Source organism: Bacteroides sp. D22, assembly GCF_000163675.1.
Lineage (GTDB): Bacteria > Bacteroidota > Bacteroidia > Bacteroidales > Bacteroidaceae > Bacteroides > Bacteroides xylanisolvens.
In genome coordinates, this window is the sequence record NZ_GG774801.1 from 174,209 (window position 1) to 216,402 (window position 42,194).

38 protein-coding genes and 3 pseudogenes are annotated in these 42,194 nt (G+C 37.1%); 32 read left to right on the top strand and 9 right to left on the bottom strand.

Features of this window, described 5'->3' with window-relative positions:
• Nucleotides 1-534: 534 nt before the first annotated feature.
• The 8 genes from glyA to HMPREF0106_RS16370 form a co-directional block, all read right to left on the bottom strand.
• A complete protein-coding gene (gene glyA / locus HMPREF0106_RS16405; protein ID WP_004303451.1) occupies nucleotides 535-1,815 on the bottom strand; it encodes a serine hydroxymethyltransferase in 1,281 nt (426 codons plus the stop codon).
• Between the two features lie 134 nt (nucleotides 1,816-1,949).
• Entirely contained in the window at nucleotides 1,950-2,690 is a 741-nt protein-coding gene (locus HMPREF0106_RS16400; RefSeq protein WP_008019436.1) for a porin family protein, read from the bottom strand.
• Nucleotides 2,691-2,706: 16 nt separating this feature from the next.
• The gene (locus HMPREF0106_RS16395; RefSeq protein ID WP_004303449.1) at nucleotides 2,707-3,276 is read right to left on the bottom strand and encodes a flavin reductase family protein; all 570 of its coding nucleotides are present in this window, start codon (nucleotides 3,274-3,276) and stop codon (nucleotides 2,707-2,709) included.
• 109 nt (nucleotides 3,277-3,385) lie between these two features.
• On the bottom strand, nucleotides 3,386-3,847 hold the full coding sequence (pyrI, locus tag HMPREF0106_RS16390) for an aspartate carbamoyltransferase regulatory subunit (RefSeq protein ID WP_009039537.1): 462 nt from the start codon (nucleotides 3,845-3,847) through the stop codon (nucleotides 3,386-3,388).
• A complete protein-coding gene (gene pyrB, locus HMPREF0106_RS16385) occupies nucleotides 3,844-4,785 on the bottom strand; it encodes an aspartate carbamoyltransferase (RefSeq protein WP_009039538.1) in 942 nt (313 codons plus the stop codon). Before pyrB ends, pyrI begins: the two co-directional genes overlap by 4 nt.
• Before the next feature lie 112 nt (nucleotides 4,786-4,897).
• Nucleotides 4,898-5,677 carry a DUF4373 domain-containing protein gene (locus HMPREF0106_RS16380; protein WP_008022568.1) on the bottom strand — a complete coding sequence of 260 codons (780 nt, stop codon included), beginning with the start codon at nucleotides 5,675-5,677 and terminating at the stop codon, nucleotides 4,898-4,900.
• 23 nt (nucleotides 5,678-5,700) lie between these two features.
• Nucleotides 5,701-6,045, bottom strand: coding sequence for an SH3 beta-barrel fold-containing protein (locus HMPREF0106_RS16375; RefSeq protein ID WP_009039539.1), 345 nt, complete (start codon nucleotides 6,043-6,045; stop codon nucleotides 5,701-5,703).
• 228 nt (nucleotides 6,046-6,273) lie between these two features.
• On the bottom strand, nucleotides 6,274-6,684 hold the full coding sequence (locus HMPREF0106_RS16370; RefSeq protein ID WP_008022561.1) for a DUF4119 family protein: 411 nt from the start codon (nucleotides 6,682-6,684) through the stop codon (nucleotides 6,274-6,276).
• Nucleotides 6,685-6,812: 128 nt separating this feature from the next.
• Between HMPREF0106_RS16370 and HMPREF0106_RS16365 the strand changes: the two genes are divergently transcribed.
• The 26 genes and pseudogenes from HMPREF0106_RS16365 (at nucleotide 6,813) to HMPREF0106_RS27035 (ending at nucleotide 33,694) form a co-directional block, all read left to right on the top strand.
• Nucleotides 6,813-7,763: a tyrosine-type DNA invertase cluster 3b gene (locus HMPREF0106_RS16365; RefSeq protein WP_008022559.1), complete on the top strand. Its 951-nt coding sequence runs from the start codon at nucleotides 6,813-6,815 to the stop codon at nucleotides 7,761-7,763.
• Nucleotides 7,764-8,119: 356 nt separating this feature from the next.
• Nucleotides 8,120-8,686 carry a UpxY family transcription antiterminator gene (locus HMPREF0106_RS16360; RefSeq protein ID WP_009039541.1) on the top strand — a complete coding sequence of 189 codons (567 nt, stop codon included), beginning with the start codon at nucleotides 8,120-8,122 and terminating at the stop codon, nucleotides 8,684-8,686.
• 72 nt (nucleotides 8,687-8,758) lie between these two features.
• Entirely contained in the window at nucleotides 8,759-9,646 is an 888-nt protein-coding gene (gene rfbA, locus HMPREF0106_RS16355; protein ID WP_009039542.1) for a glucose-1-phosphate thymidylyltransferase RfbA, read from the top strand.
• A gap of 49 nt (nucleotides 9,647-9,695) precedes the next feature.
• Entirely contained in the window at nucleotides 9,696-10,265 is a 570-nt protein-coding gene (rfbC, locus tag HMPREF0106_RS16350) for a dTDP-4-dehydrorhamnose 3,5-epimerase (protein WP_009039543.1), read from the top strand.
• Nucleotides 10,266-10,270: 5 nt separating this feature from the next.
• Nucleotides 10,271-10,453, top strand: a pseudogene (locus HMPREF0106_RS16345) (sugar nucleotide-binding protein); the annotation flags it as partial.
• 141 nt (nucleotides 10,454-10,594) lie between these two features.
• Nucleotides 10,595-12,130 (top strand): polysaccharide biosynthesis protein, encoded by a 1,536-nt coding sequence (locus HMPREF0106_RS16340; protein ID WP_009039545.1) that lies wholly within the window; start codon nucleotides 10,595-10,597, stop codon nucleotides 12,128-12,130.
• Complete coding sequence (locus HMPREF0106_RS16335) at nucleotides 12,123-13,244, top strand: NAD-dependent epimerase/dehydratase family protein (protein ID WP_032851191.1); 1,122 nt, start codon at nucleotides 12,123-12,125, stop codon at nucleotides 13,242-13,244. The genes HMPREF0106_RS16340 and HMPREF0106_RS16335 overlap by 8 nt, the downstream gene beginning before the upstream one ends.
• The gene (locus tag HMPREF0106_RS16330) at nucleotides 13,217-14,500 is read left to right on the top strand and encodes a Coenzyme F420 hydrogenase/dehydrogenase, beta subunit C-terminal domain (RefSeq protein ID WP_009039547.1); all 1,284 of its coding nucleotides are present in this window, start codon (nucleotides 13,217-13,219) and stop codon (nucleotides 14,498-14,500) included. The genes HMPREF0106_RS16335 and HMPREF0106_RS16330 overlap by 28 nt, the downstream gene beginning before the upstream one ends.
• Before the next feature lie 64 nt (nucleotides 14,501-14,564).
• Entirely contained in the window at nucleotides 14,565-15,125 is a 561-nt protein-coding gene (locus HMPREF0106_RS0124515; RefSeq protein WP_009039548.1) for an acyltransferase, read from the top strand.
• 196 nt (nucleotides 15,126-15,321) lie between these two features.
• Nucleotides 15,322-16,347, top strand: a complete 1,026-nt coding sequence (locus HMPREF0106_RS16325) for a hypothetical protein (RefSeq protein WP_232286764.1) — start codon at nucleotides 15,322-15,324, stop codon at nucleotides 16,345-16,347.
• Entirely contained in the window at nucleotides 16,344-17,561 is a 1,218-nt protein-coding gene (locus tag HMPREF0106_RS16320; protein WP_009039550.1) for a polysaccharide pyruvyl transferase family protein, read from the top strand. Before HMPREF0106_RS16325 ends, HMPREF0106_RS16320 begins: the two co-directional genes overlap by 4 nt.
• A gap of 5 nt (nucleotides 17,562-17,566) precedes the next feature.
• Nucleotides 17,567-18,715: a glycosyltransferase gene (locus HMPREF0106_RS16315; protein ID WP_009039551.1), complete on the top strand. Its 1,149-nt coding sequence runs from the start codon at nucleotides 17,567-17,569 to the stop codon at nucleotides 18,713-18,715.
• 345 nt (nucleotides 18,716-19,060) lie between these two features.
• The gene (locus HMPREF0106_RS27030) at nucleotides 19,061-19,234 is read left to right on the top strand and encodes a hypothetical protein (protein ID WP_157133804.1); all 174 of its coding nucleotides are present in this window, start codon (nucleotides 19,061-19,063) and stop codon (nucleotides 19,232-19,234) included.
• Nucleotides 19,235-19,271: 37 nt separating this feature from the next.
• Nucleotides 19,272-19,475: pseudogene (locus HMPREF0106_RS27775) on the top strand (dehydrogenase); the annotation flags it as partial.
• A gap of 32 nt (nucleotides 19,476-19,507) precedes the next feature.
• A complete protein-coding gene (locus HMPREF0106_RS16310; protein ID WP_009039552.1) occupies nucleotides 19,508-20,629 on the top strand; it encodes a glycosyltransferase family 4 protein in 1,122 nt (373 codons plus the stop codon).
• On the top strand, nucleotides 20,626-21,783 hold the full coding sequence (locus tag HMPREF0106_RS16305; protein WP_009039553.1) for a polysaccharide pyruvyl transferase family protein: 1,158 nt from the start codon (nucleotides 20,626-20,628) through the stop codon (nucleotides 21,781-21,783). The genes HMPREF0106_RS16310 and HMPREF0106_RS16305 overlap by 4 nt, the downstream gene beginning before the upstream one ends.
• Nucleotides 21,780-22,958: a Coenzyme F420 hydrogenase/dehydrogenase, beta subunit C-terminal domain gene (locus HMPREF0106_RS16300; protein ID WP_009039554.1), complete on the top strand. Its 1,179-nt coding sequence runs from the start codon at nucleotides 21,780-21,782 to the stop codon at nucleotides 22,956-22,958. The genes HMPREF0106_RS16305 and HMPREF0106_RS16300 overlap by 4 nt, the downstream gene beginning before the upstream one ends.
• A gap of 252 nt (nucleotides 22,959-23,210) precedes the next feature.
• A complete protein-coding gene (locus HMPREF0106_RS16295) occupies nucleotides 23,211-24,326 on the top strand; it encodes a glycosyltransferase (RefSeq protein ID WP_009039555.1) in 1,116 nt (371 codons plus the stop codon).
• An 18-nt stretch (nucleotides 24,327-24,344) separates the two neighbouring features.
• On the top strand, nucleotides 24,345-25,157 hold the full coding sequence (locus HMPREF0106_RS16290; RefSeq protein ID WP_009039556.1) for a glycosyltransferase: 813 nt from the start codon (nucleotides 24,345-24,347) through the stop codon (nucleotides 25,155-25,157).
• Nucleotides 25,158-25,176: 19 nt separating this feature from the next.
• Nucleotides 25,177-26,190: an NAD-dependent epimerase/dehydratase family protein gene (locus tag HMPREF0106_RS16285; protein ID WP_009039557.1), complete on the top strand. Its 1,014-nt coding sequence runs from the start codon at nucleotides 25,177-25,179 to the stop codon at nucleotides 26,188-26,190.
• 29 nt (nucleotides 26,191-26,219) lie between these two features.
• Nucleotides 26,220-27,626, top strand: coding sequence for an undecaprenyl-phosphate glucose phosphotransferase (locus HMPREF0106_RS16280; protein ID WP_009039558.1), 1,407 nt, complete (start codon nucleotides 26,220-26,222; stop codon nucleotides 27,624-27,626).
• A gap of 34 nt (nucleotides 27,627-27,660) precedes the next feature.
• Entirely contained in the window at nucleotides 27,661-28,485 is an 825-nt protein-coding gene (locus tag HMPREF0106_RS16275; protein ID WP_032851193.1) for a polysaccharide biosynthesis/export family protein, read from the top strand.
• Between the two features lie 9 nt (nucleotides 28,486-28,494).
• A complete protein-coding gene (locus HMPREF0106_RS16270) occupies nucleotides 28,495-30,933 on the top strand; it encodes a GumC family protein (protein WP_009039560.1) in 2,439 nt (812 codons plus the stop codon).
• A gap of 349 nt (nucleotides 30,934-31,282) precedes the next feature.
• The gene (locus HMPREF0106_RS16265) at nucleotides 31,283-32,842 is read left to right on the top strand and encodes an ATP-binding protein (RefSeq protein WP_032851195.1); all 1,560 of its coding nucleotides are present in this window, start codon (nucleotides 31,283-31,285) and stop codon (nucleotides 32,840-32,842) included.
• A 161-nt stretch (nucleotides 32,843-33,003) separates the two neighbouring features.
• Nucleotides 33,004-33,534, top strand: a complete 531-nt coding sequence (locus HMPREF0106_RS16260; RefSeq protein ID WP_008022512.1) for an HU family DNA-binding protein — start codon at nucleotides 33,004-33,006, stop codon at nucleotides 33,532-33,534.
• 67 nt (nucleotides 33,535-33,601) lie between these two features.
• Nucleotides 33,602-33,694 carry a smalltalk protein gene (locus tag HMPREF0106_RS27035; protein ID WP_151433315.1) on the top strand — a complete coding sequence of 31 codons (93 nt, stop codon included), beginning with the start codon at nucleotides 33,602-33,604 and terminating at the stop codon, nucleotides 33,692-33,694.
• Between the two features lie 87 nt (nucleotides 33,695-33,781).
• On the opposite strand, the gene HMPREF0106_RS16255 is transcribed toward HMPREF0106_RS27035, so the two are convergent.
• Entirely contained in the window at nucleotides 33,782-35,530 is a 1,749-nt protein-coding gene (locus HMPREF0106_RS16255) for an AAA family ATPase (RefSeq protein WP_009039562.1), read from the bottom strand.
• Between the two features lie 228 nt (nucleotides 35,531-35,758).
• Here HMPREF0106_RS16255 and HMPREF0106_RS16250 point away from each other — a divergent pair, with 228 nt between their 5' ends.
• The 6 genes and pseudogenes from HMPREF0106_RS16250 to HMPREF0106_RS28240 form a co-directional block, all read left to right on the top strand.
• Nucleotides 35,759-38,086 carry a transglycosylase domain-containing protein gene (locus HMPREF0106_RS16250; RefSeq protein ID WP_009039563.1) on the top strand — a complete coding sequence of 776 codons (2,328 nt, stop codon included), beginning with the start codon at nucleotides 35,759-35,761 and terminating at the stop codon, nucleotides 38,084-38,086.
• A gap of 131 nt (nucleotides 38,087-38,217) precedes the next feature.
• A complete protein-coding gene (locus HMPREF0106_RS16245) occupies nucleotides 38,218-38,604 on the top strand; it encodes a 2-amino-4-hydroxy-6-hydroxymethyldihydropteridine diphosphokinase (RefSeq protein ID WP_009039564.1) in 387 nt (128 codons plus the stop codon).
• Nucleotides 38,605-39,357: a 3-deoxy-manno-octulosonate cytidylyltransferase gene (gene kdsB, locus HMPREF0106_RS16240; RefSeq protein WP_008022505.1), complete on the top strand. Its 753-nt coding sequence runs from the start codon at nucleotides 38,605-38,607 to the stop codon at nucleotides 39,355-39,357.
• Between the two features lie 4 nt (nucleotides 39,358-39,361).
• Nucleotides 39,362-40,645 carry a M16 family metallopeptidase gene (locus tag HMPREF0106_RS16235; protein ID WP_008022503.1) on the top strand — a complete coding sequence of 428 codons (1,284 nt, stop codon included), beginning with the start codon at nucleotides 39,362-39,364 and terminating at the stop codon, nucleotides 40,643-40,645.
• Nucleotides 40,646-40,730: 85 nt separating this feature from the next.
• Entirely contained in the window at nucleotides 40,731-41,900 is a 1,170-nt protein-coding gene (locus tag HMPREF0106_RS16230; RefSeq protein ID WP_008640042.1) for a phosphatidylinositol-4-phosphate 5-kinase, read from the top strand.
• 144 nt (nucleotides 41,901-42,044) lie between these two features.
• Nucleotides 42,045-42,194: pseudogene (locus HMPREF0106_RS28240) on the top strand (DDE transposase); the annotation flags it as partial.

The window sequence follows — 42,194 nt, forward strand, 5'->3', positions numbered from 1 at the left end:
TGATAGAAAAGGTCGAAAAGAAAAAAAAGAAAGGCAGCATAATCTAACTAAAATAACAGGAAAAACAGGAGAGGTTTTAACTTCCCCTAAAAAAGACATGTACATAATGCATGGGTGGGAAGGAAAAAATAAGAATATGTAAACAATATTCTACAAAAAAGATAGAAGACTGGGAGAGTTGAACGAAAAAATCAAGAGAAAAGCTCACGTAAAGCAAAGCTTTTCTCTTGATTTTTTAGAAAGAGGAACATTTACTGAATATCCCTGAATGTGGAAAGACGGGGATGACTGTATATAGAGTCCAGTGTGCTTCTCTTTTCTCTTCTTGCACACTGTACGGTTGAATTCGTACTTGTTGTGGGTGATATATGACATCATATATTTCTTTTATAGTAACAAAAACGAAATTCCGGAAAGATGGTTCGAACGGGACCGTTAATAAATAAAAAAAGGCCTGCTCCTTTCGTAAAGAGCAGACCTTAAATGGGAATTAAGCTAATAACAGTTTACAATTACTAGCTTTAAAATTGTGTTTTAGTAAGCGAAAAGAGGATATTTTTTCATTGTCTCATTGACGCGTGCACGTACTTGTGCAATAACTTCCTCATTTTCTACGTTAGACAATACAGTCTCGATCATTTCTGCAATTTCGAGCATCAAGTCTTCTTTTGCACCACGAGTTGTGATAGCAGGAGTACCCAAACGGATACCGGAAGTCTGGAAAGCCGAACGGCTGTCGAACGGAACCATGTTCTTGTTAACGGTAATATCAGCAGAAACCAATGCTTTTTCTGCCACTTTACCTGTCAGATCAGGATATTTGCTACGCAGGTCGACCAACATAGAGTGATTGTCTGTACCACCGGAAACGATGGTAAAGCCACGGTCGATCAAAGCCTGTGCAAGTACGGCAGCATTTTTCTGTACTTGTTTAGCATATTCCTTAAATTCAGGTTGCAGGATTTCGCCGAAAGCAACTGCTTTAGCAGCAATTACATGTTCCAACGGTCCGCCTTGGATACCCGGGAAAACGGCAGAATCCAGTAATTGAGACATCATTTTGATCTCACCTTTCGGAGTTTTCTTACCCCATGGATTGGGGAAATCCTTACCCATCATGATGACACCACCACGAGGTCCGCGAAGTGTTTTATGTGTAGTAGAAGTGACGATATGTGCATATTTAACCGGATTTTCGAGCACTCCGGCAGCGATCAGACCGGCAGGATGAGCCATGTCGATCATCAGGATAGCGCCTACTTTGTCAGCGATTTCACGCATACGTTTGTAATCCCATTCACGAGAGTATGCAGAACCACCACCGATAATCATTTTTGGTTTTTCACGAAGAGCGACTTCTTCCATCTGGTCGTAATCAACGCGTCCTGTTTCCTGATTCAGGTTATATTCGCAAGGAGTATAGATGATACCGGAAGTGTTCACTAATGAACCGTGAGACAGGTGTCCGCCGTGTGCCAGATTTAATCCCATGAATTTGTCGCCCGGATTCAGAACAGCAAGGAAAACAGCAGCATTAGCTTGTGCTCCCGAGTGTGGCTGTACGTTTGCCCATTCAGCGCCGAAAATTTCTTTCAGGCGGTCGATAGCGATTTGTTCGCTTTGGTCTACTACTTCGCAACCTCCGTAGTAACGTTTGCCGGGATAACCTTCTGCGTACTTGTTAGTCAGGCAAGAACCCATTGCCTGCATTACTTGGTCACTCACAAAGTTTTCTGATGCAATCAGCTCGATTCCTTTCAACTGACGTTGATGCTCTTTTTCGATGATGTCGAAAATGATGTCGTCTCTTTTCATTCTTTTATAAGTAAGATTAAATTTCTAATTCGAGATACCTATTTTAAGCGCACAAAGTTAATGAAAATAAATAAAGAATGAAGGAACAGTAAGAAAAATGTTAGTAAAAAGCGGGATTTAATGATATTTTATTCTTAAAGAATGAATCCCAGTGAAAAACTTAACGCGCTGTCACGGCGACGGAAAATAATGTTGCTCACACCCGTACTGCCGTCGGAGTTGATATTGTCATAAATGATAGACTTGGAGATGTTTCCTATACCTTGTTCGTAGCGGAAATCGAAGAAGATACGTGAGATGTTGACACCTACGCCAATCACTGCGCTGACATTGAACGGATACAACTTTTCGTGAATACCCTTTTGGTCGAAATTCTTAAAAGTGATTTCATTGTGCTTTCCCCATAGGTAGCGAAGCTTGGGACCTGCGAAGATAGACATTCCGTAAGGTCCTTTTTTCACTACGTTATATCCATATAGAACGGGAAAATCGACACTGTGCAACACCGATTGCACCGAAGCGTAATCAGGCTCGATGGCAGGATGCTGGGAACCGAGTTTGTCGAAAGTAATCTCACATTTGCTTACATTATACGACACTTCAGGCTGAATGAAATGTTTTTTCATATTGATGCGCATGAAGAGAGCACCGAAATAACCAATCTTATAGTTATTCTGCACCTCATCGATAGTTACATCTTTAATTTTCAGTTCAGACACCATGAACATGGAAGAGTTGAAGCCCGCTTTGATACCGATATTTATTTTTTTTGTGTTGGGACGGTCTACTCTGTCTGCGTTATAATTCTGTCCGACAACCGGGCTGCCGGCTGCAACTAATAAACCTAAAAAAATGAATTTACGCAGCATATCCATGACAGTATCGTTCCTTTTATGATTTTTTCTTTTCTACACTCCAACCGAACTTACCGATTTTCTCTCCCAAATTGTAATATCCTCCGTGCACATATACCAGCGGATTAGCTTCCGCCAGTTCCAGCTTTCCGGTTTCGGGGTTCAGGTTCCGTTCATCGGCACGCACATTTACTACGTCGGCAATAAACATATCATGTGAGCCAAGAGAGATGATTTCTTTTACACGACATTCAATGCAAAGGGGTGATTCTTCAATCAGCGGTGCACTGACCACCGTACACTGTCCGGGTGTCAGTTTCATCTCTTCGAATTTATGATAATCACGTCCCGAACGAACTCCGCACCAGTCGGTGGCAAAAGCCATGTCTTTGGTTGTCAGGTTGATGACAAACTCCATGTTCTTTTTGATAATATCGTATGAGTGGCGTTCCGGACGTACGGATATATAACACATGGGCGGGTTCGTGCAAATCGTACCCGTCCATGCTACTGTGAACATATTATATTCGCTTTCCTCTTTTCCGCAACTGACTAGTACAGCCGGCAGCGGATAAATCATCGTTCCTGGTTTCCAGTCCTGTTTCATAGTTGTCATTTTTTTCACCACAGATTACACAGATTAACACAGATATAGATGTTATTGTCCCATAAAATAAAAATCTGTGTGAATCCGTGTAATCTGTGGTGAGCTGAAGTTAGAGGATTGTTATCTCTTCACGTCTCTGTTCTTTTTCGCAATAATGGCATTTCACGATGCAATTATCCTTATCTATCACATGAAAGATGGTGCTCATCGGTTCATTGTTGGTAATACATTTCGGATTGGCACATTTCACGATGCCACGAAGCTCATCCGGCATTTTTACCTCTTTCTTTTCCACTACCTCGTAATCGCGGATAATATTCAGTTTGACGTGCGGTGCTACTACCGAAATACGGTTGATCTCTTCGTCACAAAAGAATTTATCTGCAATTTTGATGATTCCTTTTTTACCCAGCTTCTTGCTGTCGAGGTTGAATCCGATCGTGATATTGCTTGTCATTTGTTCCACACCGAGCAGTTGCACTACGGTGAAGAGCTTTTCAGATGGGATATGGTCAATCACTGTTCCGTTTTTCAGGGCAGCTACTTGCAATGCTTGTTTATTTTCGCTCATAATAAAATATCGTTTTTAACGTCCTCTAATGTGATACCTAATACATCGCAAAGGATTGCTTCGCGGGCATACAGACCGTTTTGTGCCTGTTGGAAATAATATGCTTTCGGGTTGTCATCCACATCGTAAGCAATTTCGTTGACACGGGGAAGCGGGTGCAGGATACGCAGGTTCGGACGTGTGTTTTCCAACATTTTGTTACGGAGAATATATACATTCTTCACCCGTTCATATTCCATCAGGTCGGTGAAACGTTCGCGTTGTACACGGGTCATATACAGAATATCGGCGTCGGCGATAATCTCTTCGGAAAAGTCTGTATGTTCAACGTATTTTATTTGGTGCGTTTTGCAGTAAAGTTTGTATTCTTCCGGCATTTTCAATTCTTCGGGAGCGATAAAATGGAAAGTCGGATTAAAGTGTCGCATCGCCATCAGCAAAGAATGTACGGTGCGGCCGTATTTCAAGTCACCCACCAGGAAAATATTCAAATTTTCCAGCGTTCCTTGCGTCTTGTAGATAGAGTAAAGATCGAGCATCGTCTGCGACGGGTGCTGGTTAGCTCCATCACCTGCATTGACAATGGGCACCGGGGCTACTTCGCTGGCATATCGTGCAGCTCCTTCGAGATAGTGTCGCATGACGATAATATCTGCATAGTTACTCACCATCATGATCGTGTCTTTAAGTGTTTCCCCTTTGGAAGAGCTGGTGGCCTTGGGGTCAGAGAATCCGATTACTCGTGCACCGAGACGGTTGGCAGCTGTTTCAAAACTCAAGCGGGTACGGGTGGAAGGTTCGAAGAACAGGGTTGCTACTACCTTTCCTTGTAATAACCGGCGATTGGGGTTCATTTCAAACTGCTTCGCCATTTCGAGCATGTAGAGGATTTTTTCTTTAGAATGTTCGGCAATGGTTACTAAACTTCTGTTTTCCATTTTGTTATCTTTTATGTGGATAGAACTTGTTTTACCGGAGCGTAAAGGTACGAAGAATTTGTGAAAAGCACAGATTTTTCGTACCTTTTTTATCAGCTTTTAATCAGTCGGTTTATTTCCGTCCGCTGGCTAGTGCTGCAATGATATATTTCCCCGGTGCTCCGATTTTGCTCCAGGCCGTATTGGAGAGTAGTTTCCATACTTGGGTGCCTTTCCTGCCATAGTCTGATAACCGGAGAATTGTCTGCCTCTCCTTCAAATTAGTCACTTTGTGGCGTTCCAGGCTTTCTATCAGTCCGTTCATGTTGTGTGTGGCCTGATTGTATGCATACCCCGGAATTTCAAACGAAGCATCGCTTATTTCTTCTTCTTCAGTATTTAGTTTAGTTTCCTTTAGTTTAGTTTGTCGAGAAATGTCTGCATTTTCAGAACTCACCTCCTCTTGAGTTGGAAAAATGTTAGCATTTTCCTTGTTCAACTCATCCTTGTGTATCCTTTTTCTCTGTTTGGTCTCTAATAAATAAGGTAGTTGTGAGAAATCTATTTTTCTTCGTGTCGTAGCTTCGAACCACACTCTTTGAATCTGTTCCGAAGTGAGTATACCGTGTTTCTCGTAGGTTTCTTTATGGAAAAATCCTTTTTCCAATAACAGATCGACAATCTTTTCCATCATGTCCTCTTTGATCCCGCCACCTACTTTGCGGACGAAAATTAGATTTTGTTCTTTCCCCCAAGAGATGTAATATCCCTCTTTATAGATTTTGCAAAGCAATCTCATGACCATGTAAGAAGCTAACACTCCGAATTTTGCTTCTAATAATTCCATCACTTCTTCGTCAAAAAAGTTTGCCGGTGTCGGGAAGTAAGGTATCCCTTTATTAATCATATTCATTATTCAGTATTTTTTATTATAAACTATACAATGGCTTTCCATTCCATCAGGTTTCCGATCATGAATCTTCTCCATCCTTTTTGTTCTTCACTCCAATAGATAATAGACTCTTGTTGTGCTGTGATATTAAATTCTCTATGAAAGAATTTTTCATATCCTACCAGTGTTCCTCTTTCCAGGCAGAACGTACCATCCTGCTTATGAAAAGCTATCATTGCATTTCCATACAACATGTGTTCTATTAGTTTAATGCACTCCTGTACAATTCTCTCTGCACATTTATCCGAAATCCCCTTTTCGGCAGTAATACGTTTTTTCCATACTAATTTGCAAGCTTCCAACTTGCCTTTCTTGATCTTTTGTCTCATTTTCTTCTGTTTTTTGATTGAAAAATTAAGTTTTTATTTAAACATAAATATCCCCTGTCGGATAGTGACGGTATGCTGTTGTCATAGCGTTACTATCCTTTCATTATAGTGACGCTATGACAACAGCATACCGTCACTATTTTTTGAGAGAAATTCTTGTTGTTTTCCGACCGGTTGAAAACGGCGGCGAAGGTAGGTCTTATATTTCACTTGTCCCATTATTTTTTCTTAGTACTTGCTTTTAAGCTTTTCAGCCTGTTCTCTTTTTTCCTTTTTCTCTTTCATATATTCTTCTTCGACAGACTTTTTCAATGCCGCCAATTCTGCATGTATACTGCTAAGTTCCATTAACTTATAGCCGCCATGCTTGTGAATGTATAATACTTTTTGGTCATAGATATATTGGGCCAGATTTATCAGCTTTTTTTTCTTAGGATGGTGGAAATATCCATCGATAAAGATTCTCAAATGCATGGTGAGATAAAGGCGGATATCTCCACTGATTGCTATTCTGTTTTCCAGCTCTTCTTCACTGATGATTTCTTCCTTTGACTGTCTTCCAGGGGCTTTTCCCACTGTTTGAACATTTCTTTTTGCTTTGTTGTTTTTACTTCCTTTTTTAGATTTTTCGCTTCTCATAATTAGTTAATTTTTGCAATATTAATGAATGTTAATTCGAAAATAATATCTGGAAAGTGAAATTGAACCTGCAAAAAGATTTGTTCTTTTGTCGCTTGCCAAATAGTATATATATAAAATAACTAGTGATGCAAATGATGAATAAAAATGGATTTAGTCGATGTGGTGAGAACTACATCAATCGTTTACGAAAGGAAGGGCGTTATTCTACGGCGCACGTTTATAAGAACGCCCTTTATTCTTTCGGGAGGTATTGTGGTACATTGAATGTGTCGTTCAAGCAAGTTACCAAGGAACGTTTACGACGTTATGGTCAGTATCTTTATGAGTGTGGTTTGAAGCCCAATACGATTTCTACGTATATGCGTATGCTTCGTAGTATTTACAATCGGGGAGTGGAAGCGGGGAGTGCCCCTTATGTTCCTCGATTGTTTCATGATGTCTATACAGGTGTGGATGTCCGGCAAAAGAAAGCTTTGTCTGCCGGTGAATTACATAAGCTTTTGTATGAAGATCCCAAATCGGAACGTTTACGTCGTACACAAATTATTGCCGCCCTGATGTTTCAGTTTTGTGGAATGTCATTTGCTGATTTGGCACATTTGGAAAAATCAGCTTTAGATCAGAGCGTGTTGCGCTATAATCGAATCAAGACGAAAACTCCTATGAGCGTAGAAGTATTGGATACCGCCAGGGGAATGATAAATCAACTCCGGAGTAATCAGGAACCCATTCCCGATTGTCCGGACTATCTGTTTGATATACTTTGTAGTAACAAAAAACGGAAGGATGAAAGGGCATATCGTGAATATCAGTCTGCTCTTCGGAATTTTAATAATCGTTTGAAAGATTTGGCGAGAGTTTTACGGTTGAAATCTCCGGTTTCTTCTTATACACTGCGCCATTCTTGGGCAACGACAGCGAAGTATCGTGGAGTGCCAATTGAAATGATCAGTGAATCATTGGGGCATAAATCTATAAAAACGACACAAATCTATTTAAAAGGTTTTGAACTCAAAGAACGTACAGAGGTAAATAAAGGGAATTTATCTTACATTAGAAACTATCGTTTAGGTTGATAGTTAACGATAAAGTGTTAGAAATCAAGGGCGAAATGTTTCCGTTACTTCTTAGGTAACGGATAATTATTCGGTGCAAAGATATGCAAAAATACAAATAGTAAACAAGTAAAATCTTCTTTTTTTTCTGAATTGTTGAAATATGCAACAAAAATATATCAGGACATGATGATTCTGTTTGATCATGCCTGAAATTCCTGTACTCTGTTTCCAAAGATGTTTTCCCTTCACGTAGGTTAGAAAAACATCTTTGTAGGCAGTTCCTGTCCATGTTTTTCTGCTTTCATCTGTTTTTCTGTGAATGAGTACCTTATCCGTTACCTAAGAAGTAACGGAAAAATAAGGGGTAAAAAAGTATGATTCTAACGAAAGAAACTTTAAGTGCTGGGCCTAATATTGGGACAGGGGAAGGCGTAGCACACTCTAAACGCTGGTATGTTGCTCTGGTTCGTATGCATCATGAGAAGAAAGTAGCCGAACGTTTAGACAAAATGGGGATTGAAAATTTTGTACCAGTCCAGCAAGAGGTACATCAATGGAGCGACCGCCGTAAAGTGGTTGAATCCGTGTTGCTTCCGATGATGGTTTTTGTACATGCTGATCCTAAAGAGCGTAAAGAGGTTCTTTCCTTTTCTACCGTTAGTCGGTATATGGTAATGCGTGGTGAGAGCAGTCCGACTATCATTCCTGATGAACAAATGGCTCGTTTCCGTTTTATGCTTGACTATTCCGAAGAGGCAATCTGTATGAATAGTGCTCCTTTGGCACGTGGTGAAAAAGTGCGTGTCATTAAAGGTCCCTTGACAGGGCTTGTAGGAGAACTTGTTACGATAGATGGCAGAAGTAAGATTGCTGTCCGGTTGAATATGCTGGGGTGTGCTTGTGCGGATATGCCGGTGGGATATGTGGAACCATTTAAATAGACACAGAATAAAAGCTACTTTGTGTCCATCTCAAAACAGTTTACTTATTTTCTAAAATTGAAATAAGCTTTTATGAAAGGAATAGTTTTAGCTGGTGGTTCAGGCACTCGTCTGTATCCTATTACCAAAGGAGTGAGTAAGCAGTTGCTTCCTATCTTTGACAAGCCTATGATTTATTATCCGATTTCAGTCCTTATGTTGGCTGGAATCCGTGAGGTCCTGATCATTTCCACTCCTTATGATCTTCCGGGTTTCAAGCGTCTTCTGGGTGATGGCTCCGACTACGGAGTACGGTTTGAATATGCCGAACAACCATCCCCGGACGGTCTGGCTCAAGCTTTTATTATCGGTGAAGACTTCATCGGCAATGATTCCGTCTGTCTGGTATTAGGTGATAATATCTTCTATGGCCAAAGTTTTACCCACATGTTGCAGGAGGCTGTCCGTACAGTCGAGGAAGAGCAGAAAGCAACTGTATTCGGTTATTGGGTTGCTGATCCCGAACGTTATGGAGTTGCTGACTTTGACAAGGATGGAAATGTTTTGAGCATTGAAGAGAAACCTGCAAACCCAAAATCCAACTATGCTGTAGTGGGACTCTATTTCTACCCCAATAAAGTGGTGGATGTAGCCAAACATATACAACCTTCTCCCCGTGGAGAGTTAGAAATCACTACTGTTAATCAGGAATTTCTCAATGACCACCAATTAAAGGTTCAACTGTTAGGCCGTGGTTTTGCCTGGCTTGATACCGGCACGCACGATTCTCTTTCCGAAGCCAGTACTTTTATTGAAGTGATTGAAAAGCGTCAGGGATTGAAAGTAGCGTGTCTTGAAGGTATTGCCCTGCGTCATGGCTGGATAACAGCGGATAAAATGCGTGAGCTGGCCAAGCCCATGCTAAAGAACCAATATGGCCAGTACCTTTTAAAAGTGATAAATGAACTGGGACTGGAATAATGCCATATTCCTTTCCGGTAATTTAAATAACTAATAAACACTAATCACAGTGGAAATAATCAAAACTGCTATAGAGAGTGTTGTCATCATTGAACCCCGCCTTTTTAAAGATGACCGTGGTTACTTTTTCGAATCCTTCTCTCAACGTGAATTTACAGAAAAGGTCCGTAAGGTAGATTTTGTCCAGGATAATGAAAGTAAATCCAGCTATGGTGTTTTACGTGGTCTTCATTTTCAGAAACCACCTTATGCCCAGAGTAAACTGGTACGTGTCATTAAAGGCTCTGTCCTTGATGTGGCTGTCGATATCCGTAAAGGCTCACCAACATTTGGAGAGCATGTATCAGTGGAATTGACTGAAAGAAACCACTGTCAGTTCTTTATTCCGCGTGGATTTGCCCATGGCTTTGTTGTTTTGACGGAAGAGGTTATTTTTCAGTATAAATGTGACAACTTCTATGCTCCCCAATGTGAAGGTGCCTTGGCTTGGGATGATCCCGCGTTGAAAATTGACTGGAAGGTTCCTGCTGATAAAATAATCCTTTCCGAGAAGGACAAACATCACGAACGTCTGGAAGAAGCCAGCTGGTTATTTGATTATAACGAAAATCTGTATTAAGTTCAATGAATATTCTAGTGACAGGAGCTAACGGTCAGCTTGGTAATGAGATGCGCCGTGTTTCATCAGTCAGCTCCAACCAATATATTTTTACCGATGTGGCAGAGTTGGATATAACCAGTCGTGATTCTATTCGTAAAATGGTCAATGACATCCAAATTCATGTCATCGTTAATTGCGTAGCCTATGCTATGTAGATAGAGTAATTGCGCTGATAATCTTTATTATATGTTTTACAAGCATAAGGGTGCAACAAAAATATTACCAAAGACTTGCTTAATGCAACAGATTATCAAACTGTGAAAAAATAGTGGATTTATCAAATAAAGATGTCTCAAGTAACAGACAATAATAAACGTATAGCGAAGAATACACTCCTTCTCTACGTTCGTATGCTCTTTATGATGATCGTGAGTTTGTATACATCACGTGTCATATTGAATGCTTTGGGAGTTGAAGATTTTGGTATATATAATGTTGTTGGTGGCGTTGTGGCTATGTTTTCAGTAATATCGGGCTCATTGTCTACTGCTATTAGTCGATTTATTACCTTTGAATTAGGGAAAGGTGATCAATGTAAACTGAATAAAATATTTTCAGCATCGGTTACTATTCAAATGTTGTTATCTTTGATTATTGTCGTATTAATAGAATCTATTGGCGTATGGTTTCTTAATTCTAAGATGACTATTCCAGTAGATAGAATAGTGGCAGCTAACTGGGTACTTCAATTTTCTATTGTCACTTTTGTCATAAATCTTATAAGTGTTCCATATAATGCGGAAATCATAGCGCATGAGAAGATGTCAGTTTTCGCATATATCTCCATATTAGAGGTTATAGGCAAACTGACCATTGCATTTTTGATTGTCGTTTCGCCTATTGACAGACTAGTTTTCTATGCCATTCTTATGTGTTTGGTTGCGGCTGTTATTCGACTAACCTACACTTGTTACTGTCGTAAACATTTTGAAGAATGTACTTATCACTTTTGCTGGGATAGAAAATTATTGAAGAGTATGTTTGGCTTTGCCAGTTGGAATTTTATAGGAGCATCAGCTTTTGTGTTAAGAGAACAAGGTGTTAATGTAATTTTAAATGTTTTTTGTGGACCAGTTGTTAATGCTGCTAGAGGAGTATCTACACAAGTAAATAGTGCTATAATAGGATTTGTTAATAATTTTATGATGGCGTTGAATCCGCAAATTACTAAATCGTATGCGTCTGGGAATAAGGAGTATATGTTTGCTCTATTACATCAAGGTGCCCGATTATCCTTTTATATGCTTCTCTTTTTATCTTTACCTATTCTGATAAATACTGAATATATTTTACTTTTATGGTTGAAGACAGTTCCTCAATTTACTATTATTTTTGTTCAACTCACATTGATTTTAGCTATGGTAGAATCTATTTCAAGTCCTTTAGTTACGGCATTGTTGGCAACTGGAAAGATTAAGAATTACCAAATAATTGTAGGGGGATTAAACTTGTTGAATTTTCCTATTTCATATATTGCATTAAAAGTAGGTTTCTCTCCATATTCTACTATGTATATAGCGTTAACGATTTCTGTGTTATGCTTATTGTTAAGGTTGTTGTTTTTAAAAGGAATGATAGGATTATCAGCATTATCTTTTATAACAAAAGTGATATTAAATGTAATGTGTGTAACCATAATTTCAGCGCTAGTTCCTTTGCTGTTGAAAATCTCTATAAACAGTATAAATTTATTTGCTTTTATAGGTAATATTCTTACCTGTTTTATATCAGTATCAATTACAATATTTTATGTTGGTTGTAAAAGACAAGAAAGGCAAGTTGTAATTTCTTTTATTAGGAATAAAATAAAAAAACGTGGATAAAAAAAAAGTGTTACTTCTGGGAGGAACAGGAACTCTTAGTATGGGAGTTCTTAAAGAAGCTTTAAATAAAGGTTGGGATATAACTGTACTAAATCGTGGAATACATAAAAAACATATTCCGGATAGCGTACATAGAATCATAGGTGATTTTAAAAAAGTTGAAACTTGGAAAGAAGCATTGCATTCATGTAATTTCGATGTGGTTGTTGACTTTTTATCACGTAATCCTGCGGATATATCTCGGGTTTTTCCTATATTAAAGAATAATTGTAAACAATACATATTTATTTCTTCTGCTTGCGTTTATCGAAGAAATGAGGAAGATTTTCCGATAAAAGAAGATTCGCCTAAACCCAATATAAATTGGGATTACAATGTTGAAAAATATAATTCGGAAAAAGAGTTGGTCAAGTTATCTCAAAATGCACCATGCTATTATACTATAATCCGTCCTTATATTACATATGATGACGAAAGGATACCATTTGGAATAGCTCCCTCTTATAAATATCATAGAACAATTATTGAAAGATTAAAAAATGGAAAACCGATGTTTGTTTGGAATGAAGGTAATAACATAACGACATTAACTTATGTTTCAGATTTTGCTAAAGGTGTGGTTGGGTTATTTTCTAATAATGCAGCAATAAATGAAGATTTTCACATAACGAGTGATTATCAATATACATGGAATGATTTTTGGAGTATTTTTCTTGCTAAATTGAATTTAAAAAGTACTATATATCATGTAGATGCCAAAGATATAACAAAATATATGCCTTCTGAAAAGCAGCTATTAATGGGGGATCGGGGATTAGATGCCTCATTTGATAATAAAAAAATAAAAAAGGCTGTTCCATCTTTAACGTTTGAATTTAATCTGGAAAAAGGTATTGATAATTTGATAAAATATTACAATGAACTTGATTCTTGGAATTATGATTATAGATATGATGCGATAATAGATAAAATGTTGGCAAAACAATCTCTAAGATGTTTTTACATTAAATATGAAAAGGCCTATCGTTCTTCTTGGTTAATTTATCATATCTATAGATATCTCCCATATAAAATGGCGAATAAATTATGCAGAGTAATAAAAATAAATCAATAGATTTCAAAAGTTCAGTATTTACCTGTAATAAACTAAATTGCAGTGGTTGTGGTGCATGTGCTCAAATATGCTCAAAACATGCAATTGATATGGTAGAAGATAATGAAGGCTTCTTATTTCCAATATTAAATCAAGAGAAATGTGTGCAATGTGGATTATGTGATAAAATTTGTCCTGAAGTTAATTCACACCAATCAAACGTAGGAGAATATAAACAATGTTTTGCTGCAACTAATAAAGATAATGATTATTCACGTATGAGTGCGACTATTGGCGCTTGTACAATGATGGCCGAGTATGTTTTATCTATAGGCGGATATGTTTTTGGGGTTATTCTAGATGAAGATGAATGGAAAGCAAAACATAGATGTATAGATAATTATTCTCTTTTGCAAGAAGCTAGAAATTCAAAATATATTCAAAGCGATACAGGAAGTACATATTCTCTGGCTAAACAACTTCTAAATAAAGATAAAACTGTACTTTATATAGGGACACCTTGTCAAATTGCAGGATTAAAAGCCTTTTTGCAAAAAGAATATAAAAAATTGTATACAATAGATTTGATTTGTCATGGTGTATACAGTTATAGGTTACTTCAAAAAGAAGTAGATTATTGGAGTTGCAAGTTTAGTAGAGGTAAAGTAAGTAATTTTAGATTTAGAAGTAAGGAGAAATATCCATGGATATACGGTGGTGTTATTAATTTTGATATCAGTAACAATAAGAGTAATACTCATATAGAAATACATGGAAGTTGTTCGCCTCTTTATCGTTGCTATGCCTATAGTGGAGATGGTATTAATTATACGCTTAGAGAATCCTGCTATTCTTGTCAATTTAGAGATACCAATCGTTTTGGAGATATAACAATAGGTGATGCATGGGGAATGTCAAAAAAACGTTCTGAACTTTTTCAGAAAAAGAATCTAAGGAAAGGAATATCATTAATATTATGCAATACTCTTAAAGGGAAATTTCTTTTAGATCATATTGATAGCCAAGTTAATTTAGTTGAATTATCAAAAAATGAGGCTTTCTCTCAAGATGCATTGAAAAGTTCCAACAGAATGATTCCCAAGGAAAGATATCTTATTTATAATAATTTGGACAATGAAGATTGGGGGACTTTAATTGAAAAAAATCTTCATGTTAATTTTGACAAATTAAGAACGATGTATCATATTCACGAGGTGAAGAAAACAATTAAAGAAGTAATTGAAGAAATGATTTTTTATAATAGATGGAAAAGGTGAAATATTATCCATATTTGGATACTTTGAAAGTAAGTAAGATCTTAAAAAGATTATTGTTTGGTTTATGAGATTGATTTTACATTTGCGTGCTATCAAATATGGCTTAATTTGGTATGTAATAAATAGTTTTGTGTCTAACTTCCCAAGTATAAGATTAAGATATTATATTCTTAAATTCTTTGGAATGAATTTAGCCAAAAATGTTCGATTTTATCAAGGATTTCACATAAGAAATCCTAAGGGAATTACCGTTAATGATGGCGTCTCTATTGGTCCTAGAGTTTTGTTGGATGGTCGTAAGGGCTTGGTTATAGGTAAAAATGTAGTGATTGCATACGAAGCAATTATATGGACATTAAATCATGATTACAACGACATATACTTTGCTGGCAAAGGATCATCTGTCGCTATTGGCGATTATGCTTGGATTTGTTGTCGGTCGATAATACTTCCTGGCATTACCATTGGGGAAGGAGCTGTAGTTGCATCAGGTGCGATTGTAACAAAAGATGTTCCCCCATATACTATTGTAGGAGGAACACCTGCTAAAATTATTGGATATCGTGAGAAGAAAGCATATAGTTATGGGTATCATAAAAACAGCTCAATAGAATATTTTATATAAAATGATTTTGTCTGCTTATAAAAAAATAAGTGTAGCGAAAAAAGCTGTTATATATCTTACGTTATTTATAGCTTTTTGTGGATGGTCTTCAATATATTTAGACTGGGGAGGATGGCTGTCTAAACCTTCATTTTTTATTGGTTTCTTCTTATTTTGCTTGTGTATCTATTATTGTCGGCGAATAACAAGCGGAGAGATGACTAATGTTGTGAATTGGACCTTAATTTCAGCATTTTCCAGCATTATTCCTGCTTTGGGAGATTGGGATGCTAGTTTTCTTTCTTACTTTTATGGGTATATTGCAACCTATTATGGATTGTTCTTTTATTATCTGTTGAGAACATGGAAAGTGAGCCCAAATGCTTTTATGAAAATAGTAACTGTATTTTGTTTTATTTGGGTAACTATTGAAATTGGTCAGCAATTTACGTATCCTGAATATTGGTTTTTAGGTCGCCAAAATGAATGGAACATAGTTGAGAACCGTATGGGGCTTTGGAGATTCTACATTTGGGGTATTGATTTTGTAATGTTAGCCTTTGCATTTTATGCAGGTAAAGTTCTTTCCTCGGAACAATATTCAAAGGTTGATATTATTTATTTTATCATTTTTACTGTGGGTATTCTATGCTATTGTTCAAGGAAGCATATTGTCGCAGTCGTTGTAGTGATTACGTATGCTATATTAACGATAGAAAGCAAACATAAATGGAAGATCAGGATTATTTGTTTGGTCGTGATGGCGATTCTTTTCTATAGTTTTTATGAAGATTATTTAGCAGTGAGCGCAGAAGCTGATGATTTACAAGGTGCCGGTGAGGACTTCATTCGTTATCTTGCTGCCAAATATTTTATAGTGGATTTTTCTAATTCACCTCTTTATCCGATATTTGGGACAGGGTGGGGGAGTTTGGCTCTTGGTAATAAACTAGAGTATTGTAAACACGTACTACACTTTTATATTTCAGATGTTGGAATTATAGGTTATTATTCCACAGTCGGCTTAGTTGGAGTTTCTGCTATTATTTTTTACATATACAAATTTATCAGAAATTGGAAATATATTGATTTGGGGTATAAAATGTTCTTTATTATGAAAATGATTCTTGTTGTATTTGACTTCTGGATGTGCTGGGCTATTGGTATAATTGCTTATGGAACATTTTTATATCTATTGGATGAAAATATAAAGGAGAATAAACTTATTAAGAGTAAATTATGAATATTGGAATACTAACATTTTATAAAGTTGCAAATTTTGGAGCTAATATACAGGGGGTATCTACATACTGTTATTTGAAAAATGCAGGACACAATCCGATCTTCTTGAACTATCTTTCCCATCGAACAGAAGATGAACTTGAAAAGGGTTATAATGATAGTATTCAAGTAAAAGCACATTTGGATTTTGTAAACAATGTTTGTATTAATCAAACTGAAAATTTATATGGTTCTAAAGATATCGAAAGAATGATTAATGAATACCTTCTTGATGCTATTATAATAGGTTCTGATGCTGTAGTACAACATCATCCTCTTTTTTCAAGAATTCATAAAGGAAGAAGGAAGCCTTTTTATATAGCTCATCCGGTACCTGAGAGAATGTTTCCTAATCCGTTTTGGGGAATCGGTTTTGCTATTATGATTCCAACAGCAATGATGTCTGTATCGAGTCAGAACTCCAAATATAGTCAGTTTTCGAAATCATTGAAAAGTAAAATGCGAGAAACTTTAGCTAATATGAAATACATTTCTGTTAGAGATACATGGACTCGTGATATGATGTTGGCAATAGGGACCCCACAAAACATTGAAGTTACTCCTGATCCTGTTTTTTCTTTCAATTATAATGCGGGAGCATTAGTTCCGTCAGAAGAGGATATTAGAAATCGTTTCAATTTACCTAAGCAGTATGTATTGGTATCTCTTCATTCTCAAAGTTTATCAGTTAACATTCTCGACGAATTAAATCAAAAGCTTAAAAATCATGGAAAAGAATGTGTCGCTTTCCCAATGCCTAACGGTATTAAGTTTCAACATAATTTTGATTATCAAGTCAATGTGCCTCTATCGCCTATTGATTGGTATGCACTCATAAAATATTCAAGTGGATATGTAGGTAGTAATATGCATCCTATTATAGTTAGCTTGCACAATGCGGTACCCTGTTTTAGTATTGACCATTGGGGAACAAAAGATTTTTTTAATCGGACAGTTAGAGATGGTTCAAGCAAAGTAGAGCATATTATGGGAGTTTTTAGCTTGAAAGCAAATGTAAGACCTATTAATGCGGGTGTTTGTGAAGTTTCAGCAGAACAGATTGTAACTGCTTTGCAGAATTTTCCCAAAGAAAAAGTAAGAGCTGTTGCTGCAGAGCGTTATGAACAATATAAGAAGATGATGGAAGATATAATTGATAGCTTACAAAAAAGATAGGAATTATGAGAATACTTATAATTTCCAAATGTCCTACGCATCCTACAAATGCAGGAAATAGATGGTGGATATTGTCACAAGCAGAAATGTTTAAGTCGTTAGGGCATGATGTGTATTTTCTCCATATTAGTGAGATGCCATTGAGACAAAACTCCAAAGCATATTTTGAAAGTATTGAGGAATCGAAAAAATATTGGGGAGATAGATATTACTTGTTTACTGTCAGTAAACTACAAAAGATCAAGATGACTTTGATTAAGTATTACCGTAAGAATTTCTGTCACGGTTTTTATCAGGTAGATGATCAATACCCTTATGGCTTGGAAAATATGGTAAATAGGCTTGATGAACAGATTCATTTTGATGTTTGCGTAATCAATTATTATTATTTATCTCGGCTGTTTGAATTTATCCATATTCCTAAGAAGGCAATAGCAACCCATGATTGTATTGCATACAAGAATCTCAAAGTTGGTATGCCTACTATGTGTATCACTGCGGATACCGAGGCAAAGGCAATGCAAAGATGTCCACATATCTTTGCTCTTCAGGAAGTAGAAGCCGATTATTTTCAACTTCTTTCACCTAATAGCGAGGTGTACATTTTATATGGTAAATATGGATATCATCCTCAACCTGTGGTGGGAAATCATAATCTGTTATTTCTTTCTGGAAATAATGAATTTAATCAAAATGGAATAAAGTGGTTTATTAAAGACATTTTTCCTTTCATAAGAAAGACATTTCCTGATGCTGAGCTTGTAGTAGGTGGAGGAATCTGTAAAATGATGTCAAGCCAGAATAATATAGATGGGGTGAAAGTTTTAGGGTATATAGATAATCCTGCAAATTTTTACGCTCAAGGAGATGTGGCTATTAATCCTGTGTATCAGGGAACTGGATTGAAAATTAAAACATTTGAATCCATATCCTTCGATAAAGTTGTAATGGTTCATCCTCATAGTATGGCGGGGATATTTAAAAAAGAAAGTGCTCCTCTTTTTGCGTCAACTAATCCAATTGAATGGGTAGAATACCTTCAAAAAATATGGGACAATGTTGCCGAAATTGATAATGTGAAAATTCAAAATAAAGTTTATCTTGCAGAAATGGATAGATTTGTTATTGCCGAGTACAAAAAGTTTTTAGGCTAATTTTATACAAATTGTTCTTGTGCCAGGAATCTAATAATCAGGAAGAAATTTTATATCATGAAGAGTTATTAAGAAAGCTTGATGTCTATTTTCAAAAAAAGTTGGGACATAACTTGTCAAATGGGCTTAGGAATTCTAAACTATCAGTATTTATATGGATGTTTAGGCGTTGTAAATATAATATTGATTTTAAAGCATTTGTATATGCTCTTTCTGAAGCATTCAAATAAAAGTGTCTTAGCTTGCTTGTTCCAAAATATATTTTTATCGGTCAACCCAAAGTGGCATAAATGCTTCAATGTGATATGGCCTTGTTTTTATCTAATTTTTTAAGTGGACTTAAATATGGAAAATGAAATTAAATCTCTTTTAGAGAAGAGTAATTATTCAGCTATTATTAAAATATTTCAGCAGGCTTCTAAAGAAGAAAGGATTAAAATAATAGTAGTGGTAGGGGCTGTTATAGGTACGAGTGTTGTACTTAAAAAATTCTATGATTTTTTGAGGAGTTTAATATAAGGAATGTAAGTGAGATTAACTTTATGATCGTTCATAAGCTCCTCTTCGTCTTGGAGCTGGCTGGAGGAGGAAGTGATGTTTCACCTTATAGTGATATTTATGGAGGATTGATATTGAATGCACCATCAATCTTTATGCCTATTGCAACATAGAAGAGATAATGGACAATAGCATTGTTCTTAACAGCTATGACTCAAACTGTTTCAAGTGTTATCCTTCTACAAAAAGGATGGAGATAAATGAATAGGTTGTGTATATAGTAATGAAAACTTTATGAAAAAGAAAATTTTATGGATAACAGGGACATGTTTTTTTGATGTAGATGAAAATGTTGTGCCTAAAGTGTCGAAATTATATGATCTATATTGGGTCGTATTGCGCCAGTCAGTCTCATTTTATAGTTTAGAGTATATTCGTAATTTTATGCGACAGAATGAAGTTAAGGGCTATGTTTCAAATTTAGGAAAGATGTCTTCTTTCCGGGCATTTAAAAATTATTTAAGTATAATACATCTAATCAAATCTGAAAAATATGATTTGATTTATGTTAATTTTATGGGATTGCCATATCTTTTTCCTTTATTATTATGGCTAGGTATTGACCCTAATAGAATTGTATATCCATGTCATGACTTCTTAGATCATGTTGACATAAAAAATCGCAGAGCAATAAGCATATACAAAAAATATATTTTTCACAATTTCAAGCATTTTCAGTTTTTTTCAAAATCACAACAAAAACTATTCTTGGAGAAATATAAGAAAAAGAATACATTCTATGCACCGTTAGCTTTAAAAGGCTTTGGAGTAGCAAAAGAATCTGAAATAGCTAGAGATAAAGTCGTTTTTCTGTTTTTTGGGAGTATACGAGAAAATAAAGGATTGGAATATTTGATAGAGGCTGCTAATAAACTTTATGAGAAATATGGAAATAAGTTTGTCGTTAAGATTTACGGTGGTTGTAGTAATTGGGAACATTACTCAAAGATAATAAGATATAATGAATGTTTTGATTTACAGATAAGAAGAATAGAGAATGATGAGGTTGCTAATTTATTTTCAGCATCAGATTACTTGATTTTACCTTATAAAGATGTAACACAGTCCGGACCTTTATTGATTTCTTATTATTATGGTATTCCTGTAATTGCTTCTGATCATGATGGCTTTAGAGAGTATATTCAAGATAAGGAAAATGGATTTCTTTTTAATAATCGTGATTCTAATGATTTATATTGTGTTATGTCTCGGATTTTGGATGGAAATTATAATGATAAGAAAATAAAAGAGAATCTTCTGAAATTTGTAAGTGATAATATAGAAATAGAGAAAATTATAACTTTATATGATAAGGCATTTGGGGAAATTATAAAAGAAAATAATAAAATTATATGAAAAAGATAGGTCTTGTGTCCGTTCATAATCCTAATTATGGTAGTATGTTACAGACGTATGCATTGCATACTTTTTTAACAACGCATGGAATAGAAAATGAAATCATTCTTTATTCGAAAAAGAAGGACTGGAAGCAGTTTGTACGGCTCTTTAATCTACCTTTAGTTGGTATGAAAAGTCGTATAGTGTTTAGAGATCTCTATTGTAAATTGTTTTATCCTGCAATAAAAAAACAACTTGAAGAACGTATTGTTAAATTTGATGGATTTAAGCGCAAGTACTTCCATTTTTCAAAAAACTATGTTGGTTGGAATGAGCTAGTAACCGCTAATAATGATTATGATACATTTATAATTGGTAGTGATCAGGTTTGGAATCCTATCAACATTGGAACAGATTTCTTTAACTTATTATTTACAAATGATGATAAGTTTAGAATTTCGTATGCTTCTAGTTTTGGTGTATCCTCCATCCCTTCAACGCAGATTAAGAAAACCGTGCGTTTTCTTGACAGAATCCAATGTTTGTCTACTCGTGAAATAGCTGGAGTGAAAATAATAAAAGATTTAACAGGGAGAGATGCCCAGCTAGTATGTGATCCAACTTTATTGATCGATAGAGGATATTGGGATGAATTGAAAGGAGAAGAAAAATTTATAAAAGAAAAATATATATTCTGCTATTTTTTAGGTAATAATCCTCCTCATAGAGATTTCGCTAATAGATTTAAGGAAAAAACTGGATATAAGCTAGTTGCACTTCAGCATTTAGATGAACTGGTTTTGTCTGACATTGAATTTGCAGATATAAAACCTTTCAATGTGAGTCCTTCTGATTTCATTAATTTGGTTGCCAATGCTGAATATGTACTGACTGATTCTTTTCATGGTACTATTTTTTCTCTTCTATATCATAAACCATTTTTCACCTTTTCCAGATTTGAATCATCCAATAAAATATCAACAAACTCTCGCATCGAATCTTTGTTAAAGATGGTTCGGATTGATGGTAGATATATTAAAGCAACAGAGTCAATAGATGATTGTTTAAAAAGAAATGTTGATTTTGAAACGGTTGACTGTCTCATTAATAATTTTCAAAAGAAGAGTCTTAATTACATAAAAGAAGCTATAGCTAAATCTCAACAAAAATGATAACCATTATTGATAAAAGCAAATGTTGTGGATGCACAGCTTGTTTTTCTATATGTCCCAAACATTGTGTTGAAATGAAAATGGATGAAGAAGGCTTTTTTTATCCATTTGTGAATGGAAACATTTGTATTGAGTGTGGGTTGTGTGAAAAGGTATGTCCAATACTAAATCCTATTCCCAAACATAAGTTTGATGTTAGAGCTTTTGCTTTTCAGAGTAAAGATGAACGAATCAGAAAAGACAGTTCGTCGGGTGGTGCATTTACGATAATAGCAGAAAAGATAATCAGTGAGGGGGGATATGTATATGGATGTAAATTTGATGATGATTTCAATGTGATTCATGACTGTGCGGAAAATATCGAAGAGTTGAGTAAGTTTAGGGGGTCAAAATATGTTCAAAGTAAGTTGGACAATGTCTTTATTGAAATAAAGAAGAAACTAGACGATAAAAAAAAAGTGCTATTTAGTGGGACTCCTTGTCAGGTATCAGGACTGAAACGTTATTTAAGAAAGCAATATGATAATCTATTCTTAATAGATTTAGTTTGTCACGGAATCCCTAGCCCAGGACTTTGGTCGATGTATGTAAAGTATATCAAAGGATCTGTAAAATCTCGTTTAACATACGTTTCGTTCCGTAATAAACGTTATGGATATGCTGGCTCCACAATGGCTTTAGGATATGAGAATGGAAAAACCGAATTCTCTAGTAGAAGGGCTCAATTCTATAAATATCTTTTTTTTCAGGATATAAACTCTCGTCCTAGTTGTTTTTGTTGCCACTTTAAGGGTGTTAAAAGAGTTTCTGATTTCACAATTTATGATTGTTGGCATATGAATCAAGTTGAATCTTCTTGGGATGACGACAAAGGAACAACATGGGTTTTAGTACAATCAGAAAAAGGTATGAAGCTATTTGATAGAATAAAGCAGAATGCAAAGATAAAAGAAACCTCTGCTGAAAAAGCAATAGAACTTGATGGGCAGCTAGCTTTGCACTCAACCATTCCTAATCCTTTAAGGGCGCAATTTTTTACAGATGCTCAACAATTAGAGATGAATGAGTTGATAAAAAGGTATTTCCCACTTACATTAAAAAAGAGAATTACGTTTTTCATAAAGCCTTTGCTATATCAATTGGGACTATTAGATAAACTAAAAAGGATAATATAATAGTTAGTGTGTATGTGAATTATATTTCTTTCAGATAATTTAGTAATCATATTTAATAGGAGCTCTTTTGCATTACCTAATGTGAAATACATGGTTCAATATTATACACTCCTCTACCTTATGATTATTTTGAAGTCTACACATCAATGATTGGCTGTAGTCAACCAAGCTTTATTATTTGAAATACTTTAAGGCAGGTTATATTTTTAAGTTCAACTAAGGCTTATTTTATAAAAATAATCAGGTATAAATATGAAAAAAATTAAGGTTTGTTATGTGATTTCGTCCCTAAGCAATCAGGGACCTCCTAATGTGTTATACAATATCGTTAAGTATATAGATTTTTCTCGTTTTGATGTTTTCATTATAACAATGGTAGAAGAACAAAAGATATCAAGAATTGAGGATTTTAAGGCTTTACCTATAAAGGTTATTCAAATGTCTCCAAATAAGACTCTTCTTCCATTGGCTATGTATAGAACCTTGAAAAAAAACGTGGAGTTGATTGATCCAGATATATTGCATACACACTGCCCCCGCTCTATGTTTCTTGTTCCTTTTTTACCTAAGAAATATAAGAAAATGGAGACTGTGCATATTTATCCGGGCATACAGCAAAAGGTGATGTACGGCAATATAAAGGGTCAATTTGTAATATGGTTAAGTCATTTTTTTACAAAGAGGATGGATTTGCCTATTGCTTGTTCGGAAAGTGTAGCACAAAGTTATTGGGATGAACAACACTATAAGATGAAGGCCATTCCAAATGGCTCTTCATTATCATTATGGAAATATGACAAAGAGCAAAAAGCAAAGCTAAGAAAAGAGTTGGGATTAAAAGATGATGTGAAGTATTTTATTTTTATTGGGCGTTTTTCACAAGAAAAGAATCCAGATATGATAATACGTGCTTTTGAAGAACTAAAAGATGATAGAATCGGTCTTCTCTTGCTTGGTAATGGAGAACTATACGATGAACTGAAAAAGCATGAAACCGAAAATCTAAAAATGCCTGGATTTAAATCGAATATATATGATTATTTAAAAGCATCAGACTATTATATATCAGCTTCGGATGTAGAAGGGTTGGCTAATACGTTATTGGAAAGTATGACAGTTGGATTACCTTGTGTACTTTCTGATATCCCATCTCACAAAGAGGTTTTAAGTAAGGCAAAACAAACAATTGGATATACGTTCAATAACAAAGATATGAATGGATTAAAAAATGCTATTCATGATATATTGAAAATTGATGAGAATTGTACTAGGATTTACATTCAATCTCTTTTTGATAAATATTACACAGCGCAAAAAATGTCGGAATCTTATCAGAAAGCCTATATTGATTTGGTAAATAATCTATGATATTATTATTGAAAGATTATGATTACAGTATCTATCGTTGCCTATAAAACAAGTATTGAAGAAATGAGTAAATGCTTGCAGTCATTAACCTCTCCACTTGTTTCTACTATTTATATTGTTGATAATTCCAATCAAAAGTATATTGCGAATTTCTGTATGCAATATTCTAATGTTGTGTATATTGGCAGTGAGAATGTAGGTTATGGAGCAGGGCATAATAAGGCTTTGCGACAAGTTCTTCGAACTCAAGAGAAATACCATTTGGTTCTCAATTCAGATGTATATTTTGAGGCATCAGTATTAGATCATTTGGTAGGGTATATGGAGACAAACCCAGATGTAGCACAAGTACAACCGAATATTGTTTATCCCAACGGGGAAATGCAATATACGTGTAGGCTATTACCTACGCCGGCTAATCTTATTTTTCGTAGGTTTCTGCCTAAGAAGATGGTAGAGAAAATGAATTATCGTTATACGCTTCAGTTTAATGACCATAAGAAAGAAATGAACATTCCTTATCATCAAGGTAGTTTTATGTTTTTTAGATTGGAATGTTTTGAAAAAGTGGGGTTGTTTGACGAAAGATTTTTTATGTATCCGGAGGATATTGATATTACTCGAAGAATGCATAAATATTATCGTACCATGTTTATACCTGATGAGACAATTGTGCATGCACATCAGGCTGCTTCTTATAAAAGCAGGAAAATGCTTAAAATACATATAACAAACATGATTAAGTATTTTAATAAATGGGGATGGATATATGATAAAGAGCGCAGTGTTTGGAACAAACAGTTATTGAAAGAATTGGGGTATAAGAAATAAACTTTTCCATATATAAATTATGAACTACATTATTACGGGTGGTACTGGTTTCATCGGTACTCACTTGACCAATTTAATTAAAACACTTCATCCACAAGCTAAAGTCTATAATCTTGATATTGTGAAGCCGGGTACTCCCTTGCCTACAGTAAAGGATTATAAACCTGCATTGTGTGAAGGACAGTTTTTGCAATCGGAATTTATTTACTGTGATGTGCGAAAACCAATAGAAGTGCCATTTGAGGTGACTTCAGAGGATGTAATTTTCAACTTTGCAGCCGTACATCGCACTCCTGGGCACCCTGACCGTGAGTATTTTGAAACAAATATTCGCGGTGCAGAGAATGTTTGTGCATTTGCCGAGAAATATAATATAAGAAAAATCGTATTTACATCGTCAATTGCCCCTTACGGAGCAGCTGAAACGTTGAAGGAGGAAACTACATTACCTACTCCAAACACTCCTTATGGTATATCTAAATTAGTGGCTGAAAAGGTTCATATTGCTTGGCAGGCCAAGAAACAGGCAGAACGTCAATTGACAATTGTACGTCCGGGTGTAGTATTTGGGAAAGGGGAGAATGGAAACTTTACCCGTCTATATTGGGGGATCAAAATGCACACTTTTGCTTATCCCGGGCGCAAAGATACCATCAAGGCTTGTATTTATGTGAAAGAACTAGTACGTTTCATGTTATATCGTTTGGAGCATCATGAGGAGGGTGTAGAATTGTATAACTGTACTTTTGAGCCTGCCTACACCATACAGCAAATAGTAGACACAATTAAGAAGGTGACAGGTCTGAACCAAGTGGTTCCGTATATACCAAATTCTTTGATTATGCCTGTTGCTTATTGTGCAAAGATGATGGGGAGTCCTATGGGGGTATGTCCGGCGCGTGTAAAGAAGTTACAGATATCCACAAATATTTGTGGAAAGAAACTAGCTGCATCGGGTTATAAATTTCATTATACTTTCGAAGAAGCGATTGCTGACTGGTATAAAGATAATGATAATCTTTATCTGAAATAAAAAATATTGGCTCTTTAATAGATTAGTGTATGCAGGAAGTCCAACGTTTTAACAAAGTCCTAAAATCTTTGGTCCTTTTGGGGGATCTTATTTTGCTGAACCTGCTTTTATGGGGATTTAATTTGTTACTGGGTACCCGTTTCTGGTGTGTGCATTGCGGTTCTATCTTTCAGGGCATGACTCTTATCACTCTGTGCTATTTACTTTGTAACATGCATTCAGGTGTTATTCTTCATCGTCCTGTGGTACGTCCCGAACAGATAATGATCCGTGTCTTACGTAACATGGTTCCTTTTGTCTTTTTTTCGGTTTGTACGTTACTTGTTTTTCATTTCCATTTTTCCCATTCCCGATATTTCGGACTGTTTTATGTTGCTTTAATAATTGTTATTGTCAGCTATCGTTTAATTTCCCGTCACTGTTTGGAGCTTTATCGGAAAAAGGGAGGAAATGTCCGCAAGGTAGTATTAGTTGGAAGCCATGAGAATATGCAAGAACTTTATCATGCGATGACGGATGATCCTACGTCTGGTTATCGTGTACTGGGTTATTTCGAGGATTTTCCTTCGGACCGATATCCACAAGATGTTTTATATTTAGGGCAGCCAAATGAAGTAACTGATTTTTTAGAAAAACATGCGGGAGAGGTCGATCAGCTTTATTGTAGTCTTCCTTCTGTACGAAGTGCGGAGATTGTCCCTATCATTAATTACTGTGAAAATCATTTGGTCCGTTTCTTTAGTGTTCCAAATGTCCGTAATTATTTGAAACGTAGGATGCATTTTGAATTATTGGGGAATGTTCCTGTACTTTCCATTCGTTGTGAGCCATTGGAATCACTGGAGAACCGTATTATCAAGCGTGCTTTTGATGTTGTTTGTTCAGGGTTATTTCTTATTACGGTTTTTCCATTCGTTTATATATTCTTTGGAATTGCGATCAAGTTAAGTTCTCCCGGTCCTGTTTTTTTCAAACAAAAACGCAGTGGTGAGGATGGTCGTGAATTCTGGTGTTACAAGTTTCGTTCAATGAAGGTTAATGCGCAATGTGACACTCTTCAGGCTACGGAAAATGATCCTCGTAAAACACGTATCGGAGAGATAATGAGAAAGACGAGTGTGGACGAATTGCCTCAATTTATCAATGTATTGAAAGGAGATATGTCTATTGTAGGTCCTCGTCCTCACATGTTAAAACATACAGAGGAATATTCTAATCTGATAAACAAGTTTATGGTTCGTCACTTCGTTAAACCTGGAATAACTGGCTGGGCTCAAGTGACGGGCTTTCGCGGTGAGACGAAAGAGCTCTGGCAGATGGAGGGACGTGTGCAACGTGATATCTGGTATATAGAGCATTGGACTTTTTTATTGGACTTATATATTATGTATAAGACGGTGTATAATGCTATACATGGAGAAAAAGAAGCATATTAAAAAATAAAACTTAAGAATTAAAGGGCGTTTAATTATGAATTTAAGAATTATGATGAGAAGACTAAACAAAAGAAATTTGTGGCTACTATTGTTGCCATTCCTATTGGCTGGCTGTCAGTCTTATAAAAAGGTTCCCTATTTCCAGAATGTGGAAGTTGTGAACGAGGTAGAACAACAGGAAAAATTGTATGATGCCAAGATCATGCCCAAGGATTTGTTGACTATTGTGGTATCGTGTACTAATCCTGAACTTGCGATACCTTTTAACCTGACGGTTGCCAGCAATGCCGGAATAGCTGTGAGTACTTCGTCTTATGTGACTACTCAACCTGTATTACAGCCTTATTTGGTAGATAATGAAGGAAACATAAATTTTCCGGTGTTAGGAGAATTGAAGTTAGGAGGCTTAACGAAAAGGGAAGCAGAACAGCTGATTATAGATAAATTGAAGCCTTACATGAAGGAGACTCCCATTGTAACGGTCCGTATGGTAAATTATAAAATATCTGTTATCGGTGAGGTTACCCGTCCCGGAACTTTTACTATCTCTAATGAGAAAGTGAATTTGTTGGAGGCATTGGCTATGGCTGGTGATATGACGGTATACGGTCTTCGTGATAATGTAAAGTTGATTCGTGAAGATGCAAACGGCAAACAGCAAATTGTAACCTTGGATTTGAACAAGGCCGAAACCATTCTTTCACCTTACTATTGGTTACAACAGAATGATATTATCTACGTAACTCCTAATAAGGCAAAAGCTCGAAATTCAGATGTAGGTAACAGTACCAGTCTCTGGTTCTCAGCCACCTCTATCTTGGTATCCATTGTCAGCCTATTAGTAAATATTTTAAAATAATGATTTGCAATGAAAGAAACAGATTTCAACGAAGCACAAGAATCTAAGGAAGAAAATATAGACGTCAAGGAACTCTTGTTTAAATATTTGATCCACTGGCCTTGGTTTGTGGGGGCGGTTGTGGCGTGTTTGATTGCGGCATGGGTCTATTTGCATGTATCCACTCCCGTATATAATATTTCCGCTACGGTTTTAATAAAAGATGATAAGAAAGGGGGGAGTGCAGGAATGCTTTCCGGGTTGGAGAGTCTGGGATTGGATGGTATGATCTCTTCTTCGCAGAATATTGACAACGAGATTGAAGTTCTCCGTTCAAAGACTATCGTCAAAGAGGTGGTTGAAGATTTGGGTCTTTATATTTCTTATACAGATGAGGATGAATTCCCCTCCAGGAACATGTATAAGACTTCACCTGTACAAGTGAGTCTGACTCCGCAGGAGGCTGATTTGTTGGAGGAGCCGATGATTGTGAAAATGGCATTACAACCACAAGGAAGTATGGATGTGACTGTGAAGATTGACGATGATGAATATCAGAAACATTTTGAGAAATTGCCGGCGGTTTTTCCTACCGATAAAGGGACATTGGCTTTTTTCCTGACGCCGGACTCGGTATTATCTTCTAAAAGAACATCGGAAGAAACTACAGCTTCGGAAAAGACTACACGCAATATAACAGCAACAATTAATAAGCCTTTGGCTGTAGCGAAATGGTGTTGCAAGAATATGACTATAGAACCCACTTCCAAAACTACTTCTGTAGCTGTCATATCGTTGAAAAACTCAAATGTGCAGCGAGGCAAAGATTTTATCAATAAACTATTGGAGATGTATAATATCAATACGAATAATGATAAGAATGAAGTGGCACAGAAAACTGCAGAATTTATCAATGAACGTATTGGAATTATTTCAAAAGAACTCGGTAGCACGGAAAAGGATTTGGAGAGTTTTAAACGTGGGGCAGGTATTACGGATTTGACCAGTGATGCTCAGATCGCTTTAACTGGTAGTGCTGAATATGAAAAGAAGCGTGTAGAGAATCAAACCCAGATTAATTTGCTGCAGGATTTGCAGAAATATATGCAGAATGAAGGTTATGAGGTGCTGCCTAGTAATATAGGATTGCAGGATCTGAATCTTGCGGCTGCCATCAATCGTTATAATGAAGTGCTTGTTGAGAGGAAACGTTTGTTACGTACATCAACGGAGAATAATCCTACCATTATAAATTTGGATACCAGCATCAGCGCAATGAAAGAGAATGTACAAGTCTCTTTAGACAGGGTTTTGCGTGGATTATTTATCACAAAGGCAGATTTGGATCGTGAAGCGAGCCGTTATTCCCGTCGCATTAGTGAAGCACCAGGGCAGGAGCGTGAGTTTGTGAGTATTGCACGTCAGCAAGAGATAAAGGCTGGGCTTTATCTGATGTTACTTCAGAAGCGTGAGGAGAATGCTATAACTTTGGCTGCTACTGCCAACAATGCAAAGATTATAGATGACGCTATAGCGGATGATGATCCTGTATCTCCTAAACGTAAGGTAATTTACCTGATCGCTTTAGTGTTAGGAGTCGGAATTCCGGTGGGAGTTATTTATTTGCTTGAATTAACCAAATTCAAGATTGAGGGACGTTCTGATGTAGAAAAACTCACTAATGTACCTATTGTCGGTGATATTCCATTGACAGATGAAAAGCAGGGAGCTATTGCTGTGTTTGAGAATCAAAACAACCTGATGAGCGAAACCTTCCGTAATATCCGAACGAATCTTCAATTTATGCTTGAAAATGATAAGAAAGTGATTTTAGTTACTTCTACAGTTAGTGGTGAAGGTAAATCTTTCATTTCTGCTAATCTTGCTATCAGTCTTTCTTTATTAGGCAAAAAGGTTATTATTGTCGGTTTGGATATTCGTAAACCGGGTTTGAATAAGGTATTTAATATTCCAAGAAAAGAAGTGGGTATAACTCAATATTTGGCCAATCCGGAAAAGAATTTGATGGATTTGGTACAACCCTCTGATGTTAGCAAGAATTTGTATATTCTTCCTGGTGGAACAGTTCCTCCTAACCCGACCGAATTGTTGGCACGTGATGGATTGGATAAAGCAATTGAAACACTCAAGAAGAATTTTGATTATGTAATTTTAGATACAGCTCCTGTTGGTATGGTAACTGATACATTGCTGATAGGACGTGTGGCTGATTTATCTGTTTATGTTTGTCGTGCAGATTATACTCACAAGAATGAGTATACTTTGATCAATGAACTTGCTGAAAATAATAAATTACCTAAGCTGTGTACTGTAATTAATGGTTTGGATCTGAAGAGAAGAAAGTACGGTTATTATTACGGTTATGGCAAATATGGCAAGTATTACGGTTATGGTAAACGATACGGTTACGGTTATGGATATGGAGAACAAACTCACGACAAGGAATAGTAAATCCAACCAATATAATGGTCAATAAACTTCGATGCTGGATGCATAGATGAGATCCATTGATGACCTCTATTTTAAGTTAATAATGTCATAGAGTACTTATAATACTTTACACAAAAGTGAGATGGAATATGTAGGTCCCTAACTTCATGCTACACACATGAAGAACCCTACATTTTGTGGTCAGGAAATATACAGCGGTGTATTCCTGATCAACGCCCTCATGTCGGTGCAAATCCGATGTGATTTCTATTATATCAACTGTCTGTGAAGATCGTTGATATTTTTTTTGAAAACAGTGAATGGTGCGATGAATATTTTTTGTAGCTTTGTGAAAAATCGAATTGAAATGGAAAATTTACGAAGATACCCCATCGGAATACAGACTTTTTCGGAAATACGGAAAAGTAATTACCTTTATATTGATAAAACGGAATATGTGTATTGGATGGTACATTTCACTAAATACGTATTCTTGAGTCGTCCTCGTCGTTTTGGTAAGTCATTGTTGACTTCTACATTACATAGTTATTTCTCTGGTCAGAAAGAATTATTTCAAGGGTTGGCTATAGAAAAGCTGGAAAAGGAGTGGACGGAATATCCAGTGCTTCACTTTGATATGAGTACAGCCAAGCATGCAGACTGTGAACAGCTGTTGCAAGAGTTGAATATGAAGCTAATTCGTTATGAGGAGGTTTACGGAAAGATGGAGGGAGAGGTTAATCCAAATCAGCGTCTGGAAGGACTCATCAAGCGCGCTTACGAACAAACAGGGAAACAAGTGGTTGTGCTGATAGATGAATACGATGCTCCTCTGCTGGATGTAGTACACGAGGAAGAGAGGCTTGGCGTATTGCGTAACATCATGCGCAATTTCTACAGCCCTCTTAAAGCGTGTGATCCTTATTTGCGGTATGTGTTTTTGACCGGTATCACCAAATTCTCCCAACTTAGTATATTTAGTGAGTTGAACAATATCAAGAATATTAGCATGAATGAGTCTTATGCTGCCATTTGCGGTATTACAGAAAACGAGATACTTGCCCAAATGAAAGATGATGTAGACGCATTAGCCCAAAAACTGGAGGTTACTTCTGAAGAGGTATTGGCAAAACTGAAAGAAAACTACGACGGCTATCATTTCACTTATCCGTCTCCTGATATATATAATCCATTCAGTTTGCTTAACGCTTTTGCAGATGGTAAATTTAATTCTTATTGGTTTGGTAGTGGTACACCTACTTATTTGATAAAGATGCTGGATAAATTTGGTGTAGCGCCTTCCGAGATAGGGAGAAAAACTGCGGTTGCGGAGGATTTTGATGCACCTACAGAAAGGATGGTGAGCATTACTCCATTGTTATATCAAAGTGGCTATATCACGATAAAAGATTATGATAAGGAGTTGGATTTATATACATTGGATATTCCTAATAAGGAGGTAAGAATAGGTTTGATGAAAAGTCTTCTTCCTAATTATGTTGCTAGTAAAACACCGGAAACCAATACTATGGTAGCTTATCTTTCCCGTGATATTCGTAATGGTGATATGGATGCTGCTTTACGTCGTTTGCAAACGTTTCTGTCTACCATTCCTCAATGTGATAATACGAAATATGAGGGGCATTACCAACAGATGTTTTATATTATATTCAGTTTGTTGGGTTATTATGTAGATGTGGAGGTTCGTACTGCCAGTGGACGGGTGGATATGGTGCTTCGTACAAAGACTACGTTGTATGTGATGGAATTGAAACTGGACAAGAGTGCGGATAGGGCGATGGAGCAAATTGATCTGAAGAATTACCCCAAACGTTTTGCTTTGTGCGGATTGCCTATAGTAAAGGTGGCTGTCAGTTTTGATAGCGAACAGTGTACAATAGGGGAATGGAAAATTCTAAAAGTTTAATTATATTACTGATTAATAAATTGTTATATACTAGTATGAATATAAAGAGCTCCGCAAGGGGCTTTTTTCTTTTCTATCCGGAATAAAAGCTTCACCTTTGCAGTGTTGATCAACAAAACGTGAATAAATAACTTGAATTTAAATCTTTAAAAAAACGTAGTATGAGTGTAATTTACAAAGTCATTACGCGCCCAACAGATCCGCGTGTTCCCAATTCTCCCAAGAGATATTATCCGCATCTGATCACTTTAGGTCAGTCTGTCAATCTGAAATATATTGCACAGAAAATGCAGGATCGTTCTTCGTTGTCTGTCGGTGATATCAAGAGTGTGATCCAAAATTTTGTGGAAAAGATGAAGGAGCAGCTGCTGGAAGGTAAGTCTGTGAATATTGAAGGTCTGGGCGTCTTTATGTTGACTGCCCGTTCGAAAGGTGCCGAACTGGCGAAGGATATTAATGCAAAAAGTGTAGAGAGCGTTCGTATTTTTTTTCAGGCGAATAAAGAGCTGCGCGTTACAAAGACTGCCACCCGTGCAGATGAGAAGTTGGATTTGATTAGCTTGGATGAATATCTGAAGAAGCTTAATATGACTATTTCTCCTAATGATCCTGAAAAACCGGATGATGGCGGAGAAGAAGGTGGAGGAAATGAAGGTGGCGGTAGCGGAGAAGCACCGGATCCTGCCGCATAATGAATTGTCAATTAACGATTGATGGTTAGGGTGTTTATTTAGTGTTTAATAAAAAAGAAAAATGTCTATGAAAAAAACGTGGAGTATTATTTTGAAAGTGATTATTGCTGTTGCTGGTGCAATTGCCGGAGTGGTCGGTGTACAGGCAGCAAACTTGTAATTGATTATCTTATAAATAGGTATATTTATGAATGAATAACAGGCGGGAAAAATCCCGCCTGTTTGTGTTTTAGATATAATTAGAGAATTATACTTCCTCGCATACTCTCATTTCCATTCCTTTATACACTACTACAATCTTATGCAACTGTGTGGTGCCAATTGCATTTTTCACTGTATCAGTATCAGCATAACGGTTTGTCTGGGCGATACCTTCCAATCGTAATTCTTCCACACGATTCTCTGAATCTTTGTATTTGGCATATTTCAACTCGATTATGTAGCTGTGTTTCATGTCGGGATAAATATCCAATAATGGAGATAGGAAGATGTCGGCATATCCCTCTTGTGTGTCTGCCTCCGAAATGGGACGGTAGAATCGGTTTTGTGCAGTCATGGCTAATGTGAAACCATGCACGAAAAATTCTCCCTTTTGTTTGTCACGCTGGGAGGCATAACTCTTCAGGCAATCGGCTATATAATCAAAATATGCTTTCCATGTACCTCGATAAGCGAGTGAACTGGATAATTCATTTTTTTCATAATTACTGAAGCTTAAGTTGGCTTCATTGTAAGTGTTCAATAGATAGGTGTAAAGCTGTTCGCGGACTACTTGATTAGGAATGGTGAGTTTGCACTTTCCTTCATGTGTACCATTAATAGTAAGCATACCAAAATAATAGAGTAGGCTGATGAAGTTGTCTGGATCAATAATACTGGCGGCTGGAAATCCTTTCTTCACTTCTCCAGTGATGTAGCCTTGGCTTATTAAGGTCTGTATGATGGAAGCATCGTGCGCAAACTCTTTATCTTTGCGGATGAGCATACGCAATTTCTCGTAGTCGATACGGATGTTGTCTTCTACCATGTCCTTCGGTACTTCACCGTATCGGATGTAGTTTTTGACGAAATAAAGCACCATGTTAGAATTGTACATAGTGGTTTGACCATAACATTCTTGTGCAAAGCAGTAATTATCATACCACGGTTTCATAATTTCTATCAATTCATCGATGGTATGGTTGAAATGCCCTGTATTAGAATAATAAGTTAACATTTCGCGAACTTCACTTTCTGTGAATCCCATCATTTCATTGAATTCTGATGAAAGGGAGTAATTAGTGCCGATATTGAAGCCGCTGGTCAAGTCATCCATTGTTACGGGACTGACACCTGTGATGAAACAACGTTTGATGCTGGAGTCGGTACCGGATTTTATTTTATTGAAGAAGGCACGTAAATAACCTTCTTTGTGTGTCTCATCAGTGTAACGGTTCATGCTGTCGACATCAGAGAGTATTGTATTGGTGAAATGGTCATATTCATCAATGAAGAGATAAATCTTTTGATTTACACGAGCGCATTCCGTAAACAGATATTCGAATTGGCTGACTGCCCCGTCTTTTTCGTTCATTTTTTCTTTGATTCCTTCGGGTAAATAGTCGGCATAAACATCGCAGAAATAGTCAAATACGATTTTGCAATGTTCGTCTAGACCTTTGCGGTAGCTGTGTAAATCTCCACTGATTCCTGAGAAATTTAATTTTATTACTAGATAGCTATTACGGTCTTTCGTAGGGTGCTTTCCGATATAAAGGTCGCCAAATAAAGCGTCAAACTTATCTTTGGTACGTATGTCATAATAATGTTGAAGCATATTCAAGGTCAGACTTTTTCCGAATCGACGCGGACGGATAAAAAAGAAGAAACGATCCGACTGCTCTATCAAAGGGATGAAAGCGGTTTTATCCACGTAATAATAATTGTCCAAACGAATGTCCTCGAAGTTCATCATACCATAAGGTAACAACTTCCTGTCTGATAATACATATTCCATAATTTATACCTTTTATATGAATATACTTTGAATAAGTGTAGACAAAGATACTTCCTTTCCGCTACTTTCCCAAACAAACGTTCTTTCTTTTTGGTTTCGTACTATTTGTTATGAGTGCCGCTCCATATTTTAACAAAATAGAAATTATAATCAAACTCGTTGGCTGAATAGCGGATTTTATCTACCTTTGTACCTTAATTAAATGCGTCATTTTAAGCAAGAAAAAACATGATTCGAAAAATAATAAAGGCTCTTTGGATATTTCTGGCAGTCATTGTGTTGGCTATTGTTGTCATCTTTGTCTCTATCTCAAAGGGTTGGATTGGCTATATGCCTCCTGTAGAGGAACTTGAGAATCCGAGCTATAAATTTGCAACGGAGATTTTCTCTGAAGATGAAAAAGTGCTTGGTACGTGGTCTTACAGTAAGGAAAACCGGGTGTACACAGCTTACAAGGATTTGTCGCCTAGTATTATCAATGCTCTTATTGCAACGGAAGATGTTCGTTTTGTCGAACATTCAGGAATTGATGCCAAGGCATTGTTTCGTGCGTTTGTAAAACGTGGTTTGATGTTTCAGAAAAATGCAGGTGGAGGTAGTACCTTGTCGCAACAGCTTGCCAAACAGTTGTTTACAGAGAATGTGGCGAGAAATACACTGCAACGTCTTTTCCAGAAACCGATTGAATGGGTGATTGCGGTGAAGCTTGAACGTTACTACACCAAAGAGGAAATATTGAGTATGTATCTCAATAAATTTGATTTCCTGAATAATGCGGTTGGTATTAAAACTGCTGCGCATACCTATTTCGGCTGCGAACCGAAGGATTTGAAGATTGAAGAAGCGGCTACGCTGGTTGGTATGTGTAAGAATCCGTCGCTTTACAATCCGGTTCGTTTCAACGAACGTTCGCGTGGCCGTCGTAATGTAGTGCTTGAGCAGATGCGTAAAGCTGGTTATATCACAGATGCAGAATGTGATTCTTTGCAGGCTCTTCCGCTGAAACTAAAATATAACCGCGTTGACCACAAAGAGGGATTGGCTACCTATTTCCGCGAATATCTCCGTGGTGTGATGACAGCACCGAAACCGGTAAAAAGTGATTATCGTGGTTGGCAAATGCAGAAATTCTACGAAGATTCTATTGCGTGGGAAACTAACCCGTTGTATGGCTGGTGTGCAAAAAATAAAAAGAAAGACGGTACGAATTATAACATCTATACAGATGGATTGAAGATTTATACAACGATCAATTCACGTATGCAACAATATGCAGAGGATGCCGTAAAAGAACACTTGGGTGACTATTTGCAACCTGTATTCTTCAAAGAAAAAGAGGGAAGCAAAAATGCCCCGTATGCAAGATCACTACCGGAAAAACGAGTAGAAGAGTTGCTGACAAAAGCTATGAAGCAGACGGATCGTTATCGTCTTATGAAAGAGGCGGGAGCTTCGGAACAGCAGATTCGTAAAGCGTTCGATACCCCGGAAGAAATGACTGTCTTTTCCTGGAAGGGAGATAAAGATACAATTATGACACCGATGGATTCCATCCGTTACTACAAATCTTTCCTGCGGACAGGATTCATGTCGATGGATCCGGTAAGCGGACATGTGAAGGCTTATGTAGGCGGACCGAATTATGTATATTTCCAGTATGATATGGCAATGGTGGGACGTCGTCAGGTAGGTTCTACTATCAAACCGTATTTATACACATTAGCAATGGAAAATGGCTTTTCTCCTTGTGATCAGACACGCCACGTAGAGCAAACGTTGATTGATGAGAACGGAACTCCTTGGACGCCTCGTAATGCAAATAATAAACGTTATGGGGAAATGGTGACTCTGAAGTGGGGATTGGCTAATTCTGATAACTGGATTTCTGCTTATTTGATGGGCAAACTGAATCCGTATAATCTTGTACGTTTGATCCATAGTTTTGGGGTTCGTAATAAAGCAATTGACCCGGTGGTTTCGCTTTGTCTGGGACCTTGTGAAATTTCTGTCGGTGAGATGGTAAGTGCATATACAGCTTTTGCCAATAAAGGAATTCGTGTGGCTCCATTGTTTGTTACACGCATTGAAGATAGTGACGGTAATGTGCTTTCTACCTTTGCACCGCAAATGGAGGAGGTGATAAGTATTTCAAGTGCATATAAAATGCTGGTTATGTTGCGCGCCGTTATTAATGAAGGAACAGGTGGACGTGTTCGTCGTTATGGAATTACCGCTGATATGGGTGGAAAAACAGGTACGACCAATGATAACTCTGATGCTTGGTTTATGGGATTCACTCCTTCGCTGGTATCCGGTTGTTGGGTAGGTGGTGACGAACGTGACATCCATTTCGGTAAAATGACCTATGGACAGGGAGCTGCTGCTGCTTTGCCTATTTGGGCATTGTATATGAAGAAAGTGTATGATGACCCGACTTTGGGATATGACCAGCAGGAGAAATTTAAACTTCCTGAAGGATTTGATCCGTGTGCCGGTTCGGAAACTCCGGACGGAGAGGTGATAGAAGAGGGGGGATTGGACGATCTTTTTAACTAAGTCTGAAATAAGTATTAAGTATAAAGTATTAAGTATTAACCGTAGCGTTTGGGGCACTGAACTGTAGGTGTAATATCTCTAATATCTAATGTTTAATACTTAATACCTAATACTTAAATACTTATTTTTTAATGCATAGGTATATTGTTTGCATAGGGAGTAATTACAACAGGAAAGAGAATTTGACTTTTGCCAGACAGGAACTGACTGAATCGTTCTCTTCTATATGTTTTGCGCCCGAATTGGAAACTGAACCTTTATTTTTTAAGAATCCGGCCTTGTTTGCCAACCAAGTGGTTATGTTCTTTTCCGATAAAGATGAAGAGGTAGTGAGGAAAATGCTGAAAGATATAGAACAGAGGTCCGGACGTCGTCCGGAAGATAAAAAAGAGGAGAAAGTTTGTCTGGACATTGACATGCTTTTATATGATAACAAAATAGTAAAACCGGAGGATTGGCAAAGGGGATATATACAACAGTCATTATCTGCCTTCCATTCTTCATTATTTATTAAGTAGATGAAATTTCTTGGAATTATACCTGCCCGCTATGCATCCACTCGTTTTCCTGCAAAACCGTTGGCTATGTTGGGTGGAAAAACTGTTATACAACGTGTGTATGAGCAAGTGGCTGGCGTTTTGGATGACGCTTATGTAGCCACGGACGATGAGCGTATTGAAGCTGCTGTCAAGGCGTTCGGAGGTAAGGTTGTGATGACTTCTGTTCATCATAAAAGCGGTACGGACCGCTGTTATGAAGCCTGTACAAAGATTGGAGGTGACTTTGATGTCGTGGTCAATATACAAGGAGATGAACCTTTTATTCAGCCTTCACAATTGGATGCGGTAAAGGCTTGTTTCGAAGATGTAACCACGCAGATTGCCACGCTGGTGAAACCTTTTACTGCAGATGAACCGTTTGCTGTACTGGAAAACGTAAATTCACCGAAAGTGGTAGTCAATACGAACTGGAACGCGCTTTATTTTAGCCGATCCATTATTCCTTATCAGCGTAATGCCGAGAAACAGGACTGGCTGAAGGGACATACCTACTACAAGCATATCGGACTGTATGCCTATCGTACAGATGTGCTGAAGGAGATAACCATGCTTCCGCAGTCTTCTCTGGAACTGGCTGAATCTTTGGAGCAGCTCCGTTGGCTGGAGAACGGATATAAAATAAAGGTGGGCATTAGTGAAGTAGAAACCATCGGAATCGATACCCCGCAAGATTTGGAACGGGCAGAAGAGTTTTTGAAGAATAGAATCTAATCGTATGGATCGTAAAATACAACCTGAAATACAAACCCTGAAAAATTTTCGTATACTTCCTCCCGTCCGAATGACATTGCCAAATGGTATTCCATTGACTGTTATTAATGCGGGTGAACAGGAAGTAGTACGCATAGATGTGCTTTTCGCTGGAGCCCGTTGGCAGCAGTCGCAGAAACTGCAAGCCTTGTTTACAAACCGGATGTTGCGCGAAGGTACGACAAAATATACGGCTGCTACCATTGCCGAGAAACTGGATTACTACGGTTCGTGGCTCGAACTGTCCAGCTCGTCGGAGTATGCATACATCACTGTTTATTCGTTGAATAAGTATTTGGCGAAAACATTGGAAGTGGTAGAATCCATGATTAAAGAACCGCTTTTTCCGGAAAAAGAATTGCATACTATCCTCGATACCAATATCCAACAATATCTGGTCAATACTTCCAAAGTTGATTTCCTGGCACATCGTGGTCTGTTGAAGTCGCTTTATGGCGAACAGCATCCATGTGGTAAAATAGTGGTGGAGGAAGATTATCATGCTATCACTCCGGAAGTGCTTCGTGAATTTTATGAACGGTATTACCATTCGGGCAATTGCTCTATTTTCTTATCCGGCAAGGTGACGGAGGATATTATCAGCCGGGTGACGGATACATTCGGCACTTCTTTTGGTCAACATCAACAGCCGGCATCGAAATTAAGTTTTTCTTTTACTGCCGTTCCCGAAAAGAGGATTTTTATAGAACGTGAGGATGCCATGCAGAGTGCTGTAAAGATGGGATATACAACCATCACTCGTAACCATCCTGATTATCTGAAACTCCGGGTATTGATGACTTTATTCGGAGGCTATTTCGGCAGTCGTCTGATGTCTAATATCCGTGAAGAAAAGGGGTATACTTATGGCATTTCAGCAGGAATCATGTTTTATCCGGATAGCGGATTGCTGGCTATATCGACAGAAACGGATAATGAATATGTGGAACCGTTGATACAGGAAGTATATCATGAAATTGACCGTCTGCATCAGGAACCTGTGTCGATGGAAGAACTGACTATCGTACGCAACTATATGTTGGGCGAAATGTGCCGTAGTTATGAGTCTCCTTTCTCACTTTCGGATGCATGGATCTTTATTGCTACTTCCGGTCTGGATGATGACTACTTTTCACGTTCTCTGCTGGCTGTAAACGAGGTTACTCCTGCAGAAATACAAGATTTGGCACAACGCTATTTGTGCAAAGAGACATTAAAAGAGGTCATTGCAGGTAAAAAGTTGTCATAAATTGCTTTCCGAAAGTGGGCTGTTTGGGATAGAAATTGTATCTTTGTCCAAATTGTAATTCTAAAATGAGTAACGACTAAAACCAATGAGGAAATATCTATATACTACACTTTTATTGGCTCTCCTTGCACAAGAGGGAGTAATGGCACAAGAAAATGAAGGAAAGAAAGGCGGATTTTTCGGAAAAATTAAAGATACATTCTCCACTGAAATAAAGATTGGCAACTATACTTTTAAGGATGGCAGTGTCTATACGGGAGAAATGAAAGGCCGAAAACCGAACGGAAAAGGAAAAACGGTTTTTAAAAACGGTGATGTCTTTGAAGGTGAATATGTGAAAGGGAAACGTGAAGGATATGGAATTTATATGTTCCCTGACGGAGAAAAGTACGAAGGACAGTGGTTCCAGGACCAGCAGCACGGAAAAGGTATCTATTATTTTATGAATAACAACCGTTACGACGGTATGTGGTATCAGGATTATCAGCATGGTGAAGGAACTATGTATTATCATAACGGTGATTTGTATGTAGGTCATTGGGTGAATGATAAACGTGAAGGCGAAGGTACATATACTTGGGCAAACGGTGCCAAATATACCGGTCACTGGAAAAATGATAAGAAGAACGGCAAAGGTACCATGAACTGGGATGACGGCTCTAAATACGATGGAGACTGGAAGGATGATGTTCGTCACGGAAAAGGGGTCTTTGAATATACCAATGGAGATAAATATGATGGTGACTGGGCGGATGATATTCAACATGGAAAAGGTACTTATTACTTTCACACGGGCGACCGTTATGAGGGCTCGTATCTCTTAGGTGAGCGAACCGGTCCAGGAGTTTATTACCATGCTAACGGTGATAAATATGTAGGTAATTTCAAGAACGGCATGCAAGACGGAAAAGGTACTTTTACCTGGGCGAATGGTGCTGTGTATGAAGGAAGCTGGAAAAATAATAAACGTGATGGTAAAGGAGTTTATAAATGGAGCAATGGCGATGTTTATGACGGTGACTGGAAAGATAACCGTCCCAATGGACAAGGCACTCTGAAAACTGTTGCTGGTATGCAATATAAAGGTGGGTTCGTTGATGGATTGGAAGAGGGTCAAGGCGTACAAATCGACAAAGATGGTAATCGCTTCGATGGCTTTTTCAAACAAGGAAAGAAGGATGGTCCTTTTGTCGAAACAGATAAAGATGGAAAAGTGATTAAAAAAGGAACCTATAAATTCGGAAGACTCCAATAAAATGATGAATGAGGGATATTCCTAAAATAATAAAATTTAAGGCAACTAATTCATTGCGAGTTAGTTGCCTTTTTTGTATCTTTAAGCATTCCCCCCAAAAAACGGTTTGACGGCCAAAACGGGGGTAATTAAAAATAAAAACACATGGTAAAGATACAAAAAATCTCAGAAATCGAACCTTGTTTAGGTTTTACCGAGTTCGATATGCTTAAAAAATATCGTCAAAGTTTTGCGACGAGTGAATTAGGTCGCCTCCATTCTCTGTTCCCTTTCTCGGAACTGGCCCGACAAATG

Coding starts and splice junctions, on each gene's coding strand:
- glyA (WP_004303451.1), bottom strand. CDS start 1,815: ATGAAAAGAGACGACATCATTTTCGACATCATCGAAAAAGAGCATCAA.
- HMPREF0106_RS16400 (WP_008019436.1), bottom strand. CDS start 2,690: ATGGATATGCTGCGTAAATTCATTTTTTTAGGTTTATTAGTTGCAGCC.
- HMPREF0106_RS16395 (WP_004303449.1), bottom strand. CDS start 3,276: ATGAAACAGGACTGGAAACCAGGAACGATGATTTATCCGCTGCCGGCT.
- pyrI (WP_009039537.1), bottom strand. CDS start 3,847: ATGAGCGAAAATAAACAAGCATTGCAAGTAGCTGCCCTGAAAAACGGA.
- pyrB (WP_009039538.1), bottom strand. CDS start 4,785: ATGGAAAACAGAAGTTTAGTAACCATTGCCGAACATTCTAAAGAAAAA.
- HMPREF0106_RS16380 (WP_008022568.1), bottom strand. CDS start 5,677: ATGAATATGATTAATAAAGGGATACCTTACTTCCCGACACCGGCAAAC.
- HMPREF0106_RS16375 (WP_009039539.1), bottom strand. CDS start 6,045: ATGAGACAAAAGATCAAGAAAGGCAAGTTGGAAGCTTGCAAATTAGTA.
- HMPREF0106_RS16370 (WP_008022561.1), bottom strand. CDS start 6,684: ATGAGAAGCGAAAAATCTAAAAAAGGAAGTAAAAACAACAAAGCAAAA.
- HMPREF0106_RS16365 (WP_008022559.1), top strand. CDS start 6,813: ATGCAAATGATGAATAAAAATGGATTTAGTCGATGTGGTGAGAACTAC.
- HMPREF0106_RS16360 (WP_009039541.1), top strand. CDS start 8,120: ATGATTCTAACGAAAGAAACTTTAAGTGCTGGGCCTAATATTGGGACA.
- rfbA (WP_009039542.1), top strand. CDS start 8,759: ATGAAAGGAATAGTTTTAGCTGGTGGTTCAGGCACTCGTCTGTATCCT.
- HMPREF0106_RS16340 (WP_009039545.1), top strand. CDS start 10,595: ATGTCTCAAGTAACAGACAATAATAAACGTATAGCGAAGAATACACTC.
- HMPREF0106_RS16330 (WP_009039547.1), top strand. CDS start 13,217: ATGCAGAGTAATAAAAATAAATCAATAGATTTCAAAAGTTCAGTATTT.
- HMPREF0106_RS0124515 (WP_009039548.1), top strand. CDS start 14,565: ATGAGATTGATTTTACATTTGCGTGCTATCAAATATGGCTTAATTTGG.
- HMPREF0106_RS16325 (WP_232286764.1), top strand. CDS start 15,322: ATGACTAATGTTGTGAATTGGACCTTAATTTCAGCATTTTCCAGCATT.
- HMPREF0106_RS16320 (WP_009039550.1), top strand. CDS start 16,344: ATGAATATTGGAATACTAACATTTTATAAAGTTGCAAATTTTGGAGCT.
- HMPREF0106_RS16315 (WP_009039551.1), top strand. CDS start 17,567: ATGAGAATACTTATAATTTCCAAATGTCCTACGCATCCTACAAATGCA.
- HMPREF0106_RS27030 (WP_157133804.1), top strand. CDS start 19,061: ATGGAAAATGAAATTAAATCTCTTTTAGAGAAGAGTAATTATTCAGCT.
- HMPREF0106_RS16310 (WP_009039552.1), top strand. CDS start 19,508: ATGAAAAAGAAAATTTTATGGATAACAGGGACATGTTTTTTTGATGTA.
- HMPREF0106_RS16305 (WP_009039553.1), top strand. CDS start 20,626: ATGAAAAAGATAGGTCTTGTGTCCGTTCATAATCCTAATTATGGTAGT.
- HMPREF0106_RS16300 (WP_009039554.1), top strand. CDS start 21,780: ATGATAACCATTATTGATAAAAGCAAATGTTGTGGATGCACAGCTTGT.
- HMPREF0106_RS16295 (WP_009039555.1), top strand. CDS start 23,211: ATGAAAAAAATTAAGGTTTGTTATGTGATTTCGTCCCTAAGCAATCAG.
- HMPREF0106_RS16290 (WP_009039556.1), top strand. CDS start 24,345: ATGATTACAGTATCTATCGTTGCCTATAAAACAAGTATTGAAGAAATG.
- HMPREF0106_RS16285 (WP_009039557.1), top strand. CDS start 25,177: ATGAACTACATTATTACGGGTGGTACTGGTTTCATCGGTACTCACTTG.
- HMPREF0106_RS16280 (WP_009039558.1), top strand. CDS start 26,220: ATGCAGGAAGTCCAACGTTTTAACAAAGTCCTAAAATCTTTGGTCCTT.
- HMPREF0106_RS16275 (WP_032851193.1), top strand. CDS start 27,661: ATGAATTTAAGAATTATGATGAGAAGACTAAACAAAAGAAATTTGTGG.
- HMPREF0106_RS16270 (WP_009039560.1), top strand. CDS start 28,495: ATGAAAGAAACAGATTTCAACGAAGCACAAGAATCTAAGGAAGAAAAT.
- HMPREF0106_RS16265 (WP_032851195.1), top strand. CDS start 31,283: ATGGAAAATTTACGAAGATACCCCATCGGAATACAGACTTTTTCGGAA.
- HMPREF0106_RS16260 (WP_008022512.1), top strand. CDS start 33,004: ATGAGTGTAATTTACAAAGTCATTACGCGCCCAACAGATCCGCGTGTT.
- HMPREF0106_RS27035 (WP_151433315.1), top strand. CDS start 33,602: ATGAAAAAAACGTGGAGTATTATTTTGAAAGTGATTATTGCTGTTGCT.
- HMPREF0106_RS16255 (WP_009039562.1), bottom strand. CDS start 35,530: ATGGAATATGTATTATCAGACAGGAAGTTGTTACCTTATGGTATGATG.
- HMPREF0106_RS16250 (WP_009039563.1), top strand. CDS start 35,759: ATGATTCGAAAAATAATAAAGGCTCTTTGGATATTTCTGGCAGTCATT.
- HMPREF0106_RS16245 (WP_009039564.1), top strand. CDS start 38,218: ATGCATAGGTATATTGTTTGCATAGGGAGTAATTACAACAGGAAAGAG.
- kdsB (WP_008022505.1), top strand. CDS start 38,605: ATGAAATTTCTTGGAATTATACCTGCCCGCTATGCATCCACTCGTTTT.
- HMPREF0106_RS16235 (WP_008022503.1), top strand. CDS start 39,362: ATGGATCGTAAAATACAACCTGAAATACAAACCCTGAAAAATTTTCGT.
- HMPREF0106_RS16230 (WP_008640042.1), top strand. CDS start 40,731: ATGAGGAAATATCTATATACTACACTTTTATTGGCTCTCCTTGCACAA.